General features: G+C 64.5%; 46 protein-coding genes and 2 pseudogenes (1 of these 48 running past the window's edge). 38 read left to right on the top strand and 10 right to left on the bottom strand.

Features of this window, described 5'->3' with window-relative positions; all coding sequences use genetic code 11:
• Positions 1 to 67, bottom strand: the 5' end (the start) of a protein-coding gene (locus DIE11_RS31615) for a methanol/ethanol family PQQ-dependent dehydrogenase (RefSeq protein ID WP_124629391.1). Its footprint begins 1661 nt before the window's first position; only the first 67 of its 1728 coding nucleotides appear in the window; the start codon lies at positions 65 to 67; the stop codon falls past the left edge of the window.
• 927 nt (positions 68 to 994) lie between these two features.
• On the opposite strand from DIE11_RS31615, the gene DIE11_RS37265 reads away from it, so the two are divergent.
• The 4 genes from DIE11_RS37265 (at position 995) to DIE11_RS31595 (ending at position 4935) form a co-directional block, all read left to right on the top strand.
• The gene (locus tag DIE11_RS37265; protein WP_260437226.1) at positions 995 to 1390 is read left to right on the top strand and encodes an energy transducer TonB; all 396 of its coding nucleotides are present in this window, start codon (positions 995 to 997) and stop codon (positions 1388 to 1390) included.
• Positions 1391 to 1400: 10 nt separating this feature from the next.
• On the top strand, positions 1401 to 2120 hold the full coding sequence (locus DIE11_RS31605; RefSeq protein WP_124629390.1) for a MotA/TolQ/ExbB proton channel family protein: 720 nt from the start codon (positions 1401 to 1403) through the stop codon (positions 2118 to 2120).
• Positions 2117 to 2545, top strand: a complete 429-nt coding sequence (locus DIE11_RS31600; RefSeq protein WP_124629389.1) for a biopolymer transporter ExbD — start codon at positions 2117 to 2119, stop codon at positions 2543 to 2545. Before DIE11_RS31605 ends, DIE11_RS31600 begins: the two co-directional genes overlap by 4 nt.
• An 89-nt stretch (positions 2546 to 2634) precedes the next feature.
• On the top strand, positions 2635 to 4935 hold the full coding sequence (locus DIE11_RS31595) for a TonB-dependent receptor (protein WP_124629388.1): 2301 nt from the start codon (positions 2635 to 2637) through the stop codon (positions 4933 to 4935).
• Here the strand turns inward: DIE11_RS31595 and DIE11_RS31590 are convergent.
• Entirely contained in the window at positions 4920 to 5915 is a 996-nt protein-coding gene (locus tag DIE11_RS31590; protein ID WP_124629387.1) for an alpha/beta fold hydrolase, read from the bottom strand. The two genes, DIE11_RS31595 and DIE11_RS31590, sit on opposite strands and share 16 nt — an antisense overlap.
• Before the next feature lie 339 nt (positions 5916 to 6254).
• Between DIE11_RS31590 and DIE11_RS31585 the strand changes: the two genes are divergently transcribed.
• The 6 genes from DIE11_RS31585 to pqqE all read left to right on the top strand — a co-directional run bounded on the left by DIE11_RS31585 (position 6255) and on the right by pqqE (position 11745).
• Entirely contained in the window at positions 6255 to 8264 is a 2010-nt protein-coding gene (locus DIE11_RS31585) for a sigma-54-dependent Fis family transcriptional regulator (protein ID WP_124629386.1), read from the top strand.
• A 292-nt stretch (positions 8265 to 8556) separates the two neighbouring features.
• Positions 8557 to 8631 carry a pyrroloquinoline quinone precursor peptide PqqA gene (gene pqqA, locus DIE11_RS31580; RefSeq protein WP_006410019.1) on the top strand — a complete coding sequence of 25 codons (75 nt, stop codon included), beginning with the start codon at positions 8557 to 8559 and terminating at the stop codon, positions 8629 to 8631.
• A 64-nt stretch (positions 8632 to 8695) separates the two neighbouring features.
• On the top strand, positions 8696 to 9619 hold the full coding sequence (pqqB, locus tag DIE11_RS31575) for a pyrroloquinoline quinone biosynthesis protein PqqB (protein ID WP_124629385.1): 924 nt from the start codon (positions 8696 to 8698) through the stop codon (positions 9617 to 9619).
• Between the two features lie 2 nt (positions 9620 to 9621).
• Complete coding sequence (pqqC, locus tag DIE11_RS31570) at positions 9622 to 10341, top strand: pyrroloquinoline-quinone synthase PqqC (RefSeq protein ID WP_124629384.1); 720 nt, start codon at positions 9622 to 9624, stop codon at positions 10339 to 10341.
• The gene (gene pqqD, locus DIE11_RS31565) at positions 10338 to 10619 is read left to right on the top strand and encodes a pyrroloquinoline quinone biosynthesis peptide chaperone PqqD (protein WP_006751646.1); all 282 of its coding nucleotides are present in this window, start codon (positions 10338 to 10340) and stop codon (positions 10617 to 10619) included. The genes pqqC and pqqD overlap by 4 nt, the downstream gene beginning before the upstream one ends.
• Before the next feature lies 1 nt (position 10620).
• The gene (gene pqqE / locus DIE11_RS31560) at positions 10621 to 11745 is read left to right on the top strand and encodes a pyrroloquinoline quinone biosynthesis protein PqqE (protein ID WP_409364592.1); all 1125 of its coding nucleotides are present in this window, start codon (positions 10621 to 10623) and stop codon (positions 11743 to 11745) included.
• Positions 11746 to 11772: 27 nt separating this feature from the next.
• On the opposite strand, the gene DIE11_RS31555 is transcribed toward pqqE, so the two are convergent.
• A complete protein-coding gene (locus DIE11_RS31555; protein WP_124629382.1) occupies positions 11773 to 12843 on the bottom strand; it encodes a DNA topoisomerase IB in 1071 nt (356 codons plus the stop codon).
• 428 nt (positions 12844 to 13271) lie between these two features.
• Here DIE11_RS31555 and DIE11_RS31550 point away from each other — a divergent pair, with 428 nt between their 5' ends.
• From DIE11_RS31550 to yjfF, 4 genes are all read left to right on the top strand, one after another.
• Positions 13272 to 14234, top strand: coding sequence for an ABC transporter substrate-binding protein (locus DIE11_RS31550; RefSeq protein ID WP_059529188.1), 963 nt, complete (start codon positions 13272 to 13274; stop codon positions 14232 to 14234).
• A 68-nt stretch (positions 14235 to 14302) separates the two neighbouring features.
• Complete coding sequence (locus DIE11_RS31545) at positions 14303 to 15817, top strand: sugar ABC transporter ATP-binding protein (protein ID WP_124629381.1); 1515 nt, start codon at positions 14303 to 14305, stop codon at positions 15815 to 15817.
• Entirely contained in the window at positions 15814 to 16854 is a 1041-nt protein-coding gene (locus DIE11_RS31540) for an ABC transporter permease (RefSeq protein WP_124629380.1), read from the top strand. The genes DIE11_RS31545 and DIE11_RS31540 overlap by 4 nt, the downstream gene beginning before the upstream one ends.
• Entirely contained in the window at positions 16851 to 17969 is a 1119-nt protein-coding gene (yjfF, locus tag DIE11_RS31535; protein ID WP_124629379.1) for a galactofuranose ABC transporter, permease protein YjfF, read from the top strand. Before DIE11_RS31540 ends, yjfF begins: the two co-directional genes overlap by 4 nt.
• Positions 17970 to 18153: 184 nt before the next feature.
• Here the strand turns inward: yjfF and DIE11_RS31525 are convergent, their stop codons facing one another.
• The 3 genes and pseudogenes from DIE11_RS31525 to DIE11_RS31515 form a co-directional block, all read right to left on the bottom strand.
• Positions 18154 to 18900: a glucose 1-dehydrogenase gene (locus DIE11_RS31525; RefSeq protein WP_124629396.1), complete on the bottom strand. Its 747-nt coding sequence runs from the start codon at positions 18898 to 18900 to the stop codon at positions 18154 to 18156.
• 169 nt (positions 18901 to 19069) lie between these two features.
• Positions 19070 to 19207, bottom strand: a pseudogene (locus tag DIE11_RS37260) (phosphohydrolase); the annotation flags it as partial.
• Between the two features lie 1114 nt (positions 19208 to 20321).
• Positions 20322 to 20657: a hypothetical protein gene (locus tag DIE11_RS31515; protein ID WP_124629377.1), complete on the bottom strand. Its 336-nt coding sequence runs from the start codon at positions 20655 to 20657 to the stop codon at positions 20322 to 20324.
• Between the two features lie 364 nt (positions 20658 to 21021).
• On the opposite strand from DIE11_RS31515, the gene DIE11_RS31510 reads away from it, so the two are divergent.
• The 15 genes from DIE11_RS31510 (at position 21022) to DIE11_RS31435 (ending at position 40061) form a co-directional block, all read left to right on the top strand.
• Positions 21022 to 22065 (top strand): GlxA family transcriptional regulator, encoded by a 1044-nt coding sequence (locus tag DIE11_RS31510; protein WP_124629376.1) that lies wholly within the window; start codon positions 21022 to 21024, stop codon positions 22063 to 22065.
• A gap of 805 nt (positions 22066 to 22870) precedes the next feature.
• A complete protein-coding gene (locus tag DIE11_RS31500; protein ID WP_124629375.1) occupies positions 22871 to 23221 on the top strand; it encodes a hypothetical protein in 351 nt (116 codons plus the stop codon).
• Between the two features lie 675 nt (positions 23222 to 23896).
• Positions 23897 to 24871, top strand: coding sequence for a GlxA family transcriptional regulator (locus DIE11_RS31495; protein WP_124629374.1), 975 nt, complete (start codon positions 23897 to 23899; stop codon positions 24869 to 24871).
• Positions 24872 to 24960: 89 nt separating this feature from the next.
• A complete protein-coding gene (locus DIE11_RS31490; RefSeq protein ID WP_124629373.1) occupies positions 24961 to 26478 on the top strand; it encodes a mannose-1-phosphate guanylyltransferase/mannose-6-phosphate isomerase in 1518 nt (505 codons plus the stop codon).
• Between the two features lie 46 nt (positions 26479 to 26524).
• Positions 26525 to 27904: an undecaprenyl-phosphate glucose phosphotransferase gene (locus DIE11_RS31485; protein WP_124629372.1), complete on the top strand. Its 1380-nt coding sequence runs from the start codon at positions 26525 to 26527 to the stop codon at positions 27902 to 27904.
• A 69-nt stretch (positions 27905 to 27973) separates the two neighbouring features.
• Positions 27974 to 28522, top strand: a complete 549-nt coding sequence (locus DIE11_RS31480; RefSeq protein WP_124629371.1) for a hypothetical protein — start codon at positions 27974 to 27976, stop codon at positions 28520 to 28522.
• Positions 28523 to 28565: 43 nt separating this feature from the next.
• Complete coding sequence (locus tag DIE11_RS31475; protein WP_260437224.1) at positions 28566 to 29660, top strand: polysaccharide biosynthesis/export family protein; 1095 nt, start codon at positions 28566 to 28568, stop codon at positions 29658 to 29660.
• A gap of 5 nt (positions 29661 to 29665) precedes the next feature.
• Positions 29666 to 30100 (top strand): low molecular weight protein-tyrosine-phosphatase, encoded by a 435-nt coding sequence (locus DIE11_RS31470; RefSeq protein ID WP_124629369.1) that lies wholly within the window; start codon positions 29666 to 29668, stop codon positions 30098 to 30100.
• Positions 30101 to 32353, top strand: coding sequence for a polysaccharide biosynthesis tyrosine autokinase (locus DIE11_RS31465; protein WP_260437222.1), 2253 nt, complete (start codon positions 30101 to 30103; stop codon positions 32351 to 32353).
• A 97-nt stretch (positions 32354 to 32450) separates the two neighbouring features.
• Positions 32451 to 33605 carry a glycosyltransferase gene (locus tag DIE11_RS31460; RefSeq protein ID WP_124629368.1) on the top strand — a complete coding sequence of 385 codons (1155 nt, stop codon included), beginning with the start codon at positions 32451 to 32453 and terminating at the stop codon, positions 33603 to 33605.
• A 26-nt stretch (positions 33606 to 33631) separates the two neighbouring features.
• The gene (locus tag DIE11_RS31455) at positions 33632 to 34801 is read left to right on the top strand and encodes a hypothetical protein (RefSeq protein ID WP_124629367.1); all 1170 of its coding nucleotides are present in this window, start codon (positions 33632 to 33634) and stop codon (positions 34799 to 34801) included.
• A gap of 35 nt (positions 34802 to 34836) precedes the next feature.
• Entirely contained in the window at positions 34837 to 36234 is a 1398-nt protein-coding gene (locus DIE11_RS31450; protein WP_185633852.1) for a lipopolysaccharide biosynthesis protein, read from the top strand.
• A complete protein-coding gene (locus DIE11_RS31445) occupies positions 36231 to 37460 on the top strand; it encodes a glycosyltransferase family 4 protein (RefSeq protein ID WP_124629364.1) in 1230 nt (409 codons plus the stop codon). The genes DIE11_RS31450 and DIE11_RS31445 overlap by 4 nt, the downstream gene beginning before the upstream one ends.
• A complete protein-coding gene (locus tag DIE11_RS31440; RefSeq protein WP_124629362.1) occupies positions 37457 to 38830 on the top strand; it encodes a DUF6418 domain-containing protein in 1374 nt (457 codons plus the stop codon). The genes DIE11_RS31445 and DIE11_RS31440 overlap by 4 nt, the downstream gene beginning before the upstream one ends.
• Before the next feature lie 52 nt (positions 38831 to 38882).
• Positions 38883 to 40061: a hypothetical protein gene (locus DIE11_RS31435; RefSeq protein WP_124629360.1), complete on the top strand. Its 1179-nt coding sequence runs from the start codon at positions 38883 to 38885 to the stop codon at positions 40059 to 40061.
• Positions 40062 to 40241: 180 nt separating this feature from the next.
• On the opposite strand, the gene DIE11_RS31430 is transcribed toward DIE11_RS31435, so the two are convergent.
• The 4 genes and pseudogenes from DIE11_RS31430 to galU form a co-directional block, all read right to left on the bottom strand.
• Positions 40242 to 41651, bottom strand: a complete 1410-nt coding sequence (locus DIE11_RS31430) for a UDP-glucose/GDP-mannose dehydrogenase family protein (RefSeq protein ID WP_124629358.1) — start codon at positions 41649 to 41651, stop codon at positions 40242 to 40244.
• A gap of 31 nt (positions 41652 to 41682) precedes the next feature.
• Complete coding sequence (locus DIE11_RS31425; protein WP_124629356.1) at positions 41683 to 42948, bottom strand: glycosyltransferase WbuB; 1266 nt, start codon at positions 42946 to 42948, stop codon at positions 41683 to 41685.
• A 155-nt stretch (positions 42949 to 43103) separates the two neighbouring features.
• A pseudogene (locus tag DIE11_RS37255) lies at positions 43104 to 43277 on the bottom strand (phosphoesterase); the annotation flags it as partial.
• Between the two features lie 93 nt (positions 43278 to 43370).
• Entirely contained in the window at positions 43371 to 44255 is an 885-nt protein-coding gene (gene galU, locus DIE11_RS31415; RefSeq protein ID WP_124629354.1) for a UTP--glucose-1-phosphate uridylyltransferase GalU, read from the bottom strand.
• 402 nt (positions 44256 to 44657) lie between these two features.
• Here galU and DIE11_RS31410 point away from each other — a divergent pair, with 402 nt between their 5' ends.
• The 9 genes from DIE11_RS31410 to DIE11_RS31370 all read left to right on the top strand — a co-directional run bounded on the left by DIE11_RS31410 (position 44658) and on the right by DIE11_RS31370 (position 57453).
• Positions 44658 to 44855 (top strand): flagellar transcriptional regulator FlhD, encoded by a 198-nt coding sequence (locus DIE11_RS31410; RefSeq protein ID WP_124629352.1) that lies wholly within the window; start codon positions 44658 to 44660, stop codon positions 44853 to 44855.
• Between the two features lie 766 nt (positions 44856 to 45621).
• The gene (locus DIE11_RS31405; RefSeq protein WP_260437221.1) at positions 45622 to 45915 is read left to right on the top strand and encodes a flagellar transcriptional regulator FlhD; all 294 of its coding nucleotides are present in this window, start codon (positions 45622 to 45624) and stop codon (positions 45913 to 45915) included.
• Between the two features lie 257 nt (positions 45916 to 46172).
• Positions 46173 to 46628, top strand: a complete 456-nt coding sequence (gene bcsD / locus DIE11_RS31400; RefSeq protein WP_124629350.1) for a cellulose biosynthesis protein BcsD — start codon at positions 46173 to 46175, stop codon at positions 46626 to 46628.
• A 45-nt stretch (positions 46629 to 46673) separates the two neighbouring features.
• Positions 46674 to 47105 (top strand): cellulose biosynthesis protein BcsP, encoded by a 432-nt coding sequence (gene bcsP, locus DIE11_RS31395; protein WP_124629349.1) that lies wholly within the window; start codon positions 46674 to 46676, stop codon positions 47103 to 47105.
• Positions 47102 to 47881, top strand: coding sequence for a cellulose biosynthesis protein BcsQ (gene bcsQ, locus DIE11_RS31390; protein WP_124629346.1), 780 nt, complete (start codon positions 47102 to 47104; stop codon positions 47879 to 47881). The genes bcsP and bcsQ overlap by 4 nt, the downstream gene beginning before the upstream one ends.
• Complete coding sequence (gene bcsA, locus DIE11_RS31385; protein ID WP_124629344.1) at positions 47830 to 50055, top strand: UDP-forming cellulose synthase catalytic subunit; 2226 nt, start codon at positions 47830 to 47832, stop codon at positions 50053 to 50055. Before bcsQ ends, bcsA begins: the two co-directional genes overlap by 52 nt.
• A gap of 15 nt (positions 50056 to 50070) precedes the next feature.
• Positions 50071 to 52554, top strand: a complete 2484-nt coding sequence (gene bcsB / locus DIE11_RS31380; protein WP_124629342.1) for a cellulose biosynthesis cyclic di-GMP-binding regulatory protein BcsB — start codon at positions 50071 to 50073, stop codon at positions 52552 to 52554.
• A 1-nt stretch (position 52555) separates the two neighbouring features.
• Positions 52556 to 57004, top strand: coding sequence for a cellulose biosynthesis protein BcsC (locus tag DIE11_RS31375; RefSeq protein ID WP_124629340.1), 4449 nt, complete (start codon positions 52556 to 52558; stop codon positions 57002 to 57004).
• A 215-nt stretch (positions 57005 to 57219) separates the two neighbouring features.
• On the top strand, positions 57220 to 57453 hold the full coding sequence (locus DIE11_RS31370; protein WP_124629338.1) for a flagellar transcriptional regulator FlhD: 234 nt from the start codon (positions 57220 to 57222) through the stop codon (positions 57451 to 57453).
• The last annotated feature ends 218 nt before the right edge of the window (positions 57454 to 57671 follow it).

Genomic DNA, 57671 nt, shown 5'->3' with positions numbered 1-57671 from the left:
CGATCGCGGCCGCCGCCGCGATTCCGATGGTTGCCAGTCGGCTCGTCGAAGCCGAGAGTTTTTTCATGGTTGTCTCCAGAGTCATTGTGGTCGCACCGCGGCCAACACATGGCCGGGCCGGCAGGGTGGGGATCCGGGTCCAGTGCGCAGCCAGTCACGCAAATCGCATGCCATTGAGGCGCGCGCCCTGTCGCGCAAGGCGGAGCGGCCGGTTGTGCGCGCCGCGGCGACATGCGCGGCATGGCGCGGATGATCCGCGTGTGTTGCGTTCGGGGACAGCCGCGGGTGGAGTGTTGCGAAACATGACAGTGCGGTGCGCGGCCAAAGGCGTCGCCTCGTTGATCCAAATTGACACAGGCGCAACAGGGGTGGCTCGAACTGCAACAGGTGCGCGGTTGCATATCGATGCGTGTCGGCTTCGATCGGCTGCCGGCAGGGCGTTGCACGCATCGGCATGCTTCTTGCCGTTCGACATGGCAATGATTCCGTGCAGCGAGAGACCGCCATGCATGTCCCGATTTCGTCCGATGCCGCTCGCAGGTGCGAACGCCGCCGCGTGGTCGCACGCGCACATGGCATCGCGCCTGCCGCCCCGTATGTGGCGACGACGATCGGCATGCTGCAGCCCGCACGCGCCCGCGAACCGCTGCGAGCCGTCGCGCTGACGGTATTTGCCGCCCATGCGGCCATCATGGCCGCGCTGTGGCACGCATGGGTGCCCGATGGACGGACGATGCTGCCTCGCGCACTCGCCGTCGAGGTGGACGCGAGCGAATCCGCGCGGGTTGCCGAACTTGGTGTGCATCGTCGGGTGGATGTCGCGACACAGGTTCCCCCCGCGCGTATGCCGTCGCATTCGAGCCGAGAAACAGCGGTGCATCGAGCGGCTCGGCCGAGTGTGGCCGCAACGCGTCAGGCCGATCTTGCCGGTCCTTCGCGCAAGCTCGCGACCGCAACCGCCGCAGTGTCGCCGGACGGTGAACGTCGGCGAACCATGCCGGAGCAGGAACCGGCTCGGCCTGCCGCCGCACATGCCGCTGCGGATGCCGCGACGGTGCCCGCGCGTGCGACGCCGGTCGCGCAGTCCTCGGCCGCACCCGAACCCGTCACCGCACCGCGCTTCGCGGCCGCCTACCTGCGCAACCCCGCGCCCGATTACCCGGACGTCGCGCAGCGGCGCGGCTGGGAAGGCACCACGATTCTGAACGTGCATGTGCTCGCGAACGGTCGGCCCGATCAGGTGCGACTGTCGGCGAGCAGCGGACACGACGCGCTCGACGATGCCGCCGCCGCGGCGGTCACGGACTGGCGCTTCGTGCCGGCGAAACGCGGTACGGAATCGATCGACGGCTGGGTCAGTGTGCCGGTCGTGTTCAAACTCGGAAACTAAGGAATCCGTCATGTCAGATTACATCCACGACGCGGTCGTCGGCGCGTTTGCACTCCTCGCGGTGCTGTCGGCGATCACCTGGACGCTGATCGTCGTCAAGGCGATGCTGTATGTACGCGTCGCGCTCGGAAACCGCCGCTTTGCCGCGCGCTGCGGCGATCGCGCGACGCTGTCGATGCCGACGGACGACGACGTGTCTGGCAGCCTGAACGCTCGCCTGCAGGGTGCCGTGTTCGTCGCATTGCGCGATCTCGACGCGCCCGGGCCGGACGCGCCTTCCGTGCTGGTCGCGTGGGATCGCCGCGACCTGCTCGAGCGCACGCTCGCGCGCGAGATCCGGCGCTCGCAGCGGTCGCTCGAGCGCGGGCTGACCGTGCTCGCGTCGATCGCGAACGTCGCGCCGTTCGTCGGGCTGTTCGGCACCGTGTTCGGCATCGTCCACACGTTGCAGTCGATGACGGCGTCGGCGGCGAACGGCATCGATGCGATCGCGGGGCCGATCGGCCAGGCGCTGGTCGCGACCGGGATCGGCATCGGCGTCGCGATTCCGGCGGTGCTGGCTTACAACCTGTTCCTGCGGCGGCTCAAGGCCGTGACGGCCGGGCTCGACGAGTTCGGGCAGGACCTGATCGCGCTGGCCGAGCAGCGGCGGTTCAGGATCGGCGCGCCGGTGCATGCCGCGCTCGCGGCCGCGAGCAACGCGGGCCCTGCGCGTCGGGCGGCCGTATGAAGACGGATGACCGCGAAGCCGAGGCGGGCGAACCGCTCGGCGAGATCAACGTGACGCCGCTCGTCGACGTTGTCCTCGTGTTGCTGGTGATCTTCATGGTCGCCGCGCCGCTGATGACGCATGCGATCCGCATCGACCTGCCGAAAGCAGCCGCCCCAGCGCACGACACGCATGCATCGACCGTCAGCGTGACCGTCGACGCGCACGGCGCCGTCCGTATCGACGGCGCGCCGGCCACGCCAGCCGAGGTCGAGGCCGAGCTGGCACGCCGCGTCGCGCGCGACCCGCGGACGAGCGTCAGCTTGTACGCGGACCGAAACGAGTCGTTCGGCACAGTGGCCGGCGTCATCGCGTCGATCGGACGCGCGCGTGTCTCGCATGTCGCGATCGCGACGGCGGATGGCGATGCCGGGACGGCGCGATGAAGCGATCGACGTCAGCTGGGACGATCGCCGATATATCGGTATGGACAACGATATAACAAAGCTGTGACAAGAAAAGAGGAGACGTGGAGATGAAGGAAACGGATGGGGCGAAGCGCCGCTTCGTCGCCCGGCGCGCGGGCGTCACGCTGTGCTTCGGCGGCATGCTCGGCGGCTGGCTGACGCCGGCGTGGGCGCAGGTCGAACGGGCCGGTAACGTCGATGCGCCGACGCTCGCGCCGATCGTCGTCGTCGGCACGACACCGCTGCTCGGGATCGGCACGCCGCTGTCGCGCGTGCCGGCCAACGTGCAGACCATTCGTGGCGAGGACATCATGCGTCAGCACGGCAGCGTACTGACCGACTACTTCGAGAAGAACGTGTCGAGCGTCGACATCAGCGAGGCGCAGGGCAACCCGTACCAGACGGACGTAAGCTACCGCGGCTTCACGGCATCGCCGATCGTCGGCACGCCGCAGGGGCTGTCGGTATTCGTCGACGGGGTGCGCGTGAACGAGCCGTTCGGCGACGTCGTGAACTGGGACATCCTCCCGCAGGCGGCGATCGACACGATGCAGTTGATCCCCGGTTCGAATCCGACCTACGGGCTCAACACCCTCGGCGGCGCGCTCGCGATCACGACGAAGAACGGCCGGACGAGCCCGGGCGGCGCCGCACAGGTGTCGGTGGGCTCGTGGGGACGCAAGACCGCGCAGATCGAGCAGGGCGGGCGCATCGGCGGCAACCTCGACTACTACGTGACGGGCAACGTCGCGAACGACAACGGCTGGGCCGATCACAATGCGAGCCGAGTGCGGCAGGGATTCGGCAAGCTGCGCTACACCGACGCCGACACGACGCTGTCGATCTCGGCCGGCGGCGCGGACAATGCGCTGCAAGGCTCGCAGACGATTCCGCGCTCGTTTCTCGACAATCGCGCACAGGCCTACACGTATCCCGACCTGAATCGCAACAGCGCCGCGTACGTCACCGTGTCGGGCGACCATTCGTTCAACGACCACGTGCAGCTCAGCGGCAACATCTATTACCGGCATTACCGCAACACCAACACCAGCAGCAACGTGAACGACGACTTCGGCAGCGTCGACGGCGGCGGCGCTGTCGACACGGTGCAGGCGGCCAACGATCGCTCGGTGATCACGACCGACAGCTACGGCGCGAACCTGCAACTGACGCTGCTCGGAAAGCTCGCGGGCATGGACAACCAGTTCATCGTGGGCGCATCCGCCGATCTCGCGAACTCGGGCTTCGAGCAGTCGTCGCAGGATGCAATGTTCACGGATACGCGTGCGACGGTCGGCATCGGCGACTTCACGCAGAAGACGCGCGCGAAGACGCGCAACGCCAACTACGGCGTCTACTTCGACGACACGCTGACGCTGACGCGTCAATGGTCGCTGACGCTGGCCGGGCGCTACAACTGGTCGCGGGCGGCTATCGAGGACGCGAGCGGCCTGCAGCCGTTGCTCACCGCGCGTCATACGTTTTCGCGGTTCAACCCGGCCGTCGGCGTCACGTGGAATCCGGTGCCCGGCTTCACCGCATATGCGACGTACAACGAAGGAATGCGATCGCCGACCGCGATCGAGCTCGCATGCGCCGATCCGGCCGCGCCGTGCTCGTTGCCGAACGACTTTCTCGCAGACCCGGCGCTGAAGCCTGTGATCGCGAAGACGATCGAGCTTGGCGCGCGCGGCCGGGTCGACCTGGCGACGATGTGGAGCGCGGCCGTTTACAGCACGACGCTCGACGACGACATCGAGTTCATCAGCAGCAACGGTGGCGCGAGCACGCTCGGCTATTTCCAGAACGTCGGCAAGACGCGCCGGCAAGGCTTCGAGCTTGCGGGCCATACGCGGCTGGGGCCGGTCGGGATCGGCGTCAGCTACAGCTATGTCGACGCCACCTACCGCTCGACGTGGACCGAAAGCAGCGCGAGCAATTCGAGCGCCAATGCGCAAGGCAACATCGTCGTTCGCTCCGGCGACCGCATTCCCGGGATTCCGTCGAGCACCGTGAAGCTGCGGCTCGACTATGCGGCGACGCCGAAGTGGAACGTCGGCACCAACATCACGTATCGCAGCGGCGTGTTCGCGCGTGGCGACGAGAATAACCAGGACGTGAACGGCAAGGTGCCCGGCTATGTCCTGATCGACCTCGATACGACCTGGCAGGTGACGAAGCACCTGCAGCTGTTCGCGTCGATCACCAACCTGCTCGACAAGCGCTACGCGAGCTTCGGGATAATCGGCCGGAACGTCTTCGCTGGTCCGAATCATTCGTTCGACGGGATCAACCCCGTCAACGAGCAGTTCGTCGGGCCGGGCGCGCCGCGCGGCGCGTGGGTCGGCGCCCGCTATGCGTGGGACTGAACGGGCGGCCCGGCGTGTTGCGGTGCGTCTGCTGCCGTTACGTCGAGCACCTTGCGTACCGCGCGAGCGACGCCACGAGCGAGCGCGTCGTCGCTCGCGAGATGCCCGGCCGGCACGCGTTCGACGACGGCCGCCGGCACCGCGCGGGAGAGCCGATCGACGTTGTCGACCGGGCACACGCGGTCGCGCGTGCCGTGCACGGCATGCAACCGCACGCCGGCTTGAGCGGCCTGCCGCGCCAGCGCCAGCAACCGGCGCTCGCCGAGCCAGCAGTTGCGTTGCAGGTAGTGCGCCTGGATCCGGTATTTGTCGATCAGCCCGGCGACGGCGGGTCGCGTCGGCCGCGTGGCGTGCGCCGGCCGCCCGGTCAGGATCGCATCCTCATATGCGTTCCATGCGAGCGCGACCGCGCGTTGCCGCGCCGCGCCGGTGCCTGGCTGGAGACGCCGCGCGCAGCATGCGATCAGGCGATCGGCGCGCGCGGTGCCGGCGGCGGCCATCAGGCGCTGCCAGGCCCGCGGCGCCCGTGCGCGCGAGCCGACGAACAGGCCGCGCACTTCGCGCGACGACGTCAGAAACAACCCGCGCAGCACGACGCTCGTCACGCGGGATGGATGTCGCCCCGCGTAGGCGAGCGCAAGCGCCGCGCCCCACGACCCGCCGACGACGCACCAGCGTGCGATGCCGAGGCGTGCACGCAGCGCGTCGAGATCGCCGATCAGACGCATCGTGTTGTTGTGACGCAGGCCGCCGCGCGGCGTCGATGCGCCTGCGCCGCGCTGGTCGATGAGCACGACGCGCATGCGCGTCAGGTCGAACAGGCCGAGTACCGCCGGTCGGCTCCCGCTGCCGGGCCCGCCGTGCAGCACGACGACCGGATCGCCGTGCGGGTTGCCGGCTTCGGTCCATGCGATCCGGCATGCGTCGCGGGACAGGGCCGGTCGGGGCGTGGAAGCGGGGCGGAGCGGTCGCTGCGTCATGTCGTGTCGGAAAGAGGGTAACGGGTCAACGCCGGAACGGGCGGATCCGGTGGAACCCGAGAACGGGCCGGGGCTTGACCCACGTCAAAGCCAGAATCGCGCCAGCGACCACGATCGGGATCGACCGGGTAGCGGCGGCGGGTGGAATCGCGATATTACGTCCCCGGCGCGTCGCACCGGCTGCACCGCATGCGATTGAGGTTGCTTTCATTTTCATTTCGGTTTGCGCCGGACGACGATGCGCGGCGCCCGACGCAAGCGCTGCCGGCAGCGTGGCCCGAAGTTTGCTTGATCCAGCACAAAGTCCGGCACCGACCGGAAGGATCCCCGGAGGAGACAATGCGCGATGACGTTCATCCGACGGCCAACGCACGGGCAACGCATGCGCCCGGCTGGCCGACGCCGACGATCCAGAAGTCCCATGAGCGGTCCGAGACGTTCGGCCTGCAGGCGTCGGCACGTCCCGACTACGACCTGTTGTCCGGCACCGCGCTGGCGCTCAAGCGCGAGCAGAACCGCGTGCTGTGCGTGCATGCGATGCCCGTGATGGAGACGCTGCACGAGCAGATCGTCAATACGCAGAGCATGATCGTGCTGACCGATGCGGAAGGGCTGATCCTGCATTCGATCGGCGACGACGACTTCTTGCGGCGCGCGGAACGGGTCGCGCTGCGCCCCGGCGCGAACTGGGCGGAGAGCCGGCAGGGCACCAACGCGATCGGCACCGCGCTCGCGGAGCTATGCCCGATGGTCGTGCACGGCGACCAGCACTTCCTGGCCGCGAATCATTTCCTGACCTGCTCGAGCGTGCCGATCCTCGACCCGTACGGCGACGCGATCGGCGTGCTCGACGTGACGGGCGATCATCGCAGCTATCACCAGCACACGATGGCGCTCGCGAAGATGTCGGTGCAGATGATCGAGAACCACCTGTTCACGACGACGTTCCAGGAGACGCTGCAGGTGTCGTTTCACGGCCGCCCCGAATTCCTTGGAACGCTGATGGAGGGGATCGTCGCGTTCACCGCGGACGGCCGCTTCCTGTCGGCCAATCGCAGCGCGCAGTTCCAGCTCGGGATGCCGCTTGCCGCACTGCGCGCGCATACGCTTGCGTCGCTGTTCGACGTGACGAGCGCGCAGCTGATCGACCGGATGCGCGCGAGCACCGAGCCGCACGTGTCGCTGAACCTCGGCAACGGCGCGGTGGTCTGCGCGCGCGTGCAGTTCCGGCGCGCGTTGCGGGCCGAGGGCAGCCGGCCCGCCGAAGTGCACGACGTCGCCGCGCCGGCCGCGCGGCCGCCTGCCGCGCAGTGCGCGGCGAGCCTGTCGCGGCTCAGCTATCTCGACACCGGCGATCCGCAGGTGGCGGCGGTGATCGCCAAGGTCCGCAAGGTGATCGGTAAGGACATTCCGGTGCTGATCACCGGAGAGACGGGGACCGGCAAGGAGCTGCTCGCGCAGGCGATCCACAACGACTCACCACGCCGCGACGGACCCTTCGTCGCGGTCAACTGCGCGTCGATTCCGGAGACGCTGATCGAATCCGAGCTGTTCGGCTACGAGGAGGGCGCGTTTACCGGCGCGCGCCGCAAGGGCGCGACCGGCAAGCTGCTGCAGGCCAACGGCGGCACGCTGTTTCTCGACGAAATCGGCGACATGCCCTATCCGCTGCAGGTGCGGCTGCTGCGCGTGCTGCAGGAGCGCATCGTCAATCCGCTCGGGTCGACGAAGGCGATCGGCGTAGACATCGCGATCATCTGCGCGACGCACCGCGACCTGCGCGACATGATCGCGCAGAACCGCTTTCGCGAGGACCTGTACTACCGGCTCAACGGGCTCGTGGTGCGCCTGCCGCCGCTGCGCGACCGCACGGACCTCGCGGTGGTCGTGCAGAAGATGCTGCAGCGGGAAACGCTGTCGGGGCCGGGGCGCCGCCCCTTGAGCGTCGCGCCCGACGTGATGGCGCTGTTCGAGCGCTGCGCGTGGCCGGGTAACTTCCGGCAGCTCGCGAACCTGCTGCGCACGGCGGCCGCGATGGTCGACGACGACTGCGAGATCCGCTGCGAACATTTGCCGGACGATTTCTTCGACGACGTGCGGCACGACAGCGGCCCGGCGGCACAGGAGGCCTGTACTTCTCCGCCGCTCGCATCGGAAGCACCCGCGTTCGCGACCGCGGCCGGCGATGCGCGGCTGCAGGACGTGGCCGCCTCAGCGATCGCGGCCGCGCTCGCGCGTCACGGCGGCAACGTATCCGCCGCCGCACGCGCGCTCGGCGTGTCGCGCAACACGATCTACCGCAAGATGCCGGCCGCCGGACCGGATGCGCTGGAGCCGGACGAACCCTGACGCAAGCCGCGACTGTCACACCGGTGTGTCAGGTTGCAACACCCGGTGTTCAAGGATTCAACACTTGCTCAACCGGCCGCGCGTGGCATGAACCGTCGCTCGACGGTTTCTGAAATATTATCGTCGGCAAATCGTAAGAATGACGGTGCCGTGACCACCCGGCGGCTGCCGCATGCCTTCGCACGCCGTTGCGCAACGCAAGTGCCGCCCCGGCACGCTCCTTGCTGAATGGGTATCGGCCGCTCGATCGATGCGGTTTTTTCGACTCACCAACTCAACAAGGAGACACATCATGCAATGGACCACCCCGGCTTATACCGACCTGCGTTTCGGTTTCGAAATCACGATGTACATCGCCAACCGCTGATCGACGCGCACAGTGCCGCCCGCATCGACGGACACGATGCGGGCGGCGCCGGGAGCACACGCAGATGAAGATCAAGATACTCGGCTCGGGCGCCGGCGGCGGACTGCCGCAATGGAACTGCAACTGCGGCAACTGCCGTCGTGCGCGGGCCGGCACCGACGGCATCGTGCCACGCACGCAATCGTCGATCGCGGTCAGCGGCGACGGTGTCGACTGGGTGCTGGTGAACGCGTCGCCGGACATCCTCGCGCAGCTGCGCGCCACCCCCGACCTGCAGCCGGCTCGCGCGATTCGCGACAGCGCGATCGTCGCCGTCGTGCTGTGCGACGCGCAGATCGACCATGTGACGGGCCTGCTGATGCTGCGCGAACGCACGTCGTCGCTGCCGCTGTATGCGAGCGCGCCGGTGCTCGACGACCTGTCGACCGGGCTGCCGCTCGTGCCGCTGCTCGGCCACTACTGCGGCGTCGACGTCCACACGATCGCGCCGGGCGAACCGTTCGAGATACCGGGCGCCGGTGGCATCCGCTTCACCGCCGTGCCGGTCGACAGCAAGCCGCCGCCTTATTCGCCGCGCCGGGAGGCGAGCGTGCCGGGCGACAACATCGCACTCCTGATCGAAGACACGACGAGCGGCCGGCAGGCTTTCTACGCGCCGGGGCTCGCCGACGTCGACGACGGCGTGCGCGCCGCGATGCGCGACGCCGACCTCGTGCTGGTGGATGGCACATTCTGGACCGGCACGGAGATGATCGACCTCGGCCTGTCGTCGAAGCACGCGGCCGACATGGGGCATCTCGCGCAGTGCGGCGATGCGGCGAGACCGGGCATGATCGACCGCCTTCGGCTGCTGCCGGCGCACACGCGCAAGGTCCTCACCCACATCAACAACACGAATCCGATTCTCGACCCCGGCTCCGGCGCGCGCGCGCAATTGCGCGAGCACGGCATCGAGGTCGCCCACGACGGCATGCAATTCGAGGTCTGACCATGAACGCACCGATTCCGGCCGCGGCGCTGCACGCGACACCCTGGAGTGCGCAGGAGTTCGAGGCGCGCCTGCGCGCGCTCGAATCGCGCTATCACATCCACCACCCATTCAACCGCCGCCTGAATACCGGTGCGTGCTCACCGTCGCAGATTCGCGGCTGGGTCGCGAACCGCTTCTACTACCAGGTGAGCATTCCGCTGAAGGACGCGGCGATCCTGTCCAATTGCCCGGACCGCGACACGCGCCGGCTGTGGGTCGAGCGGATTCTCGATCACGACGGTCACGGCGGTCAGGAAGGCGGGATCGAGGCATGGGCGCGGCTCGGCGAGGCGGTCGGCATCGAGCGCGAGGCGTTGTGGTCGCTCGCGCACGTATTGCCCGGCGTGCGGTTCGCGGTGGATGCCTACGTCAATTTCGCGCGGCACGCGCCGTGGCAGGAGGCCGTGTGCTCGTCGCTGACCGAGATGTTCGCGCCGCAGATCCACCTCGACCGGCTCGCGGGCTGGCCGTCCCACTATCCGTGGATCGAGGCGGACGGGCTGCAGTATTTCCGCAGCCGCGTGCCGCTCGCGCAACGCGACGTCGAACACGGGCTCGCGGTGACGCTGAGCCATTTCACGACACCGGACGCGCAACGGCGCGCGCTCGACATCCTGTCGTTCAAGCTGGATGTGCTGTGGTCGATCCTCGATGCGATTGAAAAGGCGTATCCCGCATGAACTCCAACGACGCCGTCAGCGGCGTGCCGCTGCGCCCCTCGCTGAGGGGCATGTACCGCCTGCAGTGGGAGGCGGCCCAGGATGCGTACGTGCTCCTGTATCCGGAAGGCATGGTCCGGCTCAACCCGAGCGCGGGCGAGATACTCGCGCGCTGCGACGGCACGCGCGAGCTCGACGACATCATCGACGAACTCGAGCGGCTGTTCAGCACGTCGGACCTTGCGTCGGACGTCTATCGCTTCCTCGATCATGCGCGACTGCGCGGCTGGCTCGACTGACATGGACATGACCCCTCCTCCGAACCGGCCGTCCGCGCCGTTGTGGCTGCTCGCCGAGCTCACGTACCGCTGCCCGCTGCACTGTGCGTTCTGCTACAACCCGGTCGATTTCGCGACACACGGCGCGGAGCTCGATACCGACGCATGGCGCACGGTGATCAGCGACGCGCGCGCGCTCGGCGCCGCGCAGATCGGCTTTTCCGGCGGCGAACCGCTGCAGCGCGACGACCTGGAGGTGCTGGTCGAGCATGCGCGGTCGCTGGGTTTTTATACCAACCTGATCACGTCGGGCGTGGGCCTGAATGCCGCGCGCATCGACCGGCTCAAGGCGGCCGGGCTCGATCATATCCAGCTGTCGCTGCAGGATTCGACGCGCGAGCTGAACGACTTCCTGACCAGCACGCGCACCTTCGACCTCAAGCGCGGCGTGGGGCGGCTGATCAAGTCGCACGGCTATCCGATGGTGCTGAACTGCGTGCTGCATCGTTACAACCTGCCGCACGTCGGCCAGATCATCGAGATGGCGCTCGACCTTGGCGCGGATTTTCTCGAACTCGCGAATACGCAGTACTACGGCTGGGCGATGCTGAATCGCGACCAGCTGATGCCGACCGCCGAACAGCTGCGCGAAGCGGAGGAAACGGTCAACCGCTACCGCAAGCTCGTCGGCGAACGGTGCAAGATCCTGTTCGTCGTGCCCGACTACTTCGAGCAGCGGCCGAAGGCCTGCATGAACGGCTGGGGCTCGGTATTCCTCGGCGTCGCACCGGACGGGACCGCGCTTCCGTGCCATGCCGCGCGCGGGTTGCCCGGTCTCGAGCTGCCGAACGTGCGCGACCGGTCGCTGAAGGACATCTGGTATGAAAGCGACGCGTTCAACGCGTTTCGCGGTGACGGCTGGATGCGCGACCCGTGCCGCACCTGTGACGAGCGCCATGCGGATCATGGCGGGTGCCGCTGCCAGGCGTACATGCTGGCCGGCGACCCCGCGCAGGCCGATCCGGTCTGCGCGAAGTCCGAGCATCACGGCCGGGTCGAACAGGCCGTGCAGTTCGCGCGACGGGTAGGGCCACATGACGAGCGTCCGATGATCTTTCGCAGTGCTGCGAATTCTGTCGGGCGTTGAGCGGCGCGTGCCGCTGTATCGGGCACGTCACTTTCTCGACTTCCTGGACGATTGACGCGCCGCCTGCCCGAGCAACGCAGCGAACGCGGCTTCGCCCACGCGCAGCCCGCGCGGCGAGTGGCGCACCTCCAGCGCCGCGAGCATCCCGGCTTCGAACGCATCGAGCACCGCCGGGTGGATGTAGCAGCGTCGGCACACGGCCGGCGTGTTGCGCAATATGTCGGCGACGGCCCGCACCGTTTCGACGATCTGCTTGCGCGCCTGCGTGAGGTCCTCATGCGGGATGCGCCGCAGCAATGCCAGCGCCTGAACACTGCCCGCCCATGTCCGGTAATCCTTCGCGGTGAACTCCGCGCCTGCTGCTTCGCGCAGATACTCGTTCACGTCGGACGAGCCGATCGAATGGCGTGTGCCATCGTCGTCCACATACTGGAACAGTTCGTGCCCGGGCAACTCCGCGCAGCGCCGCACGACCCGGCCGACGCGCGGGTCGTCCACGGTCACGTCATGCTCGATGCCGCTCTTGCCCGTGAAGCGCAGGCGAACCTGTCCCGGGCGGATCGTCACGTGGCGCTTGCGCAGCGTCGTCAGCCCGTACGACGCGTTCTCGCGAGCATATTCGGCGTTGCCGATCCGCGCGAGCGTCGTGTCGAGCAGCCGCACGATCGTCGCGACGATCTTGTCGCGCGGCATCCCGGGCAGTGCCAGATCACGCGCGACGCGCGTGCGGATGCGCGGCAGCGCGCGGGCGAAGGCCGCCATCCGCGCGTACTTGTTCGCGTCGCGCGTCTCGCGCCACTGCGGGTGATAGCGATACTGCTTGCGCCCGCGCGCATCACGCCCCGTCGCCTGCAAATGGCCGCGGGGGTCCATGCAGATCCAGACATCGGTATACGCCGGCGGAATCGCTAGCGCATCGATGCGGGCGATTTCGTCGGCGTCGCGGATCCGGACGCCGTCCTGCGTGTAGTACGCGAAGCCGTGGCTCAACCGCCGGCGCGTATAGCCGGGATGCCGGTCGTCGACATGGCGCAGCGGAGCGGCAAGGGGAGCGCCGGTTTCGGTGCCGGGGCCGCTTCGGGACGTACGTTTCTTCATGTCGCAAGCCGCCAGCGAAGCGGCGTATCCATGTGCGGCGATCGGCGTTCACGCGCGGCGGACATCGTTGTTCTCCTTGTTGTCGGAGCGGCTGTCGCGGGGCGCGAACAGCGCTTGCCAGTGCGACAGCAAGATCCGTGCGCCGCCGCGGGATCCGCCGCCCCGCCCACGTCGAAACGGTTGGGGGCAGGCGACGATCCGGTGCTAGGTGTTTATACGTATGCCGATACCGATATCGCTTCAATCCAATATTTCATTGGAAGGTTATCGGACTTGTTTCTAGACTGATCCGGGGCGTACATACCGGGCCGGCCGCATGCGCCGGCCGGCACCGCCCCGAACCGCACCCGCGCCACGCAGAACCACAACAGCACGGCATCGCGCCAGGCAGGCGCCGCGGCATACAACGACATCATCGGAGACGGACCATGACATTCATCAGGAAGCTGACGGCCGGTGCGCTCGTCGCCGCGGCGACGGTATTCGCTTCGGGTGCGCACGCGCAGCAAAAGCCGATCACGCTCGGGTTCTCGCAGGTCGGCGCGGAAAGCGCGTGGCGCACCGCCAACACCGTGTCGGTGAAGAGCGCGGCGAAGGACGCCGGCATCAACCTGAAATTCTCGGACGCGCAGCAGAAGCAGGAGAACCAGATCCGTGCGATCCGCTCGTTCATCGCGCAGAAGGTCGACGTGATCGCGTTCTCGCCGGTCGTCGAGTCGGGCTGGGAGCCGGTGCTGACCGAAGCGAAGGCGGCCCATATTCCGGTGATCCTGACCGATCGTGGCGTCGACGTGAAGGATCCGTCGTTGTACGTGACGATGATCGGCTCCGACTTCCTCGAGGAAGGGCGGCGCGCCGGCCACTGGATGGAAGAGCGCTTCAAGAACGATGCGGGCCCGATCAATATCGTCGAGCTGCAGGGCACGGTCGGTTCCGCACCGGCCAACGATCGCCGCGCGGGCCTGCTCGAAGTGATCAAGAACAATCCGAAGTTCAAGGTGATCGCATCGCAAAGCGGCGACTTCACGCTCGCCGGCGGCAAGCAGGTGATGGAAGCGTTCGCGAAGACCTATGGCAAGCAGATCAACGTCGTCTACGCGCACAACGACGACATGGCGCTCGGCGCGATCCAGGCGATGGAAGAGGCCGGCATCAAGCCCGGCAAGGACGTGAGCGTCGTCTCGTTCGATGCGACCAAGGGCGGCTTCCAGGCGATGGTGGCCGGCAAGATCAACGTCGACGTCGAATGCAGCCCGCTGCTCGGGCCGCAGCTGATGACCGCGGTGAAGGACGTGGTCGCCGGCAAGCAACTGCCGAAGCGCATCGTCACGAACGAGACGGTGTTCCCGATGAGCGTCGCGGCGCAGGTGCTGCCGACCCGCAAGTACTGAGTCCCGGCGGACGCGGGCGGCGGCGTGGCTGCCGCCGTCAGCCTTCCGCCTCGAATCGAGGGCGATCCATGACGAATCCGCCGGTGGTCGAGATGATCGGCATCGACAAGGCGTTCCCGGGCGTGAACGCGCTGCAGCGCGTGAACTTCCGGTTGTTTCCGGGCGAAATTCATGCGCTGATGGGCCAGAACGGCGCGGGCAAGTCGACGCTGATCAACGTGCTGACCGGCGTGCACGCGCACGACGCGGGCGAGATTCGCGTCGGTGATGCACCGGTGCGGTTCGCCGCGCCGCGCGAAGCAGAGGCGGCCGGAATCCAGACGCTGTACCAGGAAGTGAACCTGTGCGCGAACCTGTCGGTCGCCGAGAACATCTTCGCGGGCCGGCAGCCGATGCGGCGCGGGGCGATCGACTGGAAGACGATCCATGCGCGCTCGCGCGATGCGCTCGCCGAGCTCGACCTGTCACTCGACGTCACGCGCTCGCTCGACGCGTATCCGATCGCGGTGCAGCAGATGGTCGCGATCGCGCGGGCCGTGTCGGTCGATGCGCGCGTGCTGATTCTCGACGAACCGACGTCGAGTCTCGACGACGGCGAGGTCGCTCGGCTCTTCGACGTGCTGCGCCGACTGAAGGCGTCGGGGATGGCGATCCTGTTCGTCACGCACTTTCTCGAACAGACCTATGCGGTGTCCGACCGGATCACGGTGATGCGCAACGGCGAGCGCGAAGGCGAGTACCTCGCGCGCGACCTGCCGGTCGATATGCTCGTCGCGAAAATGACCGGCCGCGAACCGATGTCCGGCAAGATGCAGGCAGGCGCGGCGGCCGTGCAGCGGGATGCCGATGCGGCCGCGCCGTTCCTGTCGATGCAGCAGGCAGGCCGGCGCGGGATGATGAGCCCGCTCGATCTCGACGTGCGGCCCGGCGAGATCGTCGGGCTGGCCGGGCTGCTCGGCTCGGGGCGCACGGAGACCGCGCGGCTCGCGTTCGCGGCCGAGCGAACCGACACCGGCGCGATCGAGATCGACGGCGCGCGCAAGCGGCTCGCGTCGCCGCACGATGCCGTGCGCAACGGGATCGCGTATTGCCCTGAGGATCGCAAGAAGGAGGGGATCGTCGCGGCGTTGTCGATCCGCGAGAACATCGTCCTCGCGCTGCAGGCTCGGCGCGGCTGGTGGCGGCTGATCGGCCGCGCGCGCCAGCGCGAACTCGCCGAGGCGTACATCGCGAAGCTCGGCATCAAGGCGCGCGACGCGGAGCAGCCGATCGGGCTGCTGTCCGGCGGCAACCAGCAGAAGGTGCTGCTCGCGCGTTGGCTCGCGACGGAGCCGAAGCTGCTGATCCTCGACGAGCCGACGCGCGGCATCGACGTCGCCGCGAAATTCGACATCATGGAGCGCGTGCTCGCGCTGTGCGCGCAGGGGCTCGCGATCCTGTTCATCTCATCGGAGATCAGCGAAGTGGTGCGCGTGAGCCACCGCATCGCGGTGCTGCGCGATCGCCGCAAGGTCGCCGAACTGACCGGTGCCGAGGCGTCGGAGGAACACGTGTATCAACTGATCGCGGGAGGCCGGTCATGATCCGGTTACGCACGTTGCTTCGCCATCCGCTCGTATGGCCGATGCTGACGCTCGCGCTGCTGTTCGCGCTCGACGTCGCGCATCGGCCCGGCTTCCTGTCGATCGCGGTGCTCGACGGCCACTTGTTCGGCGCACCGATCGACATCCTGAATCGCGCGGCACCGCTCGTGATCGTGTCCCTCGGCATGACGCTCGTGATCGCGACGCGCGGGATCGACATCTCGGTCGGCGCGATCGTCGCGATCGCCGGCGCGGCCGCGGCGATCGTGCTCGACGGCGATCCGGCGCGGGTCGGCCCGGCGCTGGCGGCTGCGCTATGCGTGGGGTTGCTCGCAGGGGCATGGAACGGTGTGCTCGTCGCGTTCGTCGGGATGCAGCCGATCATCGCGACGCTGATCCTGATGGTCGCCGGACGCGGTATCGCGCAGTTGCTGACGGGCGGTCAGATCATCCCGATCGGCGCGCCGGGCTACCTCGAACTCGGCGGCGGCTATCTCGCGGCGGTGCCGTGTTCGGTCTGGATCGCGATCGCGACGATCGCGGCGACCGCGCTGCTGGTGAACCGCACGGCGCTCGGCCTGTTCATCCGCGCGATCGGCGTGAACCCGGTCGCGACGCGGCTCGTGGGTTTGCGCGCGGGGGCGGTCGTGTTCGGCGTGTATCTGTTCTCCGGCGTCATGTCGGCGCTCGCCGGCATCCTCGCCAGCTCGAACGTGCGCAGCGCCGACGGCAACAACGCGGGGCTGCTGCTCGAACTCGACGCGATCCTCGCGGTGACGCTCGGTGGCACGTCGCTGCTCGGCGGCCGCTTCAGCCTCGCGGGTTCCGTGCTTGGCGCGCTGATCATCCAGACGCTCACCTACACGACTTATTCGATCGGCGTGCCACCGGAGGCGACGCTCGTCGTGAAGGCGCTCGTCGTGATCGTCGTGACGCTGATCCAGTCGGACGCGGCGCGCGGGCTGGTGATCCAGCGTGCGTCGCGGCTGCTGTCTTCCACCCGCTCGCGCGCCACCACCGGAGCCACGCCGCGATGAAACGATTCTTCGCATCGCTTACCGACCCGCGCACGCTGCCGATCGTCGTGACGATCGTGCTGTTTGCCGCACTGTTCGGCTTCGGATCCGTGATGTACACGGGCTTCTTCTCGATGCAGGTGCTGACCGGGCTGCTCGTCGACAACGCGTTCCTGCTGATCGTCGCGATCGGGATGACGTTCGTGATCGTGTCGGGCGGTATCGACCTGTCGGTCGGCTCTGTCGTTGCGCTGACAACGATCTTCTGCGCGGTCGGCGCCGAGCGATTGCACTGGCCCGTCTGGGCGATCGTGCCGCTCGTGCTCGTGTTCGGCGCGCTGTACGGCGCGGCGATGGGCGCGCTGATTCATTACTTCAGGTTGCAGCCGTTCATCGTCACGCTCGCCGGGATGTTTCTCGCGCGCGGCGCATGCTTCCTCATCACGACCCAGTCGATCACGATCAACGAGCCGACCTTCCATGCGCTCGCGGGCATCAGCGTGCCGGTCGGCGGCGGGACGCTGAGCGCCGGTGCGCTGATTGCGCTCGCGACGCTGGCCGCCGCGATCTACGTTGCACATTTCACGCGCTTCGGCCGTAACGTGTATGCGGTCGGTGGCAACGAGCGATCGGCGCTGCTGATGGGGCTGCCGGTCGCGCGCACGAAGGTCGGCGTGTATGCGCTGAGCGGCTTCTGTTCGGCGCTCGGTGGCGTGGTGTTCACGCTGTACGTGCTGTCCGGCTACGGGCTGCAGGCGCAGGGGATGGAGCTCGACGCGATCGCTGCGACCGTGATCGGCGGCACGCTGCTCACGGGCGGGGTGGGGTACGTGATCGGGTCGGTGTTCGGCGTCGGCATCCTCGGCACGATCCAGGTGCTCATCACGTTCGACGGCACGCTGAGTTCGTGGTGGACGCGGATCGTGATCGGCGCGCTGCTCTGCGTGTTCTGTCTGCTGCAGCGGGTCATCGAGCGGCACGCCGCACGGCGGCGTACCGGTGGGACCGGGCTCGATCCGAAACGGCGGAAGCGGGAAGTCGCGCAGGCCGGTTCAGCTGCGCCGGGTGACGATGCGGCGCTGGTGTCTACGATGCGGCGGTTGTGGCGGTTCACACCGTCGGCGGCACGCCGGTGACGAATACGCCGGTCCGGCCATATCCCTATCCGGTTCGGCGTTGAACGACGCATCGGCGATGCAGATAGCTTTTGGCGACTCGGCCGGCCGCTCGATCGCGTGCAGGTCCAGCGCATCGAGCGGATCCCGTGCCGCCGCGGGGCCGAGGTGGCTGATCACGCGGGCGTAGTTCCGCGAATCTGCCTCATCGCATGCCGCCACTGGCGATGATGTGTTCGCCAGTCAACCACTTTGCGTCGTCGGAGGCGAGGAAAACCGCGATCGACGCCACGTCGTCCGGTCTGCCCACACGGCCGAGCGGCGTCTGGCTGACCGCCGAACTCTCGAACTCCGATCCGATCACCCCGGCGGTCTGTGCACCTTCGGTCACGATCACGCCCGGATTGATCGTGTTCACGCGAATCTTCCGCGGCCCGAGTTCGCGGGCGAGTGCGCCGGTGATGGAATCGACCGCGCCTTTCGTGCCGCTATATACGGCGGTCGTGGCCGGCGTGAGTGTCGAAACGACCGAACTGACATTGATGATGCTGGCACCCTCGCCAAGGTGCTGGACCGCGGCCTGTGTGGTGAGCAGAACACCGAGCACGTTGACGTCGAACTGCCTGCGGTATTGCGCTTCCGTAAATGCGTCGATCGGCGCGAACTCGTAGACGCCGGAGTTGTTCACGAGAATGTCGAGGCGGCCGTATGTTTCGATCGCCGCGTCGACGATGCTCTTCGCGTCGGCGGCATTCGACACGTCGCCGCCCACGGAAATCGCCGTGCCTCCGGCTGTTGTGATGGCTGACACAACGGCGTCCGCGCCGGTCTTGCTGCTCGCATAGTTCACGACAACCGATGCGCCCTCTGCCGCAAGCGCCTTCGCGATGGCCGCGCCGATCCCTTTCGACGCACCGGTGACGACCGCCACTTTCCCTGCAAGCTTGCTCATGATTTTTACCTCGGTGTGAATGAAGCCGCTGATAGAGACCGACGTCGCGTCGCGCACGATGCAATCGGCAATGTTTTCTGCCACCTCGGACTGATGCGCCGTCGCGAAATCGGGGCGCCGATCGCACGATGCTGGGCGAATCGACGCGTAGTCGTGCAGGACTTCTGCTTTAGCCCGGCCACGGCGAGTTACGGATCACTGAACAAAAATTTCCGCGATGGAAATGCGGCTCCTTGTCGGCGATCACGTCCGCTTTCACGTTGCCGAATGTGGTCTCCGGCTTGTGATTGATGCCAGCCTCAAGAGCCGGAATTTTCCAGCTAAGACTGGGACGGAAATTGGGCCAGCCTCAATTGCTAATGCGAAATTAAAAAGGCGGGCTGTCTCTAAAAAATAACGGAGGGTGATGCGTTCCGGATTCTTCATGTCGATCGAATTGACGGTAATTCTGATCGAAGTGGAGTGTGCGGAGAGATCGGATGGCGAATTTTTGATGGATGAATAAAAGTGAAGCGGCTCAATATTGTCGCGATGCGTCAATGGTTTGATTTAATCGGACTTCGTCGAATTTTTTGGAATGATTTCAGATTTTATTATTGGCGAGTCAGGGGCGAGTCAGGGGCGAGTCAGGGGCGAGTCAGGGGCGAGTCAGGGGCGAGTCGGCGCGGAGTCGGCACTCCCGTTTGTCGTGCGGCCTCATCGTCGGGGGTATGTGCCGACTCGTCGGGGAACCGTGCCGTGGCGTATCGAAAGATCCTGAGCGCGACGTGTGCGGAGTTGGGCCGGTAAGGAAACTGCACCGAGTGATGGTCGTGCTGACACGCTCATTTCCCAGGCTGGCGTGCAATGCATGCCGCATGCTATGGTCTATAGGCGCTGCGATATTGATCTCATAGTTCGCTTCGCGAACGACGTCGTCCGGAAAAGAAGACGTTTTCAAGCTGCGTGTCACATTGAAAAATTCCGGTTATCGGCGTTGCAGACGCTGGAATCAATGGGTGGAAGATTCGAAAACGATGGCGAATCGATAATCGCTGAGCGATGCGTGAGATCGACGTGTGGGTCGACCGTCCGATTGAATGGCGTGCGCAACGCCTGTTCGATGACGCTTCGCAGTGAGCGCAATCATCGCGGTTGAAGTCATGCCGGCAGGAATTCGATTTCCGAGTGTGATCGATTGAGGAGGGCGCCGCCAAGCGTCGGATATCGACGCGCACGTCGTACGATCACACCCCTGGCAATTCGTTTTCCTTACTGATTGGCAAGACGATATCTTCGAGTCACCTGTCGGCGCATGCGCCATCGGATGCCGCTCGGGCACTGCGACGCGCATCGTTCACCGCCTGACGAGTGCACGCAGCCCGTAGGCGAACAGTGTATGCGTCGCACCGGCACCGCCGCGCGAGGAACGAAGTCCCGTTTCAGTGGCTGAATGCGCTTCGTACGATTGACGTCCGGCAAATATCACGATCGGCTGGCGGCAGATCCGCATATTTCGGAAACCGATGGCCCTGGTGATGTGACGCGCAGGCCGTGGCGCACTTCGGGTTCAATGTTACGAAATATTCGAGAATTTCCATCCGTGCGTATTTATCTGATGAAATGCGGCTACCATCCATAAATATGGTTTTGAATGCATATGGAAGAATTTGCTTAATATGGCAAACGTTAAAACGCTTGCCATTTATGATTTTTTCGTATCGCGCTTGCATCGCCACGTTTGCAAGGTAATATCCCCCTCCCGCAGAAGGTTGCATTGCGCTTATTTCGCCTCATCCACTTTGACTGTCGAGGCGGTGGACGAAGCGAACAAGGCCATTCCTTATGACCAATAGCGTCATGTTTTGTACGGAATCGAACGCATGTTCTATTTCCAGCATGAAACATGCGCTGTTCCTTGTGTTGCAAAAAATGTTACGTCAATGATCTAGAGCAAATCTTCGTTACTTTGTGCCGCCACACCAACCCCTAATCATGATTATCAACAAATAATTGGTTCCATATCATCGCCTTGATTGATTCCGTCAACAATGAGGCGGGATCGGACACCGACGGAACGGCCGACGATTTAGCCGCATATGATGCGCTGCAGAAAATGCAAAAAATTGTTAAGAGGCCGAGATGATGCAAATAGTGCCGAACGAAACGACTACGGGGTTCAGAGTGAGTGGTGACCGGGGAAGAAGCGTCGGTCGTCGGCGGGACAGCGTCATCATCCTGCTGCTCGACGGCTTTTCAATTATGCAAATGGGCAGGCTGGCCGCAGTATTCGAGCTTGCAAATCAGCTCGAAGGCGTGAATGTCGCGTTTGCCGATCGCTATGAATTGCGGCTTTATTCCAGTCACGGTGGCGCTGTTCGTTCGTCGTCGGGTGTACAGATCTGGACGGAAGCGGCTCGTCCGCTCGATGCGAGCAGTGTGAAGGCCATGTTCGTGCTCGGTGGACAGGGGCGCGCAGGCGGCCTCGACGACGCGTTCATCAGCTGGTTGCAGCATGCTCATCAGCGCGCCCGCGTGGTCAAGGGCGATAATGCCGGCGCCGAAATGCTGACGACGATTCGCCTGAACCAGAAAGTTCCGGAAGTCATACCGCAAGCGACGCTTGCCGCTTGCGGTACGGGCGAATCGGGGCCATCCGACGACGACGGTGAAGGCATGTTTGCGGCCGCGTTGTCGATCGTCGTGCGTGACGCTGGCTACGAAGTCGCGCAAGAGATCGTCTCATACATGATGCCGGGGGCGAACAGGAAATTTGCGAGCGTTCTGTTCGGGGCGCAGGAGGCGCGAGCCAGTGAATTGATTCGCGCGGCCGCTCATCACCTTCGGGCCAACAGTGCGAATCGCATCTCGATCGCCAATGCAGCGCAGGCCGCTGCGATGAGCGAGCGGAATTTCCTGCGGCGCTTCAAGAACGAAATCGGCGTGACGCCAACCGAATTCGTGCTGCGGGTGCGGCTCGAAAAGGCGTGCTCCATGCTGGTCGAGACGGATTTGCCCGCCGACAAGGTCGCGCGACGGGTCGGCCTCGGCAGTGGAGACCGGCTGGCCAAGCTTTTCCGCCAGCATCTGTCGATGTCGCCGACGGAGTATCGCGCGGCCGCTCGGGACAGAATGTTCTCATCGGTCGGCGGTTCGGACATGCGCAACGGGACATCGTCGTTTTGAAGCCCGCGCCAGAATAACGGCCGGCGTTGGATAGCCGATTTGTCCGCGGGAGCAGCGCGCGTTCGATTTCAGACGGACGTGCCGAAGTACGTTCGCGTCGAACAGGTACGCGCCATCGTCATTCGAGATGATCAGATCGATCGCAACGCGTGCGGTTGCGTCGACGACGCGCAAGAAGGTGTCCAGCCGAAGCATGGCGGATCGGCTCCTGGAAATCTGTCGAAGTGAACGGGCATCGTGCCGGATTCGCGTGCAATCCGGCTACCGGCGTGATGTGCCGGTTTTCCCGATGCTTGAATTGGCAGATGTCCGTCTGCATGCCTCTCATCATGGCGGCCCGCGATTGCGTTCGTCGGCCAAAACACCGAAGCAATCCGCCACTCGCGTCGAGCGAATCGAGGGTGACGGCGCAATGCCGACTGAGAAGCGCGCGCGCATGGTTCGATATATTTTCATTCGGCCATGATCGTGGCCGAAGCCGCCATCTCGTTTCGAAATGGTCGATTCGACGTTAGGCTTTAGTCTGGCCTTTCGAGGAGACGCGTTCACCCCGGAACTCTCCTCGGAATTTTGCCTGCGTGCCGTGCGGCACGCAGGCCTTTTTATTCATCACGGATCGAGCTGCACGTGCGGTGAATGTCAGTCGCCGTCGTTCGCGTCGTGGATCCGAAAGACGATACGTGTTCCTGGAATCGAACATTGTGAAGTAGTGCGAACGTTATTGCATCCGCGTCGCGCTTCTCGACGTGCGCCACCGGCACGAAACGTACTGTAATTGGTTGGCGGAATCGTCGGAAAAATTGTCATGTCCGATATGCTGCATTGCAATGTACGCTATCGGCATCGAACCGCTCACCATCTGATGCGCGGTATCTGCCGACAACGGAGCATCGCCGCCATGAACGTCGCTCTTCTGATCTTGTCGAGGATCTGTTTCGTCTGGATTCTCACCTACCTCGTCTTCAGCGCCGCGTCAGGTTTTTGGGCTGGCGCACGACATGGTGAGGGGCTGCTGCTGCTCGAATTCCAGTCGCGCCGAGCCCGCGGCTCGCGTGAGGTGGCGCGCGCTCGAATCTTGAAAAGAATGGCGCTGTCGGCGCTGTTCGCGCTACCCGTGGCGGTTGCGTCGCTCATTGCGAGCGCGGCAATGTCGTAGACGCCCGACTCGCGTGTGCGTCGTCATGCGGCTCGAGCAAGTTCCAGCCGGCACGCACCTTGAAAAATACAAGAAGCTGAATGCAGCAGCGCTGCTGCACCGCGACGTTGGCCCGATTCGCCGGCCCACCGGGATGGCGGATCCAGGCTAATCGGCCTTGCGCGGCACCCGTGGCCGAATTCGACTCATCGATGAAGGCTGATCGTCAACGATGCCGATCGCGTGGTGCCGCCGTATTGTTGTCGAACTTTCCAGCGGTCAGTCGACTATCAGCGACGATGCCCACCGACGCATGATCATGTCGCACCCAACCGCACGACACCGTGATTCGTGCGCGAGAGCGCCGCGCACCTTGGCGGACGACTGCCCGCCCGTCGAGCACACCACGTCGCTGCGATCGCCGAGTGGAGGCTGTCGCGAGACCACTCGCTTCTCATTCGAGCGCCGTTGTTTCCGCAAGCTCGTCGTCATCCATTTCGTTGCGTCGAGGTAGTCAGAAACCGCCAACATTTGGCCGATCAGGGAAATCCCGCAGACTAATCCGACGACTGTTTGTTCGAATCAGCCAGCGTTTAAACGCCATCCGGCGCCCTCGGTATGATGCGTCGCAACCGAGCAAAAAACGTCGATCCAGAACGACCGAAGTTGATTGGACTGAATGTCCGAGAGCACACCATGACGCACACGAGTGTCGATCATTCGGGAGATGAAGCGGTAGCAGATGTTGGGGGGAAGCGGTTACGCAAGTATCGGAATATTGGCGTTGTCGTCTTCGAGGGCTTCTCGTTGTTTGCGGCGGGCGCGGTATTCGAGGTGTTCGAGGCAGCGAATGAAATCCATGCGGCGCGCGCGATAGGGCATCCGCTGTACGACGTTCGCTTCTATTCGGCGAAAGGTGGAAACATCGTCTGGTCGTCGGCCATCAGCGTGCGGACATTCGCATGCGATGCGGGCTCGACGCATGCGTTTGACGCGCTATTCGTTGCAGGCGGAGAAGGCGCACGGCGCGCGGCGCGCGACGTTCGGATGATCGACTGGTTGCGGATCGTGCTGCCGAAGGCAGGCATGGTCAAGACGATCGGCGAAGGCAGGATATTGATCGATGCGGCGCTGAATGGATCGCACACGATCGATGACGTGGATGCAGGGCGCGTCGAGTGCGGCGGCTACGCGCCCGCGAGAGCAGCGTTGGCGCTCATCGAACGTGACCTGGGTGGCGATGCGGTGCGCGGCATTACGGCGCGGCTCGCGCTGAACGACGCATTCGATCCGGCAGAGCCGGATGGTGAAATGCGCAACGGCACACCTGCCGATCGGGTCCGCGCGACGGCGAGCTGGTTGCGGAAGAACTGTGGGCGAGCCATATCCGTCAGCGATGCAGTGCGGGTTGCTGCAATGAGCGAACGGAATTTCCTGCGGCATTTCAAGCAGGCAATCGGAGTGACGCCGTCCGAATTTCTGCTGCAGGTTCGCCTGGAGCGCACGGTGCAGTTGTTGATGGAAACCGATTTGCCGATCGGCAAGATCGCGCGGAAATGCGGGTGGGGGAACGGTGATCGCCTGGCCAAAATTTTTCGGCGACACCTCGACGTGACACCCTCGGAATACCGGTTCCAGGCACGCTTGAGCCAGACGGAACTGGCGTTGTAGAGAAGGCTGGATAGGCTTCGGCGAAGGGACGGAGCTCATTCCATGATTGTCAGATCGAATCATTGCCTGAGAGAATAGGAGTGCAGATTATGTCGTCGTCCAGGGAGACAGAGCGCGGAGAAACAGGGAAGGTCGGCTCAGGTCGAGGCGACGCAGTCGACGTGAAGGTCAGCGTTGCGCCCGTTGTTCTCGCAGGCGGATCGGGATCGCGCTTGTGGCCGATGTCGCGCGAACAGTATCCGAAGCAGTTGATCGGCGTACTGGGTGCGGAATCCCTGCTGCAGGCGACTGTCCAGCGCATGACGGGTTTTTCGATCGAAGAAGGCGATGTATCGGCGCCGATCGTCGTTTGCGGCGACGAGCATCGTTTCGTCACGGCGGAGCAGCTTCGGGCCAGCGGACTCGATGCCCGCGTCATCGTCGAGCCGGTCCGACGCGATACGGCGCCCGCGCTGACGCTGGCGGTCGCTGCCGCCAGTGCGGACGGGAAAGACGCGATCGTCGTCGCGATGCCGGCCGATCACGCCATTGCCGATACCGCCGCGTTTCACCGTGCGATTGCACTCGCGGTGGAGCATGCGCGGCGCGGCGCGATCGCAACACTTGGCGTGCCACCAACGCGGCCCGATTCGGGGTTCGGCTACATCAAGATCGGCGAGGCCCTTGGTGCCGGTGCGCACCGCATCGAGCGATTCGTCGAGAAGCCGGCCGCCGAACTCGCGGCGCAGTACGTCGAGTCGGGTTCTTACTGGTGGAACAGCGGCATTTTCGTCGTGCGCGCGAGCGTCTGGCTCGACACGTTGCGCACGCTCCAGCCCGATATGCACGCCGCATGCCTTACGGCGCACGTGCATGGCAAGCACGATGGCCCATTCTTCCGGCCGCATGAGGATGCCTTTCTTCAGTCGCCTTCGGATTCGATCGATTACGCGGTGATGGAACGCCTCGTGTCCGACTCGAGCTTGGTGGAGGGCGTGGTCGTGCCGCTCGATGCGGGCTGGTCGGATCTCGGCTCGTGGGATGCCGTTTGGGAGGCACTCGACAAGGATGCGGACGGCAACGTCGGGCGCGGCAAGGTCGTGTTCGAAGGTGCGACGTCGAGCTTCGTGCATTCGGAAGGGCGGCTCGTCGCATGTGTCGGCATGACCAATGCCGTCGTCGTGGAAACCGCCGATGCGGTGCTGGTGGCGGACCGCTCGCGCGTCCAGGACGTGAAGGGCCTCGTGAACCGGATCCGTGCGCAGCAGGCGCCGGAAGCCGACACGCACCGGAAGGTGCGTCGCCCGTGGGGCTACTACGACTCGATCGATCACGGCGCCCGATTCCAGGTGAAGCGAATCGTCGTGCATCCGGGCGGACGGTTGTCGCTCCAACTGCACCACCACCGTGCCGAGCACTGGATCGTCGTGAGCGGAACGGCACTCGTTACCCGCGGGGACGAGCAATTCATGCTCGGCGAAAACGAGTCCACCTTCATTCCGCTTGGTGTGACGCATCGGCTCGAGAACCCGGGAAAGTTGCCGCTCGAGCTCATCGAAGTGCAATCGGGATCGTATCTCGGCGAGGACGACATCGTGCGGTTCGACGATACGTACGGGCGCGCGTGAGAAATCGATGGTTTTGCGCATTGCGGATTGAAATGGAGGACTAAAAATGCTCGGGCTACAAGGTTTGATGGCACGCCTGCTTGACGTCGTTCTGATCATCGCGGGTTCGCTCCTGGCGTCGCAGTTCCGCTTTTTGCAGGTGGCAAACAATCATTTCGACAGTGCGGTTGTCACATTCGGCATCGCATTCTCGCTCGTGTTGTTCCCGGTTTTCGGCGTGTACGAGTCGTGGCGAGGACGTTCGATGCTGCGGCTCATCGGAAAGATCTCGCTTGCATGGCTCGTCGTGCAGGCGTGCGGAATCATCCTGATGTTTTCGTTGCATCGCGTGGACGTCATTTCGAGGCTGTGGTTCGTCTACTGGACCGCGATTACGGGCGCCGCGTTGATCGCATCGCGCATTGTCACGCACATGGCGCTGCGGAGCGTGCGACGCGTCGGTCTGAACCTGCGCAGCGTCGCGGTGGTCGGCTACGGGCAACATTGCCATCAGGTGGTCCGAAAACTGGACGAATCGCCGGCGAGCGGATTCCGCGCGTCCGCGATTCTGGATTTGCGTCCGCTGGCGGATGTTGCGCATTCGAGCGTGCCGACGTTCAGCGATTTGGACAGATTTGCCGCGCATGTGCGTGACGGCGGTGTTCAGGAGATCTGGCTCGCGTTGCCATTGTCCGAAGAGGCAACGATCCTGCGTTTCGTGAACGAGTTCGGTCAGGACCTCGTGAATATCCGTTTCATCCCGGATGTGCGTAGCGTCGCGTTGTTCGACGGCGCGATGATCGATCTGGTCGGCGCACCCGCGATCAACCTCGTCGCCTCGCCGCTGCCGCACCGCGCGATGCTTCAGAAGGAGATATTCGACCGGCTTTTTGCCGCCCTGGCACTGTTAGCACTGCTACCAGTGTTGGGGGTAATCGCCATCGCGGTGAAGCTGTCGTCGCCGGGGCCGGTGTTCTTCAAGCAATTCCGCAAGGGTGCCGACGGGCGCGAGTTCGAGATTCTGAAGTTCCGCACGATGCGTGTGCATGTGGAAGAAGCCGGCGTGGTGACGCAGGCGACGAAAACCGATACCCGTATTACCCGGGTCGGGCGCTTTCTCAGACGGACGAGCCTCGACGAGCTGCCTCAATTCGTGAATGTGCTGCGCGGCGACATGTCAGTCGTCGGGCCGCGGCCGCATGCGATCGAGCACGACCGTCTCTACCAGAAAGTCGTCGACGGCTACATCCATCGCTATCGCATCAAACCGGGAATTACCGGATGGGCGCAGGTGAACGGTTATCGCGGTGAGACTGATCGTCTCGAGAAGATGCAGAAGCGGGTGGAGTACGACTTGTACTACCTGCGGAACTGGTCGTTCTCGCTGGATATGCGGATCGTCGCTGCAACGATCGTGAACGGTTTCGTCAACCGCAACGCGTATTGAATCAATAGGTTCAAGGGCTGGCTGCCGCCAGCTCGATAAACAACAACATGCAACCGGGGTGAAACACACATGAATGCAGTCACGACAGGCATCGCGTTGCTATCGCTAGCGCTGTCGCCGGGGGGGCACGCGCAGACCCTGACGCGAGACGCGCTCGCGCTTGGTGCGCCAATGCTCGACAACGCGGCCACGACAACGGTGCCATCGGTGATACGGCCGATCGTTGATTCGCGTACGCACAGGATGCGCTTGGGCGTAAAAATCGCGCGCAGCTATGAGACACGCCAGGTGACCGATCTGGAGAAGGCGTGGGGCAGCGCGGGGCCAGGCACGCTCGCCGGCACCGTCACGACGAGCGATTCGGCCGACATGCCAGGCAATGCAAACACGGCCGCAGGCGGCGCCCTGTTCAACGGCCTCGCGCTTGGACGCTTTCCTGGCATGTCCGGTGACTCGGGATTCGCGGGCATGCCGCGACTTGCCGGCATGTCCGGCTCTTATGGTGCGGCCGGTGGAATGGGAGCGGCGCTACCACCTAATTGGGGTTCCGTGCCGCTCCCGTCCGGCGGCGCACTTGTCGGCACGCCGCAGTCGTCGACTGCCGGCGATCTGCATTAGTCCATGCCCAGGTAGAAAAATGAGTCTATTACGCGTTGTACCGGTGCTTTCCATCGTGTCGTTTCTGACGGCCTGCACGATCGCACCCGGGATGTCGTTCAACGATTTGCCCAACTCGCACGACGACACGCAACCCGGGGTGCCGATCTTGCCGATCACGAGCGCACTTATCGATACGCAAAATCGTGAACACGCGGCCGACACGAATCGCGTTGTGCTCGAACGGCTGGTCGCCCGGCCTGAAGCGTATCGCATCGGCCCGTCGGACGTGCTGTCGGTGATCGTCTGGGATCATCCGGAGCTTGTGCTGCCGAGCCTGAGTTATTCACTTGTCAGCGCGAACGCAGGTTCGACGCCGACGGGTTTGCCGCAACAGACGATACCGGGATACGTCGTGGACAGCGACGGCTACATCCAGTTTCCGTACGTAGGGCGCTTTCGCGTCGCCGGCATGTCGATCGGTGATGCACAGAAGCGACTGGCCGCGGCACTCGTGCCATACATCGCACGCCCTCAGATCACCCTGCGGGTGATCGATTTTCGGAGTATGCGCATCTACGTGGACGGTGAAGTGCGCGAGGCTGGCGTCAAGCCGATCACGGACGTTCCGATGACATTGACGGAGGCGCTCAGCCAGGCCGGCGGAATTGTGCCGTCCGGGGACGCCAGCAACATCCTTCTTAACCGCGACGGAAGGCAGTATCGGTTGGGCATTCCGCAACTGCTTTCGACCGGGCTTAGTCCGTCGCAAATCCTGCTGCGCGATGGTGATGCGATCAAGGTCGTGTCGCGCGACGAATCCAAGGTATTCGTCGTTGGCGAAGTGACGAAGCCGCTCTCGCTGACGATGCACGATTCTCGGTTGACGCTTAACGAAGCGCTCGGAGAGGCCGGCGGCGTCAGCGTGGCGACCAGCGATGCGAAGTCGGTATTCGTGATCCGGGCGGGCGCCGACCGTGCTAGCACGTCAGTGTTCCAGCTCGATGCGCGCTCACCTGTCGCGCTGGCCTTGGCGGAACAATTCCAGCTCAGGCCGAAAGATGTCGTATTCGTGGATGCGACTGGCTTTACGCGTCTGAACCGTGTCGTCAGCCAGATACTGACAGGCTCGGGCGTTGCCTACAACCTCACGCGTTGATCGTCATGGTCGATTCGATTCTGGTTGTTTGTGCCGGCAACATCTGTCGCAGCCCGATGGCGGAGGGCATCCTGCGCGCGCGATGCCCTGACAAGACCGTTTCGTCCGCAGGGCTGACGGCTGTGATCGGCCACGAGGCCGATACGAGTGCGATCGGCCTCCTGAAGGCCAGGGGCATCGATATCAGTATGCACCGGGCGCGCCAGCTGGTGAGCTGGCAATGCCTTCATGCCGATCTGATCTTGACGATGGACCGCAAGCAAAAGAAGTCGATCCAGGGCTGGCTTCCGCACGTCCGGGGAAAGGTGTTTCGTGTGGGCGAATTCATGGACATCGACATCGAAGATCCCTATCGAAAAGGCAGTCACGCCTTTGAGCAAGCACTCGATCGAATCGACGTCGGCCTGAACGCATGGCTTTCGAAAATGGAAACCCTCTAAATGAAAATCGATGCAGTGAATCGTATGCCGAACCGGCCCGTCGGCGACGAATTGCCGGATGACGGGGCTGAGCTGGGCGCGCTCCTCGACATCTTTCTTGAGAACCGCAGGATGATCGCCGTCGTGACCGCGGTTTGTGTCGCCCTAGGTGGCCTGTATGCGCTGCTTCGGCCTCGCGTATACGAAGGAAACCTGCTCATCCAGGTCGAAAACAGCATCGATTCAGCCGCGAACAGCTTGCTTGGAAGCGTGTCGTCGTTGTTCGACGTGAAGTCGACGGCAGACGCGGAAATCGAGTTGATCCGATCCCGCCTGGTTGTCACGCGGGCGGTCGACAGCACGCGACTTTTCATCTACGCGAAACCGCACTATGTGCCGCTGATCGGCCGCCGCATTGCAACGTTCAACAAGGGGCTTTCGGATCCGGGCTTATTTGGTTGGGGCGGGTTTTGTTGGGGCAACGAGTCAATCGAGATCGACTCGTTCGATGTTCCTACTGAAGAAGAGGGCGACAAGTTCAGGATTACGCTGCTTGACCAGAGCCGCTATCGACTGAGCGGGGCGGATATCAGCGTACCGGTGATTGGACGAATTGGACAGTTGCTGACGTTTTCGACGGCCGACGGCACTGCCCGACTGAAGGTCAACGCGATCAACGCGCGCCCGGGCGCGGCATTCGACGTGATTCGATACTCGCGACTGCAGACGATCGACGATCTGCAGGACCGCATGAAGATTACCGAGCTCGGCAAGCAGTCCGGCGTGATCAATGTCGTTTGGCAAAACAAGGATCCCGTGCTGGTGTCGGAAGTAATGAACGCGATCGGCCGAGAATATGTTCAGCAAAACGTTGGGCGGAAGTCGGAGGAGGCGGAGCGCTCGCTCGCATTTCTGAACAGTCAGTTGCCGGTGATGAAGCGCGATCTCGAACTGGCGGAGGACCGCTTCAATGCGATGCGCAACAAACTCGGGACGGTCAATCTCGGCGACGAAGCCGGGCTGATGTTGCAGCAGTCGGTGGACATCGACACGCAGCTCATCGGGTTGAAGCAACGACGTGAGGAGTTGATGTCGCGGTTCGGGCCGTCACATCCGGCGATGGTCGCATTGAACGACCAGATCCGGTCGCTGAACACGCAGCTTGGCGAGATCGACACGAAAGTCCGCAGTCGGCCGATGGTCGAGCAAAGCATTTTGCGTCTGACGCGCGACGTACAAGTGAGTCAAGGGCTCTATGTCGCGATGCTCAACAACATCCAGCAACTGAAACTGCTGAAGGCCGGAAAGGTGGGTACCGTTCGGCTCATCGACACGGCAGTCGTTCCGGATGAACCAGTCAAACCGAAGGCGTGGATTGATCTGGCGGTGTCGCTGGTGCTCGGCCTGTCTTTGGGCGGTGGATGTGCGTTCCTGCGCTCGACGATGTTTGGCGGTGTCAGCAATCCGGACGAACTGGAGCAGCGGACCGGGTTGAGCGTGTATTCGGTGGTGCCGTACAGTGCGCGTCAGGCCGTCCTCCAGCGCAAGCTTCGCGCCAACAAATCGGACACGCTGGTGCTGTCGAGCGTCGAGCCGCGCGACCCGTCAGTGGAGAGTCTGCGGAGTCTGCGGACTGCGATGCAGTTCGCGATGATGGACACGGCATCGAACGTGGTCGTCATATCGGGGCCGACACCCGGCGTCGGCAAGTCGTTTGTATCGTCGAACCTCGCAGCGGTTCTTGCGAACGCGGGTACCAGGGTACTGCTGATCGATGCAGACATGCGGAAGGGGCACCTCCACTACTACTTCGGCGTCGAGCGCGAGTGCGGATTTTCGGAGCTTCTTGCCGGTCAGCGGCAGGTCGACGAAGTGCGACATGCTCAAGTGTTGCCGAACCTGGACTTCATTGCGACCGGCACACTGCCGCCGAACCCGAACGAACTGTTGTTGACGCCGCGCTTGCCGACGTTGCTCGCCGAATTCAGCCGTCACTATGACATCGTCGTCATCGACACACCGCCGGTACTCGCCACGGCCGACACGGGTGTGCTTGCACAGCACGCCGGCGCGTTGTTCCTCGTCGCGAAGGCAGGCATGACGAATGCCGCGGAAATTCGCGAATCGTCGAAGCGGCTCACGCAAACGGGCGTCGTCCCCAAGGGAATTGTGTTCAACGGGCTCAAGGTTCATCTGGGCAAGTATGGGTACGGCGCGAAGTATGGCGTGTACCGCTACTCGGCCTACGAGTACGTGGATTCGGAAAAGGCATGACGCATCGCGCCGCACAACGGGGATGGTGTCGATCGGGCGTTACGGGGCCCCTCGTCCGGATGGGACGAGATGGCCTGTGTTCTGTGCTGGGGGCGCAATGAAGAGCAAGATCGTTCACGTCGCGGAGGCGTTCGGTGGCGGGGTTCTGTCGTTTCTTGTGGATCTTTGCAACCGTAGCGTTGCCGCAGGATACGACGTCGTTGTCGTGTATTCCGAGCGCGACGAAACGCCGGAGAATGTCCGTGAGCTTTTTGACCCGGCAGTACGGTTGATCCGGATCCCGATGCATCGGGCAATCAGGCCGCTGCAAGACGTCGTCGGTGTGTTTCGACTCACGTATTGCCTGCGGTCGGAACGGCCGGACGTGATACACCTGCATTCATCGAAGGCGGGTGCGCTAGGGCGTGTGGCGGCGCGCCTCGGCGCGCGCCACGCTCGCGTGATCTATTCACCTCACGGGCTCTCGTTCCTGCGAACTGACGTACCACGTTGGCAGCAGTGGCTGTACCTGACGTTCGAGAGGCTTGCCGACAGTCTGGGCGGAACGGTCGTCGCATGTTCGCTGGGTGAGCTTGACGAGCTCAGGCGACGCGTAAGAGTGCGGAATGCCAGGCTGATCGAGAACGGTGTCGAAACGGAGCATGTGCCGAAACGCAGGCTTCGGGACGATAACCGCACGATCGTCGGCATGATGGGGCGCGCGTCGTATCAGAAGAATCATGAGTGGTTTCTTGCTGTCGCGAATCGGTTGGCGCAGCCGGACGTCGAGTTCGTATGGATCGGTGGAGAGGCCGTCGAAGCAGGTCGTGGCACGGCGGTGCGCTGTACCGGCTGGGTGCCACGCAGCGCGGCGCTGGCGGCGATGGCCGACCTCGACCTGTACGTGCAGACGTCGCGTTGGGAGGGAATGCCGCTTGCCGTGATCGAGGCGCAGGTCGCCGGCATACCGGCCATCGTGACGAACGTGATAGGCAATCGCGACATCGTCGTGCACGGCAAGACGGGCTTCATCGCGTCGTCACTTGACGAGGTTGCCGAATACGTGAGTCGATTGATCCATGATCCGGCGTTGCGTGAATCAATGGGCGTTGCGGCGACCCGCATCGCGACTGCGCGATTCCGGGTCGAGTCGAAGTTTCGGCAATGGACGTCCCTGTATGACGATTCGGTATCTTACGCGGCAGTCTCGGAAAGTTCCGCAATCGGCCATGTCGACCTGGAGATACTGCCGGGCAGCGGAGAGATTCGATGAAAGCACACAGGTGCTTCGTCAAGGCCGTGCGAACCATCATGCTGGTGGTCTGCGCAGCTGCGCTGAGTCAGCATGCGGCCGGCGAACCGGGCGGCACCGGCATGTGGGGTGCCAACGTCGATATCGCACAACTCTTGCCCGGCGATCCGTTGCAGTTGTCAACCGACATCGGCGACGCATTCCGGCTTGCGCGGCTTGCAGGGCTCAACGCGCTCCGCGTGACCTCGTTTGCGGAATGGGCGCCGGGCCAGCGCGGCACATCGTATGGTTCGTCCGACTGGCGGAAGGTCGGTGAGCAGGCCAGGCGCAGCGGCATCACGATCGTTCCGGTAATTGGCCTGAGCCGCGCGGAGCTCAGTCAGGTCGACGCGGTGCAGGATCCACGGGCGCGTGCACGGGTTCGCACAGAAGCATATCGCGACAAGGTGGAGCGGGTCCTGGACGGGCTCGTACCGGCGGGCTGCAAGATCGTGATCGATCTCGACAACGAACGAGAACTCGATGCGGACCGGCTCGCGCAATTCCGGACGCTCGCCGCCTTTGTACGCGCGCGGTATCCCGGCGTGCTGATCACGGTCGGCGGCTGGAAGCGCAAGCGCGCCGACCCTGACGCGTCGCAGGCCGCGTACGTCGCGAATTATCCGGACGATGGTGCACCGCTTGCAGACATCGTCGATATCGTCTCGGTGCATCTGTACGACGAAGCCCTGGCCGACCATCGCACCTATGGGCTCTACGCTCGATCTGCCGACCGCGTGCCTGCCGCGGTGGTTGCTTACTTGCAGCGCGTGCGGACCTGGGCGAAGGGCAAGCCGATCCTGATCAGCGAATTCGGTGCGCCGAATGGCGTACTGCCGACTCGCTATCGGCGCGATCGCGGCCGCATCGATCCTGCCGTGCAGGACGACACGGTTCGCGGCGTTCTGCAGGGAATCATGCAGGCGCGTGCCCGCCGCATGAACGTCGCGGGTGCGCTGGTATGGATCTTGGTGCCGCGCGGCGGCGAGGCGGCGTTGCACGACGAGTCGAACGAATGGTCGCTTGCTGTACCCGGTCGAGACTCCCGGACGCTCGAGATATTTCCGGCGATGTGGGCGTTCTGCCGGATGGGTGTCGTGCCTTCCTCATCCTGTTCGCAGGATTTCCCGGTCGAGGTGCGCTTGCGCACCGCTGATCGCCAAAGACTCCCCAACTGATGGCCAGATTGAACCAAGCGGAACAGAGCCGGTCGTTGTCCGGCCATACCTTCTGGTACCTGCTCGCGCGTGGCGCTCCCGCGCTCGTCGCCTTTGTATCCGTCATCGTCTTTGCGCGCATTCTTGGGCCGCAGGAGTACGGGCCATATTCGCTGCTGCTCGTGGCCGCGACGACGGGCAACATCGTGTTGTTCCAGTGGTTGCGGTTGTCGCTACTACGGTTTTATCCGGCATACCGGGATGCGCCCGAAACCGTGATCCGTTCGGTGCTGCGCTGTTTCGGATGGCTGTCAGTCGGTGTGGTCGCGGTTGCCGGCATCGTGCTCTATGCCGCGGGCGACGCGTTTCATCGAATTGACTACGCGCTCGCCATCCCGATGACCGTGCTGATCGCCTGGATCGAGCTGTCGCTCGAACTGAAGCGTGCGAATCTCGAACCGAAGGTCTATGGCGCCGTCATGCTGATGCGGGCCGTGCTGATCCTTGTACTGGGCGTCGCGATGATCGCATGGCGGCGATCGAGCGACGCACTGCTCGAATCGACATTCGTCGCGCTTTGCGTGACTGCCGCGGTATGCACGCGGTTCTGGCGGCACTTCGATCTACGCAAGCCGGTTAAGGACGTATCTCGTGAGCTGATGCGCTACGGCTTGCCGCTGACGCCGGCATTCGCGTTCAATTTCTTCCTGAGCGGATTCGATCGGTTCTTCCTCGGCAAAGTGGCTGGCGCGAGCGCGGTGGGACAGTATGCCGCCGGCGCGGACATCGCGCTGCAGTCGCTCGGTGTCGTGCTGATGTCGATCAACCTCGCGTCGTATCCGCTGATCGTGCGTGCACACGAGAGTGACGATCGCTCGGCGGTGCGAGGCGGCCTGGAGCGAAACCTGCTGTTCTATTGCCTGCTCGCGACGCCGCTCGTGATCGTGTTTTTGTGTCAATCAGCGTCGATCATCCACGTGCTGTTTGGCACGAGATATTCAGGCGCGACCGCGAATGTGCTGTCTATTGCCGCGTTGTCCGCGATCGTCTTCGGGCTCAAAAACGGGCACTTCGACATTGCGTTCAGTCTCGCGCGACGCACCGAACTCAGCCTCTTGCCCAACGCACTCGGCGCGGCAGCATGTGTCGCCGCTCATCTCGTGCTGACACCTCGCTATGGTGCCGTTGGCGCGGCGTTGTCGTCGCTGGCCGGCTACACGACTGCGCTGGTCACGTCGGCTACGGTTGGCCGGCGGCTCATCGACATCCCGGTTTCAACGGCCGGCTGTGTACGGGTGTTGTTCTGTGCGATTCCGATGGCTGCGCTGCTTCTGTGGATCGGTACGGTATCGACGCTGCTCGAGCTGTCTATCGTCGTTGTCGCGGCGACGCTGCTCTTCTACGGCGCGTGCTACCTCGCGCTCAAGCCGAATCGTATTTCGGAGGTGGCATGAGGATTCTGATCGTCAATACGCTCTATTACCCGGACAAAATCGGCGGGGCCGAAGTCTCCGTTCAGTTGCTCGCAGAAACCCTGGTCGAGCAGGGACATGACGTATCGGTCGTCTGTATCGCGCGGGGCCGAGTACCGCGCAAGGAATCGGTCAACGGCGTGCACGTGTATCGAATCCGGCTCTTCAATGTCTATTGGCCGTTCGACGGCCGCGACAAGGGGCGGCTGTCGCGCATCGCGTGGCATGGAATCGAGGTGTTCAATCCGGTGATGATCGCGCGTCTGTCCGCGATCGTGCGCGAAGTCGATCCCGACGTGGTGCACACCAATAACGTGCACGGTTTCTCGACGGCGATCTGGGGATGGCTGGCGCGGCGCCGACTGCCGATCGTCCATACGATTCGCGACTACGCATTGCTGTGCAGCCGCGGTTCGCTCTATCGCAGCGGACGGCGCTGCGAAAGCCAGTGTGCGGATTGCCGCGTGTTCTGCACGAGGAAGCGCATCGATTCTCGTCACGTCTCCACCGTCGTCGGGATCAGCCGGCACGTGCTGGTCGAGCATCTCCGGCATGACTGCTTTGCCGGCCGTCGGAACGACGCCGTCGTCTATAACAGCGTGCCGGCGCTACCGCCTGACGAGGACCGCGGTATCCGCGATGCGCGTACCGCGATCGTGTTTGGTTACATTGGTCGACTCGTGCCGGAAAAGGGCGTTCTCGAATTGTTGCAGGCCTTTAACCGGCTACGCGCCCGACATGGAGACGTACGGTTACTGGTCGCCGGCAGCGGCCCCGACGGGTTCGTTGCCGATCTGACGAGGCATGCGGGCCCGGAGGTGACAATGCTCGGCCAGGTCGATGCCGCGATGCTTTACCGGAGCGCTGACGTGATCGTCGTGCCGTCCCTCTGGGATGAGCCGTTCGGACGCACTGTCGCCGAGGCGCTGGTCTTCGGGCGCCCCGTCGTCTGCTCGAACCGCGGCGCATTGGCCGAGCTCGTCGCGGGCCGTCGGGATTGCAGGGTGTTCGACGCGGATCGGGACGATGCGCTGTTCGACACGCTTGAACAACTCGTGTCCGAGCGTCGCGCTGCCGTGTCGGTTGACAGGGGGCCCACGCGCGAATCGGTGGAGAGTTTGTTCGATCCACAAGCGATAGCTGCGCGCTACGTCGAACTGTACCGGGACGCGATCGAATCGCACGTTCTGGTCGCGGAGTCAGCATGAACCGGAACAACATGATGCTGGCCGGCATCGTCGTCGCCTCTTCGATCCTGCTGCTCTTGCTCAGCTACGCCGACCTTGGGAGTGCCTTGGCGCCAATCACGGTCGCCGTGTACGTGCTGCTCGTGGTCGTGTTTGTGAGGGCGAGCAGCCGCGCGGCGTTGCTGCTCGTGCCGTTCGCTGTGCTGAAACTGAGCGAATTGGTATCGGTCGTGATGATCGAGTTCGGCGCAACGATGTCGGAGATCGGCATGCTCGGCCATGACATCGGCGCTTCGTCGGGGTTGTTGCTGCATGATGTCGCGTTCTTCATGGGCGCGATCTGGGTCCTGCGAGTTCGGCGTGCAGGCGCCGCCGCCGAGCGCATCGTGCTGACGCGTCTGCAGGCGCGGCTGGCGTTCATGGTCGGATGCGCGATCTGCCTGGTCGGTATCGTGGCGGGGCTTGCGTACGGCTTCTCGCTGTTCAGCGGGATGGATCGCTTCTCGTTCCGGGCCAGTTCCGGCAATGCGCCGTTGTCGTTCTTCCTTGCAAACCGGCTGATCGCGGTTTTCCTGTTCGGCATTCTGGCAGCCGGACCGCGCCGGTTCGGCCGCCGCCTGGCGTCCCTTGGCGTGCTGCTCGTGATGGTGATCAACATGCTTCACGGCGAGCAGCTCATGTCGACGGTGTCGCTAATCGTTTCATTCTTTGGTGTCCGGACGATTGCGGAAGGGAGCGAGCGCGATTTTGTCAGAAAGCTTGCGAAAGTGGGCCTGATCGCGGTGGTCTTCGGTCTTGGTGCGGTCGCGCTTTCGTATGCGAGTCAAAAGAAGGATGTGTTCGTGTCCGTCGCGGCGCGCGCCGTACTTCAGGGCCAGCTCTGGTACGCGGTCGCGGCGGATCAGGCTGGGCGCGACGAAGCGAAACCCGAATCGATCGGACGCAATATCGCCAGTCTTGGCGCGACTTCGGTCGACGATTACGTGTCCATGTGGCCTCCCGTTGGCGTTCGCGAACTGATGTACAAGTTTGCCGACACGTCCCTGTACAACGCGTACACGGAGAACGGCGTGACTTTCACGATGGGAACCTCCGGCTATTTGTACTACCTGTTCGGTTTCTGGCCGTCGCTGCTGATCGAATGCCTGTTGGGCATGTTTGCCGCGATGATGGTCCGCACCCTTGTGGCTGCGATGAGCGGTGCAAATCTGCTTCTGCTCGTCGTCTCGGCGAAGCTATACGCGTTGTTGATGCTCGGGCTCCAGCAGGGAGACTTCTGGTATCTGTTCGGAATACGTACGATTGCGACCCTGTTGGTATTCTGGATCGCGATCGCTGTATTTGGAAAGCGTCGCACTTGGCCGAACACCATGTCGTCGCGATTCGGCTAGCCGGCGAAACTGAGATGGACTTTGCCGGTCTCCGGCGGGAAAAGGGTAAATCGTGAAGAAGCAGGAACGGGAAGGTACGGCCGCAAGAATCGTAATGCTGGCGGGTTACGACGCCGAAGCGGATCGTTGTGCGGTCGGAGAATACGGCGAATGTCTTGCCGGTGAGTTGTCGAGACGCAGAGGCGGCCCGCGCCTCGACTTTACGCGGGTGATGTTCAAGCCGACGTCGACATGGGGCTGGTTCGTGCTTCCGGATGCGGCGCGTCACTCGGCGATCGTGCATGTGCAGTATCCGTACGAAGGATGGGGAAGTAGCCCGTTTCCGGGTCTTCTCGGCGCAGTCGCAAAGCGCGGTTTGCCGTGGGCACGTACCAAGGTGGCGACCACGTTCCACGAATGGCGCAGTATGCATTGGCTCAGAAAACTGAGTATCTTGCCGCTCGCATTTTCGTCGGATTTGCTGATCTTCGTGTCGAAACGCGAACGGGACAGCTACCTACGTAGCGCCGTAGGGCGCATGCGGGGTGCTCGGCAGAGAATCGAGGTGATCCCGATCGGTGTGAACGTGAAGGTGCCACCAATCGATCGCGAACGGGTGCGACGCGAGCGCGAAGCGATGCTCGGTGATGGTTCCGGAAAACCGTGTGTCCTGCTGGGCTTTTTCGGCTTCGTATACGACTGGAAGCAACCTGTGAAATTACTCGACGCGGTCGCTGCGTTGACCCGATCGGGTGTGAATGCGCGGCTGCTGATCTGCGGCGACTTTCCGGACGGGCATGACGCGGCACGCAAGCAGTTCTGGATCGATGTGCGAGCGCGCGGCCTGATGGACCAAGTGATTCATCAAGGCTATGTCGAGGACGAGGCAACGCTCGCGCATCTGCTCGCTGCCTGTGATGCGCATTTGTATCTGTACAAGGACGGCGTGTCGTCCCGGCGCGGCAGCTTTTGGTACTCGCTCGAACTCGGTTCGACGATCATCTGCACGCCGCCCGAGTATCCCGGCGAGTTCGACGACCTGATCGATCTCGATCGCCTATGCCAGACCGGCGCGATTCGATTCGTCGACCCGGACGTTGACCCGGACGTCCTGGCGCGTGTCATGGCTGACTTGCCGCCGTTTGGCGGATTGCGTCGCGCGATGGCTTACGCACCCAGCTGGCGCACGATCGCGGATCGACATCGTGCAGCCTACGCAGCGTTGTTGACGCGAGGGGACGTGCGCGGCTGAGCAACCGCACGCTTGCGTCGATGTTTCGTGCCGTCTGACGGTGCCCGATGGTGTGTATTCGTTGCGCACCGTCTGCCGGCTTGGCCATTCGAGGTCGACCGCAACGCGCATCCGGCGCGCCGATGATGTGGCGCCGGGCGAGACCGCCCCGGAGAGCGGGGCGGTCAACACTCAGGTCATTCAGGATTGGACGGCGCGTAGTGTCCGTGCCGGACCGGCCTGCACGGCAATGTGGGGTCGTCCGATGCCGTAGTACTCGATTCCCATCCCCGCCATTACCTCCGGTTCATACAGATTGCGCCCATCGAAGATCACCGGCTCATTCAGCAACTCGACGAGTCCCGCGAAATTCGGGCTCTTGAATACCTTCCATTCGGTGACGATCACGAGCGCATCCGCACCAGCCGCGGCGTCTTCAGACGTCGCCACGAACTCGAGCCGCGCATGCGCGGCCGGATCGTCGCTCAGGTCGAATGCAAGTACGCGCCGCGCTTCATCCGTTGCGACGGGATCGTAAGCACGCACACTGGCACCGCGCTTCAGCAGCCCGACCGCGAGCTCGCGGCTCGGCGCCTCGCGCATGTCATCGGTATTGGGTTTGAATGCGAGTCCCCACAGCCCGAACACGAGTCCCGACAGATCGTTCCCGAAGCGTTCCGAGATCTTCTCGAGCAGCACGCCTTTCTGCGCGTTGTTAACCGCTTCAACGGCTTCCAGAATCCGCAACGACTGGCCGTGTTCGGCCGCGGTATGCACCAGGGCGCGCACGTCCTTCGGAAAGCAGGATCCCCCATACCCGGCGCCCGCGTACAGGAAGTCGTAACCGATCCGTGGATCCGAACCGATACCACGGCGCACGGCCTCGATATCCGCGCCGACGCGATCTGCAAGATTCGCGAGCTCGTTCATGAACGAGATCCGTGTCGCCAGCATCGCATTCGCCGCATACTTGGTGAACTCCGCCGAGCGCACGTCCATGTAGCGCGTCCGCTCGTGATTGCGGTTGAACGGCGCATACAGCCGTTTCATCTGTTCACGAGCCCGCTCGCCGGCCTCATCCGCGTCGGTACCGATCACGATACGATCGGGCCGCATGAAATCGTCGACGGCCGCGCCTTCCTTCAGGAACTCCGGATTCGACACGACCGAGATTTCGTGGCGCTGGCCGCGACGCGTCAGCTCCGTCGCGATCGCATCGCGCACGTGCCGCGCGGTGCCGACCGGCACGGTCGACTTGTCGACCACCACCTTGGGGCCCGTCATATACCGACCGATGTTGCGTGCGGCGGCCAGCACGTACTGAAGATCGGCGGAGCCGTCTTCGTCAGGCGGCGTACCGACTGCGATGAACTGGATGTCGCCGTGCGCGACGCTGGCCTCGACGTCGGTCGAGAAATGCAGTCGGCGGCTCGCACGATTGCGGGCAATCAGCTCTTTCAAGCCGGGCTCGTGAATCGGCACGCCGCCGTCATTCAGGATATCGATCTTGCGTTGATCGACGTCGACGCAAAAGACATCGTTGCCGATTTCCGCGAGGCATGCGCCCGTGACGAGGCCTACATAGCCGGTGCCGATGATGGTGATTTTCATGTTGCCGTATGGAGAGGGATCGAATGCAGTTTCAAAAATCCGGATGCCGTGCGCCGGACACGTCGGCGTTGGACGGCTCGGGACGCAATGCGCGCAACCTGGCGTCGAGTTCTTTCAACACCGCGTCACGCGAAAGGACGGACTCGGCGAATTTGCGCCCGGCCTGTCCCAGACGAGCGCGCTCGGCCGCATTGGTGGCGAGCGCGTCGATAGTCGATGCCAGCGTTTCTGAATCGCCCGGCGGTACCACGATCCCGCGAGACGCAACCACGTCATGCAGTTCCGCGCCTAGGCTAGCCATCGCGATCACGGGCCGCCCGCTGGCGAACATTCCGGTCAGCTTGGACGGCATCACGAGATCGGCGGCGTTGGCGGGTTGCGGGAGGACGTGAATATCGGCCAGATTGAGCAACTCGTTGAGCCGGCTAGTCGGTTGCAGCTCGAGGAAGCGGCAGTTGCTGAGGCCGGCGCAGCGAATGAGGAGCTCGGCGCGCGCGGGCCCGTTGCCACAGAAGACGAACACCACGTTGTTGCGCAATACGAGCCGTTGGGCCGCATCGGCCAAAACATCCAACCCTTGTTTCGCACCCATGTAGCCGGAATAGAGCACCACCGTCGCGGCCGGAGAAATGTACATCGCGGATCGTAGCTCGCTAGGCCGTTTGAGTGGATAGATCGAATGGGTGTCGGCCCAGTTCGGGAAATGGACGAGCTTGCGCGGATGAATACCCTTGTGCATCGCGTGCTCGATCATCTTTCTGGAGATCGTTGACACGGTATCGAAGCGCTCCAGCAGCATGCGCTCGCCAGCGAGTACGGCACGCTTCAGCGGGGATCCTTCGAACATTCCGGCACTGAATGCCGTATCGACCTCGTAGTCCTGAATGTGAATCCATGCGTGCGCTCCGGTGAGCCGGGCGACGAGCCAGGCGGCCGGCGCGTTCAACAGACTCGGCACGATGCAAATGATGACGTCAGGCCTCCAGATCGCGTGCCGCAGCATGACGGGGAGGCTCGAAAGTGCGAAGCTCGCGACGTGCGCGATGCGGCGCACGCCGTTCGGTCGCGATGGTACCCAAAGCGGCGCGCGCCAGAGCACAACGCCGTTGTAGCGTTGAGTCGAGTAGCGTAGCGCGGGGTATCCGTTCGCGATCCGCCATTCGGGGTAGTACGGCGGTGCGCACACGACACGCACGGCGTGACCTTTCTCGGTAAGAGTCTCCGCCATTTCTGCGGTGTACTTGCCGATGCCGGTCAACTCGGGCGCATAGTTGATGCCGTAGACGAGGATCTTCATCGGCCCCCAGCGAGAGGTAAAAATGGTGCGGTGCGTGATAAGCGCATTGTCGGTAATGCATACCGTGCGAGTCCGACAGAATGTTGATCGGCGCCGCCAATCGTCTGCGCCGGCCGCGCAACCTGCGGGCGAGATTGCGCGAGGCAGGCGCGACCGCCGGCATAGAGAACTTTCGTCAGTCCGACGGCGAGCATCGCGACGGCAAGCAGCACGACCCACGACAACGCAATGCGCCAGCCATACATCGAGCGAGTGAGCTACGCGAAACAGATGGCGGCAAGCGGCAGCGTCAGCGCCGCGTCACCGAGGTTGCCGATAGCGAGCCACATGTCCGGTCCTCGCTGGACGAAGCGGAGTTATCGATCGCTCGTGGGGAGAAAAGCCGGCAATGCGCCGCGCGTCACTGCGGCGCACGATTGGCGTCAGATGACAAGCTGTTCCGACATCCGCGCAAGCAAATACCGCTCGAAGTCCGCCGCGACCTCCGGATGCCGCAGCGCGAACTCGATCGTCGCCTTCAGGTACCCGAGCTTGCTGCCGCAATCGAAGCGTGTGCCGTCGTAGCGGTATGCGAGCACCTGTTCATCGGTGAGCAGCGACTGGATCGCGTCGGTCAGTTGCAATTCGCCGCCCGCGCCGGGTTTGAGCCCGCGGAGATGCTCGAAGATCTTCGGTTTCAACACATAGCGGCCAACGACACCGAAGTTCGACGGCGCATTCGACGGTTCGGGCTTCTCGACGATGCCGGACAGCTTGAAGAGATCGTCTTCCCAACGCTTGCCGTCGATCACGCCATAGGATTTTGAATCTTCAGGCGCGATTTCCTCGACGCCGATGACCGACGCATGATAGTGATCGAAGACGTCGATCATCTGGCGTAACACCGGCTTCGGGCCATCGAGCAGGTCGTCGGCGAGGATCACCGCGAACGGATTGTCGCCGACGAGTTTCTCCGCGCACAGCACGGCATGACCCAGCCCGAGTGCTTCGGCCTGCCGCACGTAAAAGCAGTCGACATGGCTCGGCTTAATGCTGCGCACCAGGGAAAGCAGCTTGTCCTTGCCACGCGCCTCGAGCTCGGCCTCGATCTCATACGACTTGTCGAAATGATCCTCGATCGCGCGCTTGCTGCGTCCGGTCACGAAAATCATTTCCGTGATGCCCGCTTCGATCGCTTCCTCGACCGCATACTGGATCAATGGTTTGTCCACGACCGGCAGCATTTCCTTGGGACTGGCCTTGGTGGCTGGCAGGAACCGCGTGCCCAGGCCGGCGACCGGAAAGACGGCTTTCGTCACTTTCAACATAGTGGTAATTCCATGGGTTCGGAATGAAGAGCAGACAACGTCGATGTGCGATGTCGGTGTCCGGGCGCAACAAAAGATTCGAAGTCGCACAGGACGCAATTGCATGGTCGCGCACGTGCGATTCCGGCAATCCTAGTGTGTTCCGAAATAAAGCGGCGACTGAATCTTGGGTGAATCCGACAGAGTGATTGCGAAGCCATACATTTGCACAAGAATTATTTTGAAATAGTGTGCAAGCGGCCGGCTCGGCGTTATATAGCGGATTACGGCTGTCGTTTGTCGGCAGGCGTTCGCTCGGTTGGGATACGGTTTGAAGCGGAAAATCCGGAACCCGGACGGATTTTGCAGATGCGAGTGTGCGCCGATGCATCGCGTTCACGGGCGTGTCATTGGGAGAGCGTGATGGCGGAAGATGATGATATTTGCCGTGCATTGGGAGCACTCGATCCAGCCCATCTCGAACTGATGCAGCAGATGTTGAAGATCGATTGCGAAGTGGCGGCACGCGAGTTGGGCATATCGAATCAGATCGCGTCACGGATCATCGCGCTGACACCAACGGAGATCGAAGCGCTGGTCGGCCGAGGATCGCAGCCTTAGACGGCAAGGCTGGCGTCGTCTCGTCGCAACACCTGCTAGAAAAAGTGCAGGCCTGATTGCGACGGTGGCCCGCGGCCGGGAGCTGTCGAGTTTCCGGCATGCATGGATGGAAGCGCGCCACGGTCCTGCTATATGCGAAGAAAGAAGAAGAAGCGAATGAAATATATTTAGCGTTGAAACGCAATTGCCAAAGAGAACAGTGAAAGTGGAGCCACCATGACGCATTCGACCATAGACACCATGACGATATCCGATCAACGGCAGTGCACCGGCTGGGCTGGTGTCTGGCTTCCATGCACCGATCCTCCCGCGGAACCGATGTGGTGTGAGGGCAGATGGCCGGGACATACGTACGGGTTTCCCGTGTATTGGGACGGCACCAAATGGTGCAGCAAGATTTTCGGCGCTCGCGGCGATTTCTGGCGCGAGCGCGTGATACGGGCTGCATAGCAAGCACCCGGCGGCCGCTGCGATCGCACGCATTGTATGTCTGCTCGCACCGGCATTGTCGCGTCGTCGTCTCCTTCCCCGATGTGTATTTGCGCTCGTCTTTGATTGGGACGCTGGCGGCGTTGAGCGTTCCGACAGGAATGCTGGTGGACCGGCGATCGCGCCGTGACTTTACCGAACCACATGTCGCCGGTCCGTCATATCGTGCTTTCACAAACGGAAATATAAGAAGCCCGCGATGTGGCGGATTACCACTAGGTTTTGTCCGCTCGTCGATGTGTCCGGCACGTAGAGTGCGTGGCCGACACTCCGCGTATTGTCAATACGCGCCCTGCGGCCGGCGGAAAGCAATAACCGTCCAAAATCAGGAACGCCCATGCCCGAACAGGACGACATCTTCGACGCGATTGCGGAATTCAATCGTTCGTATCTGACGCTTGCCCAGCGCTTGCTGCAAGCGGATAGCGAAGCGGCGAAACAACAACTGGGCATGTCGGATGAGACGGCCGTGATCGTCGCCGCATTGACGCCGGAACAGATCGACGAACTCGCCGAGCGTCGCGAATTGTTCTGCGAATTCCGCGCGGAATCCTCGCCCGGCCGGGCCTGACAGGGCGACCTTTCCAGCGCTTCATGCGTCGCGCCGCGCGCGAGCCGCGCGACCGATCCCGCTCGGCTGCCGCGGTGGCCGCTCCCGTCAATTGTCGGTGGCGGCCGATAGTTTGGCGTTTTTCGGCTAGATATCGAACTCCATTCGTCTAATGGGATTCGATACGATGCGCAAAAACGCTGTTGCCACGATGTCCGCACGCGAAGTACGCGATGCGGCCACGCCGACAATTGTCTTTTACCGGGGATTCGTCGTCCATGCAGGGAATGTTGGAGCATCTACTTGAGCGCCATGTGTCGGTCCAGTGGCGCGGCTTCCTGGAGGCATTGGCGGCTGAATTCACCGATCAGCTCGATCGAGACGAACTGAGGCAATTGATGGCGCGCGTCGGCATGCGCTTCGCGGCCGCGCATCCACTTGGCCCTTGCGAGTCGACGGACGATCTCGCGGATGCATTGAATGCCCGCTGGCTCGATATGCAGTGGGGTTACGCCGAACTGTCCGACGAACACGATTTCCTGCGCATCGTTCATCACGCCGCGCCGTTGCGCGCGTTCGGCGACGGCCATCTCGCATGGTCCTCCGCCTTCCTGGAAGGCGCGTATCAGGGCTGGTTCGACAGCGTTGGCGCAACCGGTTTGCGCGTGACGCAGGACGTCGCGCCGCCGGACGACTCGCGGATCGAACTGCGTGTTGCGCGCGCAAAGAACTGAACGACCGGGCCGACCGGAACTTCCGCGACAACAAATGGACACGCTATGTCGACCTCACGGGATATCGAATCGTTGTTCAAGCGTTTTGGCGGCGATGCCGGACGCTATCACGAAGTACGTGCCGAAGCGGATGCCGAAGTGGCCCGCGCGCGCTGGCCGCTGCTCGGCGGTGTCGAGTTGCGCGAGAGCGAGCGCGAGTCGCAGGGGCAGCCGGGCGCCAAGTCGCCGGACGGCGCGGATAGCCTGCGCAAGATCGTACTGGCCGACACGCGTGCGTTGCCCGCGTCTACGCCGGACGCCGGCACGCGGAATCAAATGCCTGGTCCGCTGAAGAAGCTGGTAAGCAGGCCGGCTGCATCGGATAGCACGGACGCGCAAGGTCCGTCACAACCGCTGGTTCGGTTGTTCGAGCGGCTGCGAACCGAGGAGACGGGCGACGCGCCGAAGAAGCCATCGGTGTGGACAGGCCGCTCATGAAAATCGTCGCGATCGCTTCGGCAAAGGGCGGCGTCGGAAAGACGACGCTGGCGGCGAACCTCGCGGCCGTGATATCGGCATCGGGACGCCGGCGCGTGAGCGTGGTGGATCTCGATCCGCAGAATGCGCTGCAGCTGCATTTCGGCGTGCCGCTCGAAATGACCGACGGGCTCGCCCATGCCGCGCTCGACAGACTGAACTGGCCGGCCGTGGTCGTCGACGGGATCACGGTGTTTCCGTTCGGCGTGGTCAGCGAAACGGATCAACGCCGCTTCGAGCGGCTGCTGGACCGCGATCCGTCGTGGCTCGCGCGCGGGCTTGCCGCGCTCGGGCTCGGCGACGACGACATCGTGATCATCGATACGCCGCCGGGCACCTCGGTCTACATGCGCGCCGCGCTGACGGCCGCGCATTTCGTGCTCAAGGTCGTGCTCGCCGATGCGGCCTCGTATGCAACGATTCCGCAGATGCGGCGGATGCTCGACGCCTATGCCGCGAGCCGCGCAGATTTCGTGGGTAACGGCTACGTGGTCAATCAGGTCGATCAGTCGCGCGAGTTGGGCCGCGATGTGCTGCGCGTGCTGTGCGACAGCCTCGGCGCGGCCCGGTTCGGCGGCGTGATTCACAGGGATGAAGGGGTCGCGGAATCGCTCGCGTCCCGGACGACCGTGAATCGCTACGATCCGCGTTCGCAGGCCGCTGCCGACCTGAACGCGTGTGGTGCATGGCTCGAGCGCGTGCTCGATCGGCGCGACACCGCACGGAGCATCGCTTGAGCGCCCGCGGGGAGGTCGCGCGGCCCTCGGCGGTCGACCGGTTCGTCGATGCGTTGCCCGGGAGCGGCCGGTTCGTCGCGCTGCCGGTGGCCGCATTCGCGCTGCTGGCGCTGTATTTCGTGTGCACCGTGCCGCTCGACACGATCGGGCAGCTCGTGTTCGCCACCTGCTGCATCGCCTGTTCGCTGACGGTCCGTCGCCTGGACGGACGCTATGCGACGCTCGTCATGATCGTGCTGTCGGTGGTGGCCACCGGCCGGTATATGTATTGGAGATTGTCCGGCACGCTGGTGTGGCTGCATCCGCTCGACGCGGTGTGGGGCGCGCTGCTCGCGGCTTCCGAAGTCTATGCGGCGGCGGTGCTGATCCTCGGATACTTCCAGACCGCGTGGCCGCTCGGGCGCAAGCCGCTGCCGTTGCCCGCGTCGCGCGCGCATTGGCCGAGCGTCGACGTGTTCATTCCGACGTACAACGAACCGTTGAGCGTCGTCAAACCGACCATCTACGCGGCGCTCGCGCTGGATTACCCGGCCGACAAGTTGTCGATCCACGTGCTGGACGACGGACGTCGCCCGGAATTCCGCGCTTTCTGCGAGTCGGTCGGCGTGCACTGGACGATTCGCGATCACAATCGCCATGCCAAGGCCGGCAACCTCAACGAAGCATTGAAGATCACCAACGGCGAATTCGTCGCGATCTTCGATTGCGATCATGTGCCGACGCGTTCGTTCCTGCAGATCTGTCTCGGCTGGTTCATTCGGGATCCAAAGCTGTCCATGCTGCAGACGCCGCATCACTTCTTTTCGCCGGACCCGTTCGAGCGCAACCTCGGTATTTTCAGATCGGTGCCGAACGAAGGCGAATTGTTCTACGGACTGGTGCAGGACGGCAACGATCTCTGGAACGCGACGTTTTTCTGCGGATCGTGCGCGCTGATGCGCCGCTCGATGGTGGAGGAGATCGGCGGCATCGCGACGGAGACGGTGACCGAGGATGCGCACACCGCGCTCAAGCTGCATCGCCGCGGCTATACGACGGCCTATCTTGCGATACCGCAGGCGGCGGGGCTGGCCACCGAGAGTCTGACCGGGCACATCGGCCAGCGAATCCGCTGGGCGCGCGGCATGACGCAGATATTCCGCATCGACAACCCGCTGCTCGGGCGCGGACTGACGCTGAGCCAGCGGCTGTGCTACCTGAACGCGATGATGCATTTTTTCTACGGGATCCCGCGGCTCGTGTTCCTGACCGCACCACTGTCGTTCCTGTTCTTCGACGCACATGTGATCCATGCACCGGCCACGATGCTTGCGCTCTATGCGCTGCCCCACGTCATCCATGCGAACGTGACGAACTCGCGGATGCAGGGCCGGTTCCGGCATTCGTTCTGGGCCGAAGTCTACGAAGCCGTGCTGGCGTCGTACATCGCGCTGCCGACGATGCTGGCGCTGATCAATCCCCGGCTGGGCAAGTTCAACGTGACGGCCAAGGGCGGACGCATCGACCGCGGTTACTTCGATTGGGCGGTGTCGAAACCGTATCTGAGCCTGGTGATCCTGAACGTGATCGGCCTCGCGATCGGCGTCGTGAACCTGTCGCTCAACCGTCATGTCGGCAGCGAAGTCCAGACGACGGCGTTCAACCTGGCGTGGACGACCTACAACATCCTGATTCTGGGTCTCGCCGTCGCGGCGGCGAACGAACGCAGGCAGGTACGCAGTTCCCATCGTGTCGCGGCGCGGATTCCGGTCATGCTGCGCTTCGCGAATGGCCGGACTCTGGCATGCGAAACACGTGACTATTCGGAGGGAGGGATCGGCCTGGCAGTCCCCGACGATGCGCGCATTCCGCAGGGCGAATCGTTGACGGTATCGCTGTTTCGCGGTGTCGACGAGTATGCATTTCCCGCGACGGTCGAATACGTCGAACCAGGACGCGTCGGCGTCCGGTTCGAGAGCCTGTCGCAACAGCAGGAGTTCGATCTCGTCAGTTCGACCTTTTCCCGCGCGGACGCATGGATCGACTGGACTGACGGCCGCCGGCCCGATTCGCCGCCGCGTGCGTTCCTGCATCTGTCGACGGTCGGCGTGCACGGCCTACTTCGCGTGATCGCCCGCCTCTACGCGGACATGCGCGTGTTTGGGCGCGGCGGCCGCAGCAACGACAAAAAATAGCGTGAGGCGGAAAGAATGACGGGGTCGTCGCGACAGCGCGGCAGCACGCGCCGGAAGGCGTGCATTTCGCAGGGTGCGGTTGTCGCGGTTCCTGCACGAGTCGGCCGGTATGCGCGCGTGTCGCGCAGGGTGTTGTCGCTACTGCTCTGGGCAATGGCGAGCGGCATCGCATCGGGCAGCTGGGCCGCGGCCACCGGGACGCAGGCCCCGGGCGCAGCGCGGGCGGCGGATGGCGCGATGTCCTCGGGCGACGCGGCGGCGCCGTCGCCGGCCGTCCCCGTCGGGCCCGCCACGGCGGCCCCCGCGCTGCTCGCCGAACCGGTTCCGGCGGCCGACGCCGCGCGCCGCCGCTTCGGCACGTTGCCGAGCACGGCCGAGCCGGGCACGCTCGTGCCCGGCGGCCGGCGCCAGGCATTGACGTTCGCGGATCTCGGGGCACGCGATCCGCTGCAGCTGCGGGGCACCGACGGCCAGAACGGCATCGCGTTCTCGGTCCGTCGCGACGAGGTCGTCATGGGCGCGACGCTCCATCTGGTCTACAGCTACTCGCCCGCGCTGCTGCCGGCTCTGTCGCAGCTCAAGGTGCTCATCAACGGCGAAGTAGCGGCGACGCTGCCGTTGCCGGCCGCTCAAGCCGGCATGATGGTTGCCCGCGACGTGTCGATCGATCCGCGCTTCGTCACCGAGTACAACCATCTGAACGTTCAGTTGATCGGTCATTACACGAAAGAGTGCGAGGATCCCGCCAACTCGTCGCTGTGGGCAACGGTGAGCAACGCAAGCCGGCTCGAGCTGACTTATGCGTCGCTGCCGGAGCGGCCGGAGCTCGGCGTGCTTCCCGCGCCGTTCTTCGATTCGCGGGACGTCCGGCGGCTCGAGCTGCCTTTTGCATTCGCCGCGCGACCGCCGCGGGAGACGCTGGAAGCGGCGGGCATCGTCGCTTCGTGGTTCGGCGCGCTGGCCTCGTATCGCGGCGCGCGGTTTCCGGCCCGGCCCGGAGGCTTGCCTGAATCGGGCAATGCGGTGGTGTTCGCGACGGCGGACGATCATCTGGACGGCGTGATGCTGCCGGCGATCGACGGACCGACGCTGGCCGTCGTCGAGCGGCAGGCGCCTGCTCATGGCCAGCTATTGCTGGTGCTCGGTCGCACGCCGGGCGAAGTGAAGGTCGCCGCGCTCACGCTCGCGCTCGGCAGCAAGACGCTTGCGGGTACGCATGCCACGGTGAGCCGGCTCGAGCAGGTTGCGCCGCGCGTGCCATACGACGCGCCGAACTGGCTGTCGTCGACGCGCCCGGTGCGGATCGGCGAACTGGCCGAGGGACGCGCGCTCAGCGTGTCCGGATACGACGCCGGCGCCGTCCGGATCGATCTGCGCGTCGCCCCCGATCTGTTCACCTGGGATACGCGCGGCGCGCCGATCGACCTGCGTTATCGATACACGCCGACGCTGCGCGCAGACCGTTCGTCGCTCAACCTGAGCGTCGGCGACACATTCGTGAAGGCGCTGCCGATCCCGGCACGGGAAACATCGCGCTGGAGCCTGAGTCGCTACCTGCCATTCGTCGCCAACGGTATCGACCGCGCGACGCTGCACGTGCCGCCGCTGCTACTCACGCCGCGCACGCCATTGCAGCTGCACTTCTTCTACGAGATCCCGGATATGGGCAGATGCACGGGGCGGCTGCTGCAGAACGTCGCGGGTTCGATCGACCCGGACTCGACGATCGACGTGTCGTCGTTTCCGCACTACAAGGCGCTGCCCGACCTCGCCGCGTTTGCAAACAGCGGCTTCCCGTTCACGCGGATGGCCGACCTGTCTGACACGGCCGTCGTGCTGCCTGCCGAGCCGACCGCGGACGTCTACGGCCTGTACCTGCTCGCGATGGGACGCATGGGCGTGTCGACGGGCTATCCGGTCAGCGGTGTGACGGTGACGGACGCCGCCGGTGTCGGCGCGTTCGCGTCCAAGGATCTGCTGATTCTGGGCGCACCGGACACACAGCCGCTGCTGACCCGCTGGGCGACGCGCATGCCGTTCGGCAAGGATCCCGACGGCGGCCTGTTCGGCGGCGCCGAGGCGGCACCGTCGCCTGGCGCCGAGCGCGAACGCGTGCGTGCCGGCCTGTCGATCGTCTCGGACGGCACGCGCGCGCTGATCGCGGGCTTCGAGTCGCCGTTGCGCAGGACACGCAGCGCCGTCGCGTTGATCAGTGCGACCGGGCATGCGGACGAGGTGCTCGGCCGCGCACTGCTCGACGACGACATGCTCACGTCGGTCCAGGGCGCGATGGTCGTGATTCGCGATCGCACCGTCACGGTGACGTCGAACGAAACGTCGTATCACGTCGGTGCGCTGCCGCCGATCACGTACCTGCGCTGGTTCCTGTCGGGACGTCCGCTGCTGCTTGCGCTGTTCAGCGTGCTGGCTGCGTTCGTCGCGGCGGCGCTCTTCTATCGTCTGCTGCGTGCGCGTGCGGCGCGCCGGCTGAAGGAGTGACATGCGAAACCGACGGTTACGCGGGCTCGGCGTCGCCCGCGCGGGCGGTGTCGCGAGTCTGCTGCTCGCGCTGGCACTGCCGCACGCGGCAGCGGCCGGCAGCGACCCGCTGAAGGTGCTCGTCGATCAGGGACGATACTGGCAGGCGCAGGGCCGGGGCGACCTCGCGGCGCAGGCCTGGAAGAAGGTGCTGGGCGTCGATCCGAATCAGCCCGACGCGCTGTTCGGCATGGGCATGGTGCTCGCCGATCGCAAGGACGTCGACGGTGCGCGCCGCTACCTGGAACAGTTGCGCCGGACCGCCCCCGGCTTCGCGCGGACCGACGAGCTTGGCCTGCGTCTGGGCGAGGCGAGCGTGCGGGACGGCGAGATCAGCAATGCGCGCCGCCTCGCGCAAACGGGGCAGAGCGCCCTGGCCGCGCAACAGTATCAGCGCGCGCTGCAAGGCGCGCCGTCGTCGCCCGCGCTGCAGCTCGAGTACTTCCAGGCGCTCGCGGCCACGCCGAGCGGATGGGCTGAAGCCCGGCGCGGCCTGGAACGTCTCGCGCGCGACAACCCCGACGATCCGCGCTACGCACTCGCGTATGCGCAGCACCTGACCTATCGCGACGCGACGCGTCGCGACGGCATCGCGCGGCTCGAGTCGTTGTCCGACGACGCGAAAGTCGGGAAAGCGGCGCGCCAGAGCTGGCGCCAGGCGCTGCTCTGGCTCGCGGCAAGGCCGTCGGATCAGGCGCGCTACCTCGCCTATCTGAAGGTGGTCCCCGACGATCCGCCGGTCAAGGCACGCTACGACAGCATGGTGCGACAGGATCAAACCGCGCGCGAGGGCGATCAACGGAGCGCATCGAACGCAGCGCGCGGCCACGCGATCGAGGATGGCTTTGCGGCACTCGAGCGCGGCGATCTGGTCACGGCGCGCGCCCGCTTCAATGCCGTGCTCGCCACGTCGCCGAACGACAGCGACGCGCTGGGCGGCCGCGGCATCGTCGAACTGAAGCAAGAGCACTTCGCGCAGGCACGCAGCGATCTGGAGCGCGCGTCGCGAGGCGGGAATGCGGCGCGCTGGCGCTCGGCGCTCGGCAGTGCGACGTACTGGTCCTACACGAGCGAGGCGCTCGGCGCGCAAAGCAACGGCGACTTCGCGCGAGCGAAAGCGCTGTTCGAACGCGCGATTCTTGCGGATCCGTCGATCGTCACCGCGCAGGTGCTGCTCGGCGACGCGCTGCTGGAGAATCGCGATGCGCGTGGCGCCGAGCAGGCGTACCGGATGGCGCTGCGGCGGCAGTCCGACAACCCGGACGCGATACGCGGCCTGGTCGGCGCGCTGGCCGCGCAGGGGCGCGGCGACGAAGCATTGCAGTTCGCGACGCAACTGACCGCCGAGCAGCAGTCGAAGGCCGGCGGCCTCGACCGGTTGCGTCGTACGGCGGAAGCGGCGCAGGCGCGGCAAGCCGAAGCGCGCGGCGATCTCGGCGCGGCGCGCAGCCTGTTCGAGAACGCGCTCGCCGGCAATCCGGATGATCCGTGGCTGCGGCTGGATCTGGCGCGCGTGTACGTGCGGCAAGGGGCGATCGCGTCGGCACGCAGCGTGATGGACGGACTGCTGGCCGAACGGCCCGAGATGACCGACGCACTCTATGCCGGCGCGCTGCTGGCCGAGCAGACGCAAGACTGGAGCATCGGGTTGCAGCGGCTGGAGCGCATCGAGCCCGCGCAACGCACGGCAGCGATGACGACGTTGCAGCACCGCCTCTGGGTGGGCCAGCAGGTGGCGCTGGCGACACGGATGGTGCGCGAGGGCCGCCCCGCTCAGGCGCTCGGCGTGCTGAACGATGCGGAGGGGATCGGCCAGTCGGTGCCGGCGCTCGCGGCGGAGCTGTCGGCGGGTTATGCGCAAGCCGGCGACACGTCGCGTGCGCTCTTGATCGTGCGGCGTGCGCTGGCCCGGGAACCGGACGATGCCGGCCTGCTGCTGCAATATGCGCGGATTCTGCTGACCGTCCGCGACGATGGGCTTCTGGGCGACACGATGCGCCGGCTCGCCGCGCTGCCGCTGTCGCCCGCGCAGCGCGGCGACTTCGAACGCCTGAACCTCGAGATCGTCGTGCGTCAGGCCGATGCGGTGCGCCAGGCAGGCGACCTTGCCGGCGGCTACGCCGTCATCGCGCCGTGGCTGGCTGCGATGCCAGACAGTCCGGAGCTCCAGGCCGCGCTCGCGCGGCTGTATACGTTGGCCGGCGATGCGCCGAACGCGCTGAAATGCTATCGGGTCGCGCTGGCCCGCCGGCCGGACGATACGGGATTGCTGGTCGCGGCGATCTACGCGGCGAGCAGCGCGAAGGCATGGCGCGACGGTGAAGCGTTCGCGGCCACGGCGCTGCGCATTGCGCCCGACGACCCGGGGCTGCTTGCCGCGACCGGCCGCCTGTATCGCGCGGAGGGGAATCTTTCGCTCGCCGCGCAGTATCTGCAGCGTGCGCTGCTGGCCGCCAATGCGCCGCCGCCGGGCAGCAAGCCGGCGCCGTCGAACGTGCCGCGCGGTTGGGAAGACGCGATGCGGCGTATCGGCGCGAACCCGCTGCCTGGTACCAATCCGTTCGAAGGCAAGACCGCAGTCGATGCCGTTCATCCGTCGATCGGCTTCGGGGCCGCTGTATCGCCGCTGCCGGGCGTGCCTTCCTGGTCCACCCCGTCTTCTTCTGCTCCGACCGTGCCCTATACGACGCCTCCTGCGCTGCCCGCGACCTACGTCACCCCGTCCGCCGTGCCGGCAGCGCGCATGGTGCCGCCCGCCATGCCGCTGCAGGCAGTCACGCCCGATCCCGGCGATCCCGGCGGCTATGGCCAGGTGGCCGCCGGCGCGGCCGAGTCGGGTCGGCCCGCGACCGCGCGGCGCTATCTGCCCTATCGGGAGCCTGCCGCCGACGTAGCGCCGGCGGGGGCGTACGCGGGATGCGTGTCACAGTCCGATCCGAACGACGACTGTGCCGGCTACGTCGCCACGCCGTGGCCGATGTCGCCCGCGTCGCGTGCCGCGGCGGCGGCCGGTTCGCCGGCGGCCACGTCAGGCTCCAGGCCGGCTCGCGGCGGGACGAAGGTCGCCGTTGCGCGCTCGCCCGTTCTTTCATCGACATACGGGCAGCCCGATGCGCCGCCTCGTTATATCCCGCAGCCGCCGGCCGGCTATGCGGGAAGCGAGGCCGTGACCCGTGCGCCGCAGCGGGATGCGGGCGCCAGCGGGCAGATGCTCGACGTCGCGTCGGAACTGGCCCAGGTGAACAGCGAGCAGGCCAGCACGGCAGCGGGCGGCCTCGTGTTCCGGAACCGGACGGGCGAGGCGGGGCTGTCCGGCCTCACCGACATCGAGGCGCCGCTGGAAGGGCGTATCAAGGCGGGCAACGGTCACGTCGTCGTGACCGCCACGCCGGTCATGCTCGACGGCGGCAACCCGGCCACCGACGTGCCGACCCTCGCCCGGTTCGGCGCGGGGCTCGCGACGTCGGCCGGCGGCGGCTCGCCGGGTTCCGAAACGGCGAGCGGCGTCGGTCTCTCCCTGGGTTACGAAGGCAAGCAATGGAAGGCCGACATCGGCGCGACGCCGGTCGGGTTTCCGTACCAGGATGTGGTCGGCGGCGTGCGCTACAACGGTGCCATCACCGATCGGACGGCCTATTCGCTGGCCGTCACGCGTCGTGCGGTGACCGACAGCCTGCTTTCGTTCGCGGGCGCACGCGATGCGAGTGCCGGCCTCAAGTGGGGCGGCGTGACGCGCAGCGGCGCGCGCGGCGCGCTGAGCTGGGACGACGGTACCAGCGGCGCGTACGTCGCGGGTGCGTTCGACTACTACGATGGCCATCACGTCGAACGCAACTTTGCCGGCAAGGGCAGCGGCGGCGCCTATACGCGCCTGCTGCGCGACGCCGACCGGACGCTCACCGTGGGTGTCAATGCGACGTGGATGCGCTTCAGCAAGAACCAGTCGTATTTCACGTACGGCCAGGGCGGTTATTTCAGTCCGCAGCAATACGTGATCCTGAATATACCGGTCGAGTACGCGGGACGAACGGGCGCGTTTGCGTACGATTTGAGCGGTTCGTTCGGCGTGCAGCATTACCGGCAGAACGCGGTGCCGTATTTCCCGCTCGATTCCGGCATGCAGGCGCAAGCGGCCGCGAATGCCGCCGCCAGTCAGGCGGTGGGGCTGGATGCGGGGGCCGTGTATCCCGCCCGCAGCAAGACGGGCATCGCGTATTCGCTCGCCGCGCGCGGCGAATACCAGGTCGCGCCGCAGCTTGCCGTCGGTGGAGCGGCTTCGTTCGGCAATGCGTATCAGTACCGCGAGTGGACGGCGACTGTCTATCTGCGCTACAGCTTTACGCCGCAAGGCGGCCTGCAGGCGTTCCCGCCGCGCGTGTTCACGTCGCCGTATCTCGCCGAAGCCGACTGAACGGATGCGCATGGCGCCGCGGCGGTTCCGTGCGAAACAAAGCGCGCGCCGACGGCCTCGCCCTTACGTGTGCTGGCGGATCCGTTCAGAGCTTTGTCGGTCCGGCGGTGCGTTCGCGACGTACAGTGTGTCATCGAAAATCCGGCGAGTGCCGAACCACCGGGTCGAAGCGAATCGACCGGCAAAGCGCACGTGCTGGCCCTTCAAGACCGACCATGGCCGAACAACACGACATTTCCGATGCGATCGCGGAATTCAATCGATCGTATCTCATGCTTGCGAAGTGGCTGCTCCTCGTCAACCGGGGCGAGGCCACGCGACAACTCGGCATTTCGGAAATGACGGCATCACGTATCGCATCGCTGACACTGGCCCAGATCGACCACCTCGCAACGCGCGGCAAGCTGTTTTGCGAGTTTCGCGACGAGTTCGCGCCAGGCTGTGCGTGAATTTGTCGCGCGACGGTTCGCCATGACATCGGGCGGCTCCGTTGCCAGGACGCGGGGACGTACGCGCGCCGTAACGGCATCCTGAATCCGAACGCAGTGCGCGATCACGCGACAGTCCGACTGTTTCGGTGCATGCAACCCAGAGAGAATCGATGATCTCCCAATCCATCTTCAAGGCATATGACATTCGCGGTGTGGTCGGCAAGACGCTCGACGCC

Source organism: Burkholderia sp. Bp9012, from assembly GCF_003853825.1.
GTDB lineage: Bacteria > Pseudomonadota > Gammaproteobacteria > Burkholderiales > Burkholderiaceae > Burkholderia > Burkholderia diffusa.
This window is presented reverse-complemented; position numbering and strand designations above follow the sequence as displayed.

Excerpts from the sequence above, each read along its gene's own strand:
- DIE11_RS37265 (WP_260437226.1), top strand. The coding sequence starts at position 995 with ATGCCGGAGCAGGAACCGGCTCGGCCTGCCGCCGCACATGCCGCTGCG.
- pqqD (WP_006751646.1), top strand. The coding sequence starts at position 10,338 with ATGAACTCCAACGACGCCGTCAGCGGCGTGCCGCTGCGCCCCTCGCTG.
- DIE11_RS31465 (WP_260437222.1), top strand. The coding sequence starts at position 30,101 with ATGAAAATCGATGCAGTGAATCGTATGCCGAACCGGCCCGTCGGCGAC.
- DIE11_RS31440 (WP_124629362.1), top strand. The coding sequence starts at position 37,457 with ATGAACCGGAACAACATGATGCTGGCCGGCATCGTCGTCGCCTCTTCG.
- DIE11_RS31590 (WP_124629387.1), bottom strand. The coding sequence starts at position 5,915 with ATGACGCAGCGACCGCTCCGCCCCGCTTCCACGCCCCGACCGGCCCTG.
- pqqE (WP_409364592.1), top strand. The coding sequence starts at position 10,621 with ATGGACATGACCCCTCCTCCGAACCGGCCGTCCGCGCCGTTGTGGCTG.
- DIE11_RS31495 (WP_124629374.1), top strand. The coding sequence starts at position 23,897 with ATGACGCACACGAGTGTCGATCATTCGGGAGATGAAGCGGTAGCAGAT.
- DIE11_RS31595 (WP_124629388.1), top strand. The coding sequence starts at position 2,635 with ATGAAGGAAACGGATGGGGCGAAGCGCCGCTTCGTCGCCCGGCGCGCG.
- DIE11_RS31540 (WP_124629380.1), top strand. The coding sequence starts at position 15,814 with ATGATCCGGTTACGCACGTTGCTTCGCCATCCGCTCGTATGGCCGATG.
- yjfF (WP_124629379.1), top strand. The coding sequence starts at position 16,851 with ATGAAACGATTCTTCGCATCGCTTACCGACCCGCGCACGCTGCCGATC.
- DIE11_RS31370 (WP_124629338.1), top strand. The coding sequence starts at position 57,220 with ATGGCCGAACAACACGACATTTCCGATGCGATCGCGGAATTCAATCGA.
- bcsA (WP_124629344.1), top strand. The coding sequence starts at position 47,830 with ATGGCTCGAGCGCGTGCTCGATCGGCGCGACACCGCACGGAGCATCGC.
- DIE11_RS31470 (WP_124629369.1), top strand. The coding sequence starts at position 29,666 with ATGGTCGATTCGATTCTGGTTGTTTGTGCCGGCAACATCTGTCGCAGC.
- bcsP (WP_124629349.1), top strand. The coding sequence starts at position 46,674 with ATGTCGACCTCACGGGATATCGAATCGTTGTTCAAGCGTTTTGGCGGC.
- DIE11_RS31515 (WP_124629377.1), bottom strand. The coding sequence starts at position 20,657 with ATGCAACCTTCTGCGGGAGGGGGATATTACCTTGCAAACGTGGCGATG.
- DIE11_RS31445 (WP_124629364.1), top strand. The coding sequence starts at position 36,231 with ATGAGGATTCTGATCGTCAATACGCTCTATTACCCGGACAAAATCGGC.
- DIE11_RS31490 (WP_124629373.1), top strand. The coding sequence starts at position 24,961 with ATGTCGTCGTCCAGGGAGACAGAGCGCGGAGAAACAGGGAAGGTCGGC.
- bcsQ (WP_124629346.1), top strand. The coding sequence starts at position 47,102 with ATGAAAATCGTCGCGATCGCTTCGGCAAAGGGCGGCGTCGGAAAGACG.
- DIE11_RS31585 (WP_124629386.1), top strand. The coding sequence starts at position 6,255 with ATGCGCGATGACGTTCATCCGACGGCCAACGCACGGGCAACGCATGCG.
- DIE11_RS31605 (WP_124629390.1), top strand. The coding sequence starts at position 1,401 with ATGTCAGATTACATCCACGACGCGGTCGTCGGCGCGTTTGCACTCCTC.
- DIE11_RS31550 (WP_059529188.1), top strand. The coding sequence starts at position 13,272 with ATGACATTCATCAGGAAGCTGACGGCCGGTGCGCTCGTCGCCGCGGCG.
- DIE11_RS31545 (WP_124629381.1), top strand. The coding sequence starts at position 14,303 with ATGACGAATCCGCCGGTGGTCGAGATGATCGGCATCGACAAGGCGTTC.
- bcsD (WP_124629350.1), top strand. The coding sequence starts at position 46,173 with ATGCAGGGAATGTTGGAGCATCTACTTGAGCGCCATGTGTCGGTCCAG.
- DIE11_RS31460 (WP_124629368.1), top strand. The coding sequence starts at position 32,451 with ATGAAGAGCAAGATCGTTCACGTCGCGGAGGCGTTCGGTGGCGGGGTT.
- galU (WP_124629354.1), bottom strand. The coding sequence starts at position 44,255 with ATGTTGAAAGTGACGAAAGCCGTCTTTCCGGTCGCCGGCCTGGGCACG.
- DIE11_RS31525 (WP_124629396.1), bottom strand. The coding sequence starts at position 18,900 with ATGAGCAAGCTTGCAGGGAAAGTGGCGGTCGTCACCGGTGCGTCGAAA.
- pqqB (WP_124629385.1), top strand. The coding sequence starts at position 8,696 with ATGAAGATCAAGATACTCGGCTCGGGCGCCGGCGGCGGACTGCCGCAA.
- DIE11_RS31375 (WP_124629340.1), top strand. The coding sequence starts at position 52,556 with ATGCGAAACCGACGGTTACGCGGGCTCGGCGTCGCCCGCGCGGGCGGT.
- DIE11_RS31600 (WP_124629389.1), top strand. The coding sequence starts at position 2,117 with ATGAAGACGGATGACCGCGAAGCCGAGGCGGGCGAACCGCTCGGCGAG.
- bcsB (WP_124629342.1), top strand. The coding sequence starts at position 50,071 with ATGACGGGGTCGTCGCGACAGCGCGGCAGCACGCGCCGGAAGGCGTGC.
- DIE11_RS31500 (WP_124629375.1), top strand. The coding sequence starts at position 22,871 with ATGTCCGATATGCTGCATTGCAATGTACGCTATCGGCATCGAACCGCT.
- pqqC (WP_124629384.1), top strand. The coding sequence starts at position 9,622 with ATGAACGCACCGATTCCGGCCGCGGCGCTGCACGCGACACCCTGGAGT.
- DIE11_RS31430 (WP_124629358.1), bottom strand. The coding sequence starts at position 41,651 with ATGAAAATCACCATCATCGGCACCGGCTATGTAGGCCTCGTCACGGGC.
- DIE11_RS31425 (WP_124629356.1), bottom strand. The coding sequence starts at position 42,948 with ATGAAGATCCTCGTCTACGGCATCAACTATGCGCCCGAGTTGACCGGC.
- DIE11_RS31485 (WP_124629372.1), top strand. The coding sequence starts at position 26,525 with ATGCTCGGGCTACAAGGTTTGATGGCACGCCTGCTTGACGTCGTTCTG.
- DIE11_RS31410 (WP_124629352.1), top strand. The coding sequence starts at position 44,658 with ATGGCGGAAGATGATGATATTTGCCGTGCATTGGGAGCACTCGATCCA.
- DIE11_RS31480 (WP_124629371.1), top strand. The coding sequence starts at position 27,974 with ATGAATGCAGTCACGACAGGCATCGCGTTGCTATCGCTAGCGCTGTCG.
- DIE11_RS31510 (WP_124629376.1), top strand. The coding sequence starts at position 21,022 with ATGATGCAAATAGTGCCGAACGAAACGACTACGGGGTTCAGAGTGAGT.
- DIE11_RS31555 (WP_124629382.1), bottom strand. The coding sequence starts at position 12,843 with ATGAAGAAACGTACGTCCCGAAGCGGCCCCGGCACCGAAACCGGCGCT.